61 protein-coding genes and 2 pseudogenes (2 of these 63 cut by a window edge) are annotated in these 55,508 nt (G+C 69.5%); 16 read left to right on the top strand and 47 right to left on the bottom strand.

The features are described from left to right. The 9 genes from ACQEVU_RS34615 to ACQEVU_RS34575 form a co-directional block, all read right to left on the bottom strand. Positions 1-273: the 5' end (the start) of a methyltransferase gene (locus ACQEVU_RS34615; protein WP_433331086.1), read on the bottom strand. 762 nt of this gene lie to the left of the window's left edge; 273 of the gene's 1,035 nt are visible here — the first part of the coding sequence; its start codon is at positions 271-273; its stop codon lies beyond the left edge, outside the window. Positions 274-423: 150 nt separating this feature from the next. Further along, positions 424-1,311 (bottom strand): DNA-processing protein DprA, encoded by an 888-nt coding sequence (locus ACQEVU_RS34610; RefSeq protein WP_433331084.1) that lies wholly within the window; start codon positions 1,309-1,311, stop codon positions 424-426. Between the two features lie 225 nt (positions 1,312-1,536). Beyond that, positions 1,537-1,917 carry a hypothetical protein gene (locus ACQEVU_RS34605; protein WP_433331082.1) on the bottom strand — a complete coding sequence of 127 codons (381 nt, stop codon included), beginning with the start codon at positions 1,915-1,917 and terminating at the stop codon, positions 1,537-1,539. Positions 1,918-2,271: 354 nt separating this feature from the next. Then, complete coding sequence (locus ACQEVU_RS34600) at positions 2,272-2,553, bottom strand: hypothetical protein (protein ID WP_433331080.1); 282 nt, start codon at positions 2,551-2,553, stop codon at positions 2,272-2,274. 38 nt (positions 2,554-2,591) lie between these two features. Next, entirely contained in the window at positions 2,592-3,062 is a 471-nt protein-coding gene (locus ACQEVU_RS34595; RefSeq protein ID WP_433331078.1) for a hypothetical protein, read from the bottom strand. A 129-nt stretch (positions 3,063-3,191) separates the two neighbouring features. Next, on the bottom strand, positions 3,192-3,377 hold the full coding sequence (locus ACQEVU_RS34590; protein ID WP_433331076.1) for a hypothetical protein: 186 nt from the start codon (positions 3,375-3,377) through the stop codon (positions 3,192-3,194). A gap of 26 nt (positions 3,378-3,403) precedes the next feature. Beyond that, positions 3,404-3,700 carry a hypothetical protein gene (locus ACQEVU_RS34585; protein WP_433331074.1) on the bottom strand — a complete coding sequence of 99 codons (297 nt, stop codon included), beginning with the start codon at positions 3,698-3,700 and terminating at the stop codon, positions 3,404-3,406. A gap of 61 nt (positions 3,701-3,761) precedes the next feature. Beyond that, positions 3,762-4,217 (bottom strand): hypothetical protein, encoded by a 456-nt coding sequence (locus ACQEVU_RS34580; RefSeq protein WP_433331072.1) that lies wholly within the window; start codon positions 4,215-4,217, stop codon positions 3,762-3,764. A gap of 135 nt (positions 4,218-4,352) precedes the next feature. Beyond that, the gene (locus ACQEVU_RS34575; protein ID WP_433331070.1) at positions 4,353-4,667 is read right to left on the bottom strand and encodes a hypothetical protein; all 315 of its coding nucleotides are present in this window, start codon (positions 4,665-4,667) and stop codon (positions 4,353-4,355) included. Positions 4,668-5,577: 910 nt separating this feature from the next. Here ACQEVU_RS34575 and ACQEVU_RS34570 point away from each other — a divergent pair. Then, positions 5,578-6,528 carry a hypothetical protein gene (locus tag ACQEVU_RS34570; RefSeq protein WP_433331068.1) on the top strand — a complete coding sequence of 317 codons (951 nt, stop codon included), beginning with the start codon at positions 5,578-5,580 and terminating at the stop codon, positions 6,526-6,528. Here the strand turns inward: ACQEVU_RS34570 and ACQEVU_RS34565 are convergent. After that, positions 6,420-7,589 carry a glycosyltransferase gene (locus ACQEVU_RS34565; RefSeq protein ID WP_433331066.1) on the bottom strand — a complete coding sequence of 390 codons (1,170 nt, stop codon included), beginning with the start codon at positions 7,587-7,589 and terminating at the stop codon, positions 6,420-6,422. The genes ACQEVU_RS34570 and ACQEVU_RS34565 overlap by 109 nt on opposite strands. A gap of 587 nt (positions 7,590-8,176) precedes the next feature. Here ACQEVU_RS34565 and ACQEVU_RS34560 point away from each other — a divergent pair. After that, positions 8,177-9,211, top strand: coding sequence for a hypothetical protein (locus tag ACQEVU_RS34560; protein WP_433331064.1), 1,035 nt, complete (start codon positions 8,177-8,179; stop codon positions 9,209-9,211). A gap of 68 nt (positions 9,212-9,279) precedes the next feature. Here the strand turns inward: ACQEVU_RS34560 and ACQEVU_RS34555 are convergent, their stop codons facing one another. The 7 genes from ACQEVU_RS34555 to ACQEVU_RS34525 form a co-directional block, all read right to left on the bottom strand. Further along, positions 9,280-10,533: an MFS transporter gene (locus ACQEVU_RS34555; RefSeq protein WP_433331062.1), complete on the bottom strand. Its 1,254-nt coding sequence runs from the start codon at positions 10,531-10,533 to the stop codon at positions 9,280-9,282. Between the two features lie 35 nt (positions 10,534-10,568). Next, on the bottom strand, positions 10,569-12,008 hold the full coding sequence (locus tag ACQEVU_RS34550; RefSeq protein ID WP_433331060.1) for an FAD-dependent oxidoreductase: 1,440 nt from the start codon (positions 12,006-12,008) through the stop codon (positions 10,569-10,571). Positions 12,009-12,087: 79 nt separating this feature from the next. Beyond that, the gene (locus ACQEVU_RS34545; RefSeq protein WP_433331058.1) at positions 12,088-12,594 is read right to left on the bottom strand and encodes an N-acetyltransferase family protein; all 507 of its coding nucleotides are present in this window, start codon (positions 12,592-12,594) and stop codon (positions 12,088-12,090) included. Further along, positions 12,591-12,923, bottom strand: a complete 333-nt coding sequence (locus ACQEVU_RS34540; RefSeq protein WP_433331056.1) for an ArsR/SmtB family transcription factor — start codon at positions 12,921-12,923, stop codon at positions 12,591-12,593. Before ACQEVU_RS34540 ends, ACQEVU_RS34545 begins: the two co-directional genes overlap by 4 nt. Before the next feature lie 27 nt (positions 12,924-12,950). Beyond that, positions 12,951-14,273, bottom strand: coding sequence for a M28 family metallopeptidase (locus ACQEVU_RS34535; RefSeq protein ID WP_433331054.1), 1,323 nt, complete (start codon positions 14,271-14,273; stop codon positions 12,951-12,953). Beyond that, positions 14,270-14,542: a hypothetical protein gene (locus ACQEVU_RS34530; RefSeq protein WP_433331052.1), complete on the bottom strand. Its 273-nt coding sequence runs from the start codon at positions 14,540-14,542 to the stop codon at positions 14,270-14,272. The genes ACQEVU_RS34535 and ACQEVU_RS34530 overlap by 4 nt, the downstream gene beginning before the upstream one ends. 107 nt (positions 14,543-14,649) lie before the next feature. Then, entirely contained in the window at positions 14,650-14,796 is a 147-nt protein-coding gene (locus ACQEVU_RS34525; protein ID WP_433331050.1) for a hypothetical protein, read from the bottom strand. A 91-nt stretch (positions 14,797-14,887) separates the two neighbouring features. Between ACQEVU_RS34525 and ACQEVU_RS34520 the strand changes: the two genes are divergently transcribed. From ACQEVU_RS34520 to ACQEVU_RS34510, 3 genes are all read left to right on the top strand, one after another. Then, entirely contained in the window at positions 14,888-15,265 is a 378-nt protein-coding gene (locus ACQEVU_RS34520) for an ArsR/SmtB family transcription factor (RefSeq protein WP_433331048.1), read from the top strand. A 478-nt stretch (positions 15,266-15,743) separates the two neighbouring features. Next, entirely contained in the window at positions 15,744-16,400 is a 657-nt protein-coding gene (locus ACQEVU_RS34515) for a three-helix bundle dimerization domain-containing protein (protein ID WP_433331046.1), read from the top strand. Between the two features lie 108 nt (positions 16,401-16,508). After that, positions 16,509-16,955, top strand: coding sequence for an ArsR/SmtB family transcription factor (locus ACQEVU_RS34510; RefSeq protein ID WP_433331044.1), 447 nt, complete (start codon positions 16,509-16,511; stop codon positions 16,953-16,955). 21 nt (positions 16,956-16,976) lie between these two features. Here ACQEVU_RS34510 and ACQEVU_RS34505 read toward each other — a convergent pair whose 3' ends face one another. Beyond that, positions 16,977-17,609, bottom strand: a complete 633-nt coding sequence (locus ACQEVU_RS34505) for an ImmA/IrrE family metallo-endopeptidase (RefSeq protein WP_433331042.1) — start codon at positions 17,607-17,609, stop codon at positions 16,977-16,979. Between the two features lie 3 nt (positions 17,610-17,612). Then, a complete protein-coding gene (locus tag ACQEVU_RS34500) occupies positions 17,613-18,035 on the bottom strand; it encodes a transcriptional regulator (RefSeq protein WP_433331040.1) in 423 nt (140 codons plus the stop codon). Positions 18,036-18,207: 172 nt separating this feature from the next. On the opposite strand from ACQEVU_RS34500, the gene ACQEVU_RS34495 reads away from it, so the two are divergent. Genes ACQEVU_RS34495 through ACQEVU_RS34485 form a run of 3 tightly spaced genes read left to right on the top strand, consistent with a single transcriptional unit; the run spans position 18,208 to position 20,209 of the window. Beyond that, the gene (locus ACQEVU_RS34495; RefSeq protein ID WP_433331038.1) at positions 18,208-18,483 is read left to right on the top strand and encodes a multiubiquitin domain-containing protein; all 276 of its coding nucleotides are present in this window, start codon (positions 18,208-18,210) and stop codon (positions 18,481-18,483) included. Further along, positions 18,480-18,866, top strand: a complete 387-nt coding sequence (locus ACQEVU_RS34490; protein ID WP_433331036.1) for a hypothetical protein — start codon at positions 18,480-18,482, stop codon at positions 18,864-18,866. Before ACQEVU_RS34495 ends, ACQEVU_RS34490 begins: the two co-directional genes overlap by 4 nt. Continuing rightward, positions 18,848-20,209: a ThiF family adenylyltransferase gene (locus ACQEVU_RS34485; protein WP_433331034.1), complete on the top strand. Its 1,362-nt coding sequence runs from the start codon at positions 18,848-18,850 to the stop codon at positions 20,207-20,209. Before ACQEVU_RS34490 ends, ACQEVU_RS34485 begins: the two co-directional genes overlap by 19 nt. Positions 20,210-20,296: 87 nt before the next feature. Here ACQEVU_RS34485 and ACQEVU_RS34480 read toward each other — a convergent pair whose 3' ends face one another. The 6 genes from ACQEVU_RS34480 to pstS all read right to left on the bottom strand — a co-directional run bounded on the left by ACQEVU_RS34480 (position 20,297) and on the right by pstS (position 25,201). Then, complete coding sequence (locus ACQEVU_RS34480; protein WP_433331032.1) at positions 20,297-20,674, bottom strand: hypothetical protein; 378 nt, start codon at positions 20,672-20,674, stop codon at positions 20,297-20,299. Further along, entirely contained in the window at positions 20,671-21,138 is a 468-nt protein-coding gene (locus tag ACQEVU_RS34475; RefSeq protein WP_433331030.1) for a winged helix-turn-helix domain-containing protein, read from the bottom strand. Before ACQEVU_RS34475 ends, ACQEVU_RS34480 begins: the two co-directional genes overlap by 4 nt. Beyond that, entirely contained in the window at positions 21,135-21,986 is an 852-nt protein-coding gene (gene pstB, locus ACQEVU_RS34470) for a phosphate ABC transporter ATP-binding protein PstB (protein WP_433331028.1), read from the bottom strand. Before pstB ends, ACQEVU_RS34475 begins: the two co-directional genes overlap by 4 nt. Further along, a complete protein-coding gene (gene pstA, locus ACQEVU_RS34465; RefSeq protein ID WP_433331026.1) occupies positions 21,986-22,894 on the bottom strand; it encodes a phosphate ABC transporter permease PstA in 909 nt (302 codons plus the stop codon). Before pstA ends, pstB begins: the two co-directional genes overlap by 1 nt. Next, positions 22,894-23,949 carry a phosphate ABC transporter permease subunit PstC gene (pstC, locus tag ACQEVU_RS34460; protein WP_433331024.1) on the bottom strand — a complete coding sequence of 352 codons (1,056 nt, stop codon included), beginning with the start codon at positions 23,947-23,949 and terminating at the stop codon, positions 22,894-22,896. The genes pstA and pstC overlap by 1 nt, the downstream gene beginning before the upstream one ends. Positions 23,950-24,019: 70 nt before the next feature. Continuing rightward, positions 24,020-25,201: a phosphate ABC transporter substrate-binding protein PstS gene (gene pstS / locus ACQEVU_RS34455; RefSeq protein ID WP_433331022.1), complete on the bottom strand. Its 1,182-nt coding sequence runs from the start codon at positions 25,199-25,201 to the stop codon at positions 24,020-24,022. 290 nt (positions 25,202-25,491) lie between these two features. Between pstS and ACQEVU_RS34450 the strand changes: the two genes are divergently transcribed. The 7 genes from ACQEVU_RS34450 (at position 25,492) to ACQEVU_RS34420 (ending at position 31,532) form a co-directional block, all read left to right on the top strand. Further along, positions 25,492-26,217, top strand: a complete 726-nt coding sequence (locus ACQEVU_RS34450; protein ID WP_433331020.1) for a helix-turn-helix domain-containing protein — start codon at positions 25,492-25,494, stop codon at positions 26,215-26,217. Then, positions 26,210-26,872, top strand: a complete 663-nt coding sequence (locus ACQEVU_RS34445; RefSeq protein WP_433331018.1) for an arsenate reductase ArsC — start codon at positions 26,210-26,212, stop codon at positions 26,870-26,872. The genes ACQEVU_RS34450 and ACQEVU_RS34445 overlap by 8 nt, the downstream gene beginning before the upstream one ends. A 60-nt stretch (positions 26,873-26,932) precedes the next feature. Next, positions 26,933-27,718, top strand: coding sequence for an aquaporin (locus ACQEVU_RS34440; RefSeq protein WP_433331016.1), 786 nt, complete (start codon positions 26,933-26,935; stop codon positions 27,716-27,718). 45 nt (positions 27,719-27,763) lie between these two features. After that, positions 27,764-28,174 (top strand): arsenate reductase ArsC, encoded by a 411-nt coding sequence (locus ACQEVU_RS34435; RefSeq protein ID WP_433331014.1) that lies wholly within the window; start codon positions 27,764-27,766, stop codon positions 28,172-28,174. Between the two features lie 84 nt (positions 28,175-28,258). Then, on the top strand, positions 28,259-29,626 hold the full coding sequence (locus tag ACQEVU_RS34430) for an FAD-dependent oxidoreductase (protein ID WP_433331012.1): 1,368 nt from the start codon (positions 28,259-28,261) through the stop codon (positions 29,624-29,626). A 113-nt stretch (positions 29,627-29,739) separates the two neighbouring features. Beyond that, entirely contained in the window at positions 29,740-30,534 is a 795-nt protein-coding gene (locus ACQEVU_RS34425; protein WP_433331010.1) for a hypothetical protein, read from the top strand. A gap of 92 nt (positions 30,535-30,626) precedes the next feature. After that, positions 30,627-31,532: a hypothetical protein gene (locus tag ACQEVU_RS34420; RefSeq protein ID WP_433331008.1), complete on the top strand. Its 906-nt coding sequence runs from the start codon at positions 30,627-30,629 to the stop codon at positions 31,530-31,532. Between the two features lie 68 nt (positions 31,533-31,600). Here ACQEVU_RS34420 and ACQEVU_RS34415 read toward each other — a convergent pair whose 3' ends face one another. The 15 genes from ACQEVU_RS34415 to ACQEVU_RS34345 all read right to left on the bottom strand — a co-directional run bounded on the left by ACQEVU_RS34415 (position 31,601) and on the right by ACQEVU_RS34345 (position 46,436). Next, a complete protein-coding gene (locus ACQEVU_RS34415) occupies positions 31,601-31,798 on the bottom strand; it encodes a hypothetical protein (protein WP_433331006.1) in 198 nt (65 codons plus the stop codon). Between the two features lie 213 nt (positions 31,799-32,011). Next, positions 32,012-32,311 carry a hypothetical protein gene (locus tag ACQEVU_RS34410; protein WP_433331004.1) on the bottom strand — a complete coding sequence of 100 codons (300 nt, stop codon included), beginning with the start codon at positions 32,309-32,311 and terminating at the stop codon, positions 32,012-32,014. Between the two features lie 85 nt (positions 32,312-32,396). Beyond that, the gene (locus ACQEVU_RS34405) at positions 32,397-32,807 is read right to left on the bottom strand and encodes a winged helix-turn-helix domain-containing protein (RefSeq protein ID WP_433331002.1); all 411 of its coding nucleotides are present in this window, start codon (positions 32,805-32,807) and stop codon (positions 32,397-32,399) included. Positions 32,808-33,071: 264 nt separating this feature from the next. Beyond that, positions 33,072-34,721: an MFS transporter gene (locus tag ACQEVU_RS34400; protein ID WP_433331000.1), complete on the bottom strand. Its 1,650-nt coding sequence runs from the start codon at positions 34,719-34,721 to the stop codon at positions 33,072-33,074. Between the two features lie 109 nt (positions 34,722-34,830). After that, complete coding sequence (locus ACQEVU_RS34395) at positions 34,831-35,367, bottom strand: topology modulation protein (RefSeq protein WP_433330998.1); 537 nt, start codon at positions 35,365-35,367, stop codon at positions 34,831-34,833. A 1-nt stretch (position 35,368) separates the two neighbouring features. Next, positions 35,369-35,902, bottom strand: a complete 534-nt coding sequence (locus ACQEVU_RS34390) for an NUDIX domain-containing protein (RefSeq protein ID WP_433330996.1) — start codon at positions 35,900-35,902, stop codon at positions 35,369-35,371. Next, the gene (locus ACQEVU_RS34385; RefSeq protein ID WP_433330994.1) at positions 35,899-36,063 is read right to left on the bottom strand and encodes a hypothetical protein; all 165 of its coding nucleotides are present in this window, start codon (positions 36,061-36,063) and stop codon (positions 35,899-35,901) included. Before ACQEVU_RS34385 ends, ACQEVU_RS34390 begins: the two co-directional genes overlap by 4 nt. Before the next feature lie 49 nt (positions 36,064-36,112). After that, entirely contained in the window at positions 36,113-36,682 is a 570-nt protein-coding gene (locus tag ACQEVU_RS34380) for an AAA family ATPase (protein WP_433330992.1), read from the bottom strand. A gap of 422 nt (positions 36,683-37,104) precedes the next feature. After that, the gene (locus ACQEVU_RS34375; RefSeq protein WP_433330990.1) at positions 37,105-37,761 is read right to left on the bottom strand and encodes a hypothetical protein; all 657 of its coding nucleotides are present in this window, start codon (positions 37,759-37,761) and stop codon (positions 37,105-37,107) included. A 906-nt stretch (positions 37,762-38,667) separates the two neighbouring features. Then, on the bottom strand, positions 38,668-40,710 hold the full coding sequence (locus ACQEVU_RS34370) for a hypothetical protein (protein WP_433330988.1): 2,043 nt from the start codon (positions 40,708-40,710) through the stop codon (positions 38,668-38,670). Between the two features lie 71 nt (positions 40,711-40,781). Continuing rightward, entirely contained in the window at positions 40,782-42,710 is a 1,929-nt protein-coding gene (locus tag ACQEVU_RS34365) for a hypothetical protein (protein WP_433330986.1), read from the bottom strand. 291 nt (positions 42,711-43,001) lie between these two features. Then, a complete protein-coding gene (locus tag ACQEVU_RS34360; RefSeq protein ID WP_433330984.1) occupies positions 43,002-44,321 on the bottom strand; it encodes an ISAs1 family transposase in 1,320 nt (439 codons plus the stop codon). Positions 44,322-44,367: 46 nt separating this feature from the next. Beyond that, positions 44,368-44,997 carry a hypothetical protein gene (locus ACQEVU_RS34355; protein ID WP_433330982.1) on the bottom strand — a complete coding sequence of 210 codons (630 nt, stop codon included), beginning with the start codon at positions 44,995-44,997 and terminating at the stop codon, positions 44,368-44,370. Positions 44,998-45,276: 279 nt separating this feature from the next. Next, a complete protein-coding gene (locus ACQEVU_RS34350) occupies positions 45,277-45,888 on the bottom strand; it encodes a DUF6262 family protein (RefSeq protein ID WP_433330980.1) in 612 nt (203 codons plus the stop codon). Then, on the bottom strand, positions 45,885-46,436 hold the full coding sequence (locus ACQEVU_RS34345) for a hypothetical protein (protein WP_433330978.1): 552 nt from the start codon (positions 46,434-46,436) through the stop codon (positions 45,885-45,887). The genes ACQEVU_RS34350 and ACQEVU_RS34345 overlap by 4 nt, the downstream gene beginning before the upstream one ends. A 190-nt stretch (positions 46,437-46,626) precedes the next feature. Here ACQEVU_RS34345 and ACQEVU_RS34340 point away from each other — a divergent pair, with 190 nt between their 5' ends. Next, positions 46,627-47,544, top strand: coding sequence for an IS5 family transposase (locus ACQEVU_RS34340; RefSeq protein WP_433330976.1), 918 nt, complete (start codon positions 46,627-46,629; stop codon positions 47,542-47,544). Positions 47,545-48,042: 498 nt separating this feature from the next. On the opposite strand, the pseudogene ACQEVU_RS34335 reads toward ACQEVU_RS34340, so the two are convergent. From ACQEVU_RS34335 to ACQEVU_RS34305, 7 genes and pseudogenes are all read right to left on the bottom strand, one after another. Then, positions 48,043-48,144 (bottom strand): annotated as a pseudogene (locus tag ACQEVU_RS34335) (AAA family ATPase); the annotation flags it as partial. Then, positions 48,141-49,058, bottom strand: a pseudogene (locus tag ACQEVU_RS34330) (methyltransferase, FxLD system); the annotation flags it as partial. The pseudogenes ACQEVU_RS34330 and ACQEVU_RS34335, both read right to left, overlap by 4 nt. A 258-nt stretch (positions 49,059-49,316) precedes the next feature. After that, positions 49,317-49,889 (bottom strand): hypothetical protein, encoded by a 573-nt coding sequence (locus tag ACQEVU_RS34325; protein ID WP_433330974.1) that lies wholly within the window; start codon positions 49,887-49,889, stop codon positions 49,317-49,319. 182 nt (positions 49,890-50,071) lie between these two features. Continuing rightward, a complete protein-coding gene (locus tag ACQEVU_RS34320) occupies positions 50,072-50,479 on the bottom strand; it encodes a hypothetical protein (RefSeq protein ID WP_433330972.1) in 408 nt (135 codons plus the stop codon). After that, positions 50,472-52,634, bottom strand: coding sequence for a hypothetical protein (locus tag ACQEVU_RS34315; RefSeq protein WP_433330970.1), 2,163 nt, complete (start codon positions 52,632-52,634; stop codon positions 50,472-50,474). The genes ACQEVU_RS34320 and ACQEVU_RS34315 overlap by 8 nt, the downstream gene beginning before the upstream one ends. Beyond that, the gene (locus ACQEVU_RS34310) at positions 52,631-54,466 is read right to left on the bottom strand and encodes a hypothetical protein (protein ID WP_433330968.1); all 1,836 of its coding nucleotides are present in this window, start codon (positions 54,464-54,466) and stop codon (positions 52,631-52,633) included. Before ACQEVU_RS34310 ends, ACQEVU_RS34315 begins: the two co-directional genes overlap by 4 nt. Next, positions 54,463-55,508, bottom strand: the 3' portion of a protein-coding gene (locus ACQEVU_RS34305) for a hypothetical protein (protein WP_433330966.1). It continues 454 nt past the right edge of the window; 1,046 of the gene's 1,500 nt are visible here — the last part of the coding sequence; its start codon lies off the right edge, out of view — the gene reads right to left on this strand; the stop codon is at positions 54,463-54,465. The genes ACQEVU_RS34310 and ACQEVU_RS34305 overlap by 4 nt, the downstream gene beginning before the upstream one ends.

Genomic DNA, 55,508 nt, shown 5'->3' with positions numbered 1-55,508 from the left:
GTTGCGCAAACTGGCCACGCGGTCCGGGTCGGGCTCGATGGCGACGACGGTCACGTGCGGAGCGCGATCGAGGATGGCGCTCACGATCGGACCGGTTCCGGCGGATGGCTCGACGACCACGGCGCGGTCGGGCAGGGATGACAGGGTGCTGTAGGGGTATCCGGTGAGGATCTCGGCGAGCATGGGCGGCGTCGGTACGTAGCCGTCGGCGCCGCGGGCGAGAGCGGCGGCGAAGCGGGTACGACGGGCGGCCAGTGCGGACTTGGTGACCATGACGGGTGCCTTTCGTCGGCTGGGTGGGCGCGCGGCGTCGGCGCGCGGGGAAGGGCACGCACGCGGCACCCGCCCGGTTGCACGGGCAAGTGCCAAAAGGGGCGTGACGGGCTGCCTGCGGCCGGGTGGCGTCGGCAGCCCGCGGCGCGGTCAGGCGGCGGCGATGTCGTCCAGGAAGTCCCGCGCGGTGGCCACGAGACGGGCACCGTCACGGATCAGGGCATGGCATCCGGCGGAGTACGCCGAGTTCGCCGGGCCGGGCACGGCGAACAGCGGGCGGCCGAGCGCCTTCGCGCTGCGGGCCAGTTTGCCGGAGACGGACTCGACGATCAGGGTTGCGCTGCTCATCGCGGTGAGGATGTCCTGGCGGCGCGTGAACGCGCCCCGGTTGGGATAGGTGCCGAACGGGAAGGGGCTCACGAGCAGGCCGAAGGCGGCCATGTCCTCGAACAACGGCGCGTGCGGGCTGGGAAAGGGCCGGTTGAGACCGGAGGCGAGCAGCACCACGCACGGGGACCGGTCGTAGGCGACCAGCGCGGTGCGCATCGCTGCGGAGTCGGCGCCGAAGCCGCCGCCGTTCGCGATCGTCCATCCGGCTTCGGTCAGAGTTGCGGCGAATTGGCCAGCGGTGTGCAGCCCGTAGGAGGTGGCGGCACGCGCACCGGTGAGCACGACGGACTTTTCCATGATCTCGCCGAGGTGGTAGCCGCCGCGGACCCACAGGCACGCGGGGGCGCCCGGCTGCTGGTCGGCGTTGAGGTCGTCGAGGCGGTTGGGCCACTCGCCATCGCCGGGGACGATGATGCGCGCGCCCTGGGCGTCGGCGGTGGCGAGTTCAGCGACGGCCCTGCGCCGCAGTGCCTGCGCGTCGTGCGGCGTGGACTCGCTCAGCCTCAGCGCTGCTGCCGGTCCGTCGGTGAACGCGGTGCGGATCATGTCGACCGTCAGCAGCGGGGACAGGGCGAGTGCGAGGTAATCGAGCCGGGTCTCACGGTCGATGCGCGTCGCGGTGGCCGGGTCCGCCGAGATGTCGCTCACACTGGGTTCCTTTCGGTTGGGTGGCGTTCGGTCGGGGTGCCAACCCCTCCCTTGCAACTATTATACTACACGATATTGGCCGAGGCGTCTATGCAACGATTCCGCGCACCGCGGACGGCACGCTAGCGCGATGTTCGGACCGCTCGCGTGTGGTGCCCTTGCACCCGACGTCGGCGGCAAGATGAGCGAGGTCGGCGCGGCGGCTGGATTCGTATCGGGACTACCTCAGGCCGAACGCTGGTAGCGGGACACAACCTCGATTGCCTCGGCGATGGTTGCGCACCACACGCCGGTCTTGATCGGGTCGCCGTGCCGGAACATGTCCACGCCTCCGGCGTGGCGATACCAGACCCGCCACCCGGTCAGGTGCGGTGTCGAGTAGACGGCTGGCTCGATTGCGGTGAAGGTGACGTAGTCGACGTCGGGGTCTGCTTCGACGGCAACGTACGGGTGGGCTCCGTCGTGGTTGATGGTGCGGTGGCGCAGTCCGGCGGCGTGGCACGCGTCGGCTGCGGCCTGGTGCGGCACGGGGCATCGGTAGGCTTCGTCGCTCAGTCTCTGCGCCCGTTCGGCGATCCGGTAACGGTTGCGGTTCAGGATTCCCATCGCTGCTCCTCAATCGGTGGTGTGGCCGTTCGGGGAGGCTGGCCACCTGCGGCCCCCTGGCTCTACGAAAACCGGCGGCTGGCGGGGTTCCGGTACTGCGCCGCACCCGTCGCACGGGTCGTCGCAGTGGGGTGGCTCGTCGGCGGCGATCGAGCAAACCGCCGTCGCAGGGTCGATGCCGAACGCCGCGACACATGCCACGCAGTAGAGGCGCACCCTTGGCGACTCGAAGTAGTAGGCGACAACGGGTGCAAGCCACGGCATGGCGCGTTCCCTTCAGAGAGCGTGGCGAAGCGTCTCGGGGCAACGGCGCTTGCCGTCGACATGGCTGCTGCGAGACGGGGCGTCGGGTCTTCACCGGGCGCGCCGTCGCCGGTGAGCGGCGGCCTGCTCGCGGTGGGCGTGGTCCTCCAGCGCGGCGGCTTGCCGGCTGATGACGCGCGCCCACTCGGCCAGTTGACGCCACTTCTCCGGGTCGTTCTCCGGGTACTCGTCCGGCCGGATGTCGGCGTGCTTGCGGGGCTCCCGGTGGTGGTACTCGTTGCCGCCGGGCTCGTCGGCGAACCACCGCAGCGACGGCGGGTTGGCCCAGGTGTAATCGGCGCATCTGGCCGCGTCCTTCAGCTTGCCGATCATGTCGTGAGCGACGCGGCGCGGGTTGCGCGGCCGGCCGCTCATCCGGTGCCCCGGTCCGGGCCGGTCGGGTCCGTGCGGTCCCGGCGGCGGGCGTCGGGATGGTGCCGGTCCTGCTCGACGCCGGTACCGGCGGCCTGGTCGTTGTGATCGCCGAGCAGGCAGTCACGCGGTCGGCTGCAGGCCCATGGGCGGCATGTCCAGCCGTCGCCGGTGCGCTCACCGCAGCCGTCCTGCGGGCCTGTGGCGGGCTCCGGCTTCTCGGTGTTGGCCGGCGTGCCGGTCACGGGCCAGACCGTGGCGGTCGTGCTCGCGTGCGGGAAAAGGTCGGGCGGCAGCGCATGGCGGGTGCCGCCAGCGGCCCACCGCAACGCCATCTCGGTGCCGGTCGCGAACGCCTCTGCCTCGTCGGTGCACGGACCGGCCTGGCCGTCGCGAAACAAATCCCGGGCGTGTTGCTGCTCGAAGCGGGCGCGGTCGGCCATTTCGCCGAGTTCTTGGAGGATCTTCACTGTGATGGTTCTCCCTGGCCATCGTGGGGTGCGTCCGGCCGGGCCGCGCCCGGCCGGACGTTCGGGGCCTGCCTGCGTCGGGCGTGGTCAGCGGAACTCCGCCGAGAGCCCGACCGTGAAGCTGCCGCGTCAGAGCGTTGCCCAGTGGTGTTTCCACTCGATCGCCCGCTCGTTGGCGAGTTCAGCCTGGCGGTCGGCGTCTCGTTCGTCCTCGCTCAGCCCGGCGGCGTACACCGCGTAGTCGGCGGCGTCCTGGCAGAGTTTGGCCTCGATCGGGTCCTCGTGGTTCCCGTTGCAACTGCCGCATTGGATCAATGTCGTGGCTCCCGTCTTCGCGGTGACTAGGACGCGACGATCTGGTACGCGAATCGGCCGTGGTGGGCGAGGAAGTCGAGGGCCTCGGCGGGGGATCCGAACGTTTCCACCTCGGCGCCGATCGGGATCATCGCGTCGCTCCCGGTGATGCGCCAGCAGTCCGCGTCGGCGTCGTCTCGCTGCATTGCCACCTGGAGGAACCTGTCGTCCCATGCGCGAACCGCGGTGGCGTCGAGGTTGGCGTACGGGTTGCCGGTGATGTCCTGACCCTCCTTGAGGTACTGCAGACTGAGCGTGATCAGGGTGCCGGTGGACTGCGTCACGGTGGTCCTTTCGGTTGGTGGTGTGTCGGTTAGGGGCTTGCCTCCCCTCCCCTTGCATCTATTATTCTACACGCTTCTCCCAGCTGCGTCCACCTCGTATCTCGCGAAAACCGTTACGTAGCAACGACTCCCGCGCAAGGCGGGCGGCGAAGTGGCGTACGCTTCGCCGTTCGCCGCCGTGCTGGGCCAGGCGCGGCGGGTGATGTGCAGACTCGGCGTCCGGCTCCGCGTTGTGCGACTGCGGCAGTGGGGCGACGGCGGCGGTGTATTCGCCCATCATGTTGCCGAGCTCGTGCTCCGGCGTGTCGGCGTACAGGGATGCCCAACCGGTGGTCCGCTGGTATCCCATGGCGGCGAGTTGCCTGTCAGCGGTGGCCGTGATCGAGATGTCCGGCTGGGTGTTGTCCCAATAGAAGGTCCGGCGCGTGCGGCACCTCGGATCGGTGGGGATACGCACCGAGGTGCTGAACGACAGCACTTCGAGCAGGGCGCGCGGTTCGGCTTCGGCACTGGCCATGAGTCGGCTCCCGATGTTCACAGTCCGGTTCGGATGGAGCCTCGCCCGCGGCCGGAGTGGGCTCACGACCACGGACGAGGGGCTTTCGTGGGCGGGGAGCGTGCCGCGCTGGCGGCGCACTCCCCGCCGTCCGCGTTACAGCGAGATGCCGAAGTGGGCGGCGATGGCGGCGACCTCGGCGCGCGGGCGCTGCCCCTCTGTGACCATGTCGGCGATGAGCGTCGCGTCCAGACCAGCGGGGATCTCGGCGTACGGTGCGACAGCGCGCAGGACCACTGCCGGGTCGCTGATCTCTTCCAGCTGCTCGCCGAGGGCGATGATGTCGATGTCCGCACCGCCGCGCTCGTCGGTCACGGTGGCGAAGAAGGTGCCGAGCGGGCGGTCCCACCCGACGCGAACGTCAAGGTTGGGACTCTGTCCGGCGAGCGGGGGAAGGACGTGGAAGCTCATGGCCGAGGTCCTTTCGGTTGGTGGTGTCGGTTCGGGGGCTTGCCTCCCCCTCCCTTACATCTATTATTCTACACGCAAACTGGGGTGCTGTCCATCCCTGAATTCCGCCGAAACCTTTACCCCGCAACGATTCCGGCCAACGGCGACGGTGCGCGGGCTGGCCGTGCGTCGCCGTGTCGGGCTGGGTGTGTTGGCGCTGTGCGTGGCCCCGTGCGGACCGTGCGGCGAGCCGACCACCCCGCAGCCTGGCGGGCCTTGCCGTCCAGCCCTTTTCCGGCCGGCGGGGGCGAACGCAGTTCGTCCCGGTGTCGGGCGGCGGAGCCAAATCCGACGCGCGCCCTTCAGAGCGGAAAAGATCTTGGGCAGCTTTTCCGCCCAAGATGTTTTCCGCGTGGCGGGTGGCGGATTTGGTGGAGCTGCCCGTCACCGGCACACTTCCGGCGCAGCCCGGTGGCCGGAAAAGGGTTGGGCTGCGCGGCCGTAGGCCGCACCGGTTTCCCGGCCCGTGAGGGTCGGGGTGCGGCCACAGGCCGCACCGGCCGCAGGCCGGTCAGGCAACACAGCGCGGCCCTCGGCCGCCCCGTACAACATCACAGCGCGGCCGAAGGTCGCACCGCTTCCAGCCCCCGCCAACCCGCCGCCGGCGCCACCATGCCCACCCCCTGCGGACACCGGGCCCGCCGCAACTACCCGCGCAGTCGCAGGGTCAGGGCCGGCCGTTCAGGCCAGGCCCTGGCCCGAGTCCCGCGGGAGCAACGGTCTACACCCCCACGAACCAAGGCCAAAGTGCTCCTACGGGATGGCGGCGCGGGGTTCGCTGCGGGGACGCCGGTGGCCGGCGGGCCGGGGCGGTGCTTCCGGTCGATCTGGCGGCCGAGGGAGCGGAGCTCTCGGGGGTACCGTCGCTTGGGTGACCCCGTTGACCGCCGATGTTGTGCTCGTGTCGCTCGCCGCGTTCCCCGACCCGTGCGGTCCGATCTATGACCACGCGCTGCGGATGGACTGGATGGCGGCCCGATTCGACGCGGGCGATCTGGCGGGCGCGGGCGAGGCGGCGCTGGCCGAGCTTGCGAGCGGCTACCTTGAGCGCTCGTTCGGGGTGAACGGCCCGAGGATTCTGGCGAGCCTCGGGCCGCAGCGTGCCCTTGCCGCGATTCTTGAGGTTTGGGGGCTGCGCCGCACGTGGCCGAACGCCCTCGGCAGCGAGCGCGGGAACCACATCGCCACGGTTCTGGCTCGCGCGGTCGCAGGTCACGCGGGTGCGGAGGAGATCTTGCTGCAGGCGGTGCTGGAGCCTTCTCCGGACGAGAGCCGGTTGCCGGGCCGTGGCTACCGTCGTGTTCGCGTTTCCGGGGTGATCGCCTCGTTTTCGCAGGCGTCTCCGGCGGACGCCGAAGCGGTGCAGCGCTGGGCGGCGGTGCTGGCGGCGAGCCCGTACGACGACACCCCGAGTCTTGCGGCCGCCGCTGCCCAGCTCGCCCCGGTCGACGCGCCCGGGCGGGCGCATGCGCTCGTTCGGGCGGCGATGGCTGGGTTCAGGGTGCCGGTGAACGCCGCGGTCACGGCGGTGCGGTTGGCGGTCCCACCAGCCGATCGTGGCCTCGGCGACGTCGAACGGGTCGTCGCAGGAGGCGTTGCCGCGGTCGTAGTGGAACACCAGGATCCAGCAGGTGGTCAGCTTCTGCCACCAGTAGTGGTTGACCGCCGCGGTGATTGCCGGGTTCGACAGCGGTGCAGCCGCGCGGTAGCCGTTCATGAACGTGGTGATGCGGTCGAGGTCGAGGACGTCGGCGGCCTGGACGCGAGCCGGTCGCGGAGCGTGGACCAGACGTCCCCGGCGTCGGGTGCACGGCGGATCTGATCGCCGACGTGTTGCGCGCCGCTTCGGTATGTCGGGTCGGTGAGCACGGTGCGGACCGCTACGCCGGCCTCAGCGGGGTCGTTGATGACGACGCCGGCGCCGGCGGCGGCGACCCGCTGGCCGTTCATCGGTTTGTCGGCGCCCTTGGGGTGCAGCACCATGGGGATGCCGTGGCTCATCGCGGCCAGGACGGTGCCCGCGCCGCCCGCCGCCACCACTGCGGTCACGCCGGTGGCGAGCAGCTGCGCCATCGGCGTGAAGCTCACGAAGCGGACATTGTCCCGGGCGTCGTCGAGCGGGCGGGTGCAGCCCGGCGGGATGAGCCCCAGGACGTCGCCGTCGCCGAGAGCGGCGACGGCGTCCACGAGGGCGTCGAGCATCCCAAGGTCGAGCAGGACGGTGCCCAGGGTGACCAGGACTCGCGGCCGCCCGGGTGTGGGCGGTGGCGGCTCCGGCAGCCGGCCGGGGGTTGGTCCGGCGTAGGGGTAGGCCCGGATCGCCAGCCGATCGGTCGGCGGTGACCATGCAGGGCCGTGCAGGGCCGCCGGCCACGGGTCCACGAGCGCCACCCGGTCGGGCCGGGCCAAGGCCCGCTGCGCGTAGCGGGGCGCGAGAAGGGCTTCCATGGCCGGTGCCAGCGGCGGGGGCGCGATCGGCAGCCCGATCGCGTGCTGGATCAGCGGCAGTCCCAGAGCAGCAGCGACCATCGGCCCGACCGCGTCGTAGTCGTCTGCGACCACGACGTCAGCGCCGAACGCGCGTGCTGTGCCCAGGATCGCATCGAAGCACAGATCCACCCGGGTGCCGGCGAAAAACGACGCCACTGGGAAGATGTCGCGCAGGTCGGCCATGTCAGCGCCGCCGGTACGCCGGTCGTTCTCGGCCAGCAATTCGGCCGGCTCCGGCCCGCCCGGCCATACCGCGATGTCGCCGACCAGGTGCGACATCGACGGCGGGACGGCGACGGCGGCCTCGTCACCGGCCGCGACTACGGCTTCGGCGAGGGGCAGCAGCGGCAGCAGATGCCCGTAGATCGGTACCGCGGTGAACAGCACGCGCACGGCGAACATTGTCTCCGGCGCGCCCCGGGTACGCCTCAGCGATTCGTGCGAGGCATTCCGGCGAGATCGTCCGCCATCCGGGCCGCGGCTTGCTGCACGTGGCCGGCCGGTGCCCCGCCCGACGTATCCCTGGTGTGTGCGCCCACCCGCGGTGACCAGACGCCGCGGAGGCGCACGGCCATTACGGCCGATCCGTGGCGGTTGCACACAACGCGTGGACTGTTTGGCCAGCTGCGTCGGTCCACCACCAGGGATTGCCGCTGACGAAGATGCACGTTCTCTTGGGGTCACCCGACTCTGAGTGGGAGTATTCCCTGTTCAGCAGCTTCGATCGCTGATCTTATCCATCACGACAGGTGTGGTAAAGAAGCGGAGGCCGGCAATCCCACGACTCGGCTGATCGCCCGGCCCTACGCGGCGGCTCCATGTGGCCTGCCATGACTGTGTGCCGTGGCATTGAGGTTGCGCTCGATGAGGCGAGATCGTTGCGCGTGAGTGACACTGCCGCTCCGAGGGCTGGGTGACTTGCTGCGCTCGCCTACTGTGGATCTGCTGTCACGTCCACGTGCGCCATTTGGAGTTGCTGCGTGTTGGGGCTTGCCCGGAACCGTTGGGTGTTGCTGGCCGCTCTCGTGACTGGTGTCGGGGTCCTGGTTTGGTCATGGTCGGCTCGTGGCGATGGTTGGCTGTCTGGACTGCTGGTCAATGTCGGTACCGCGTTGGTGTTGTTCGCGCCGTTGCTGCTCGTGGGTTGGCACATCGAGCGTCGGTTGGATGAGGTGAGCGCTGGGCAGGCACAGATCGGGGAGCGGCAGGAGAAGACGGCCGCCAGCATCGCCACCCTGGCGGAGGAGGTTTCGCAGACGCAGGCTGAGTTGCGCCGCACTCGGGACGAGTTGTCGCAGGCGGTCGCGGATCGCCTCGCCGCGACCCGCGACGCTGACCAGGCGATGTTCGCCGAGGTCGGTGAGGTACCCACGCACGGCACTCTGTTCACCGCTTTGGTCCGGGCGGACAAGCTGGGCTTGACGGCCCGGCCCGGCTGCCGTGTGCCGGTGCATCACACGAACCTGCACTTGCGGTTCGTGACACCGACGACCGCCGACCAGTTCCAGGAGGAGCCCGATCCTTGGGATGCCCTCGATATGCAGTTGGAGGCCGTCAACGGTGACGTCGTGGCGCGGCTGTCGTGGCCGCAGGATCAGTTGGCTGAGGATTTCCTGGTCGGCCTGGCTGAGGCGGTAGTGGAGGTCGGGCAGTACCCGGGGGATCGGCGCTTCGACGCTGTTCGTGTGTTTCATGATCTGGGTGAGCTGCTGGGGCTGGTGTACCGATCGGCGACCGGGGGCAGCGTGGTTCCGCTGAACGGCGTGGTGCAGTTCTGTCCTCCGCAGTGGGTCGTCACGGACCGCGCCCTGGTCAGCGTCGGCAAGCCGGGCGGCGGGTATTCCATTTCGGTGTCGCGTATCGATGAGTCGCAGTGGCCGAAACATATGGCCGGGAAGCCGTGGCTCGACGAGGACTCGTTCGATGTGGCGTACGAGGCGGCGGCAGCGCTGTACGGGGCGAGACGGCTGGCGGTTCAGCCACCCGGCCCGGATGATGATGAGCCGCCGTTCTGATGACGTCGTGCGGCGGGGCCTGCGGATGGGTGCCGCACGTTGCGGATGCCGCCCAGTGGTCGTTCAGGCTATTGGCCGCTGAGTTCGGGGGACATGTTGGCCGGCGCGGGTGCTGTGGCGCGGGCGAGGATACCGGCAGTGGCGATCAGGCACGCGCCGCCGATCGCGGTGACGACCGGTGTGTATCCGCCGCCAGCGGAGTAGAGGATGGCGGCACCGAGCGGGGCGGCGGCTTTGGCGAGGGTGACCGGGGCAGCGAGGGTTCCGGCGATCGTGGCGTAGGCGGTGGTGCCGTACCGGTCTGCGAGGAGGGCTGGTGCGGCGAGACTGGCGACGCCGAAACCGAGACCGAAGCCGGTCACCGCGATTACGGCGCCAGTCCGGGTGCCGGCGGTGAGCGGCAGGCTGAGCGCGGCGACGGCCTGGACCGTGAAGATCCCGGCCACCACACTGGATAGCCGCAGCCGTCGTTGGGCGCCGGTGAGGACGAGCCGTCCGGTGACGGAAAGCACGCCGAGGAGTCCAGCCGTCGTCGCCGCGAAGGTGGCCGGGTGTCCCTTGCTGATGAGGAAGCCGACGAGATGAACGGTCGCGGTGCTCATCGCCGCGCCATGGGCGACGAATGCGAAGGCGAGGTACCAGAACCGCCGGTCGCGCACGGCGGCCCGGACGACCGCCTGCCGTCGCGCCGGTGTCGGCCCGCCGACCGGGTTGGGCCTCGTTGGTGGGCGCCGAATGACGAGGGCGTGCAGCGGCACGGCGATGGCGGCATAGAGGGCGGCCAGGATGAGCAGGGTGGTGCGCCAGCCGTAGCGGTCGTTGAGGATACCGGTGACTGGCATGAAGATGGTGCTGGCAAACCCGGCGACGACGATCATCGCCAGGATCGCCTTCGCCCGGCGGGCGGGGTCGAACCAGGAGACCACGACGGCGGTCGCGGCGTCGTAGAGCGCCATCGCCATCGCCGCGCCGAGCCCGGTGAACACCAGGTAGAGCTGCCAGACGGTGTGGACCTGGGACCAAGCAACCAGCAGGCCCGCTCCGGCGAGGGACCCTGTGGTCATGAGCGCGCGGCCGCCGTGCCGGTCGAGCCACCGCCCGATCGGCACGGCTGCGGCGGCCCAGGTGAGGATCGCGGTGGTCAGCGCGCCGGTGACAGCGGCGGGTGTGGTGTGCAGGTCGGTGGCGATCGGGTGGAGCAGGACGGCGAAGGCGTAGTAGAGCGCCCCGTAGCCGACAGTCTGGGTGATCGCGAAGACGGCGACGATCCACCAGCCGTGGAAGACCGGCCGGTGGCGGTGGAGTTGCGGCTCCGCCGCCACCGGCGTCGCGGGAGTTGGCGTGGTGGGCGGCACGGTCAGCCGCAGCAGCTGCCGCCGGCCTGCTCACCGGCCGGGTCGGAGCTCGGCGCGGCAACGGGCAGGAGGGCCAGCGGTGTGGACAGCAGCCCTCCGGTGATCCCCGTCGCCAGCCCACGCCCGGCGGGCACGGTGACGGTCTCGGCGGTCGTTGGGCCGCAGCAGCCGCCGCCGGTGCTGATGCTGTCCTCGCCGATGATGGGGTTGCTGTTGCAGACCCCGGTCTCGGGCAGGTCGAGCTGGACGTCGCGGGCGGCGGCCCAATCCCCGGCGAGCGCGGCGACAACGGAGCGCGCCTGCTCGTACCCGGTGGCGAGCAGGAAGGTCGGGGCGCGGCCGTAGCTCTTGACGCCGATGGCGTAGAAGCCGGGTTCGGGGTGGGTGAGCTCGTCGACGCCGTGCGGCGGGACGGTCCCGCAGGAGTGCTCGTTCGGGTCGATCAGCGATGCGAGGGCTCGGGTCGAGCCCATGATCGGGTCCAGGTCGAGGCGGAGTTCGCCGACAAAGCTGTGGTCCGGACGGAACCCGGTCGCGGACACGATCCGGTCGGCGACGACGGCACGGACCCCGTTGGACACTTCGACGCCACCGTCGGCCTGCGGTGTGATGGTCTCGGCGGAGAAGCCGGTGATCAGCTCGATCCGGCGGGCGTCGACGTGCTCGCGCAGCCGGGTGCCGAGCGCGCCGCGGGCGGGCAGCGCATCGGCGGCTTCCCCGCCGTAGGTTCGGGTCGGGCTAGTGGAGCGGATCGCCCACACGACGCTGGTACCGGGAACCTGCTCGGCGAGTTCGGCGAGGGACAGCAGCGTGTTGGCCGCGGAATGTCCGGCGCCGACGACGAGGGTCCGGCGGCCGGCGAACCGGTCCCGGTCCGCGCCGAGGACGTCGGGCAGCGCATGTTCGACAAACGTGGCAGCGTCGATTTCGCCGTGGGCGGGGATCCCGGACGCGCCGAGCACGTTCGGGGTGCTCCAGGTGCCGGAGGCGTCGATGACCGCGCGGGCGAGGACGTCGTTGCCGCTGGCGAGTCGGACCAGGAACGGGGTGGTGTCCCGGCCGGCGGTGCGCAGCCGGTCCAGGCCGAGGCGGGTGACTGCGACGACCCGAGTCCCGTACCGGACGTGCGGCTTGAGGGCGGGCAGGTCGGCGAGGGGTTGCAGGTAGTCGGCGGCGAGTTGCCCACCGGTCGGCAGGATCTCGGGGTCGGGTTCGACCCAGCCGGCGTCGCCGAGCAGGCGGCGGGCGGCGGCGTCGATGTTGTACCGCCACGGCGAGAACAGCCGCACGTGCCCCCACTGCCGGACCGCGGCGGCCGGGGTGTCCCCGGCCTCGAGGACGGTGAACGGGATGCCGCGTTCGGTGAGGTGCGCGGCGGCGGCGAGACCGACCGGGCCGGCGCCGATGACGACAACGGGCAGGCCGTCGAACTGGATAGTCACGAAATGGCTCCTGTCTAGAGAACGTTCGAAGCAACGAGGTGTGATGCGCGGCCCGTATGGGCTGGACCGGCTCGGAGGTTCAGGCGATGTGCGGGCTGCGGCGCTCGATGAACACCACGTCGCGCCAGCGGTTGCCCTGACTGGCGTGCCGGCCGACGCGTTCCCGGATGCCGACGGTGCGAAACCCGGCGGCGTGGTGCAGGGCGAGGCTGGCGGTGTTCTCGGGGAAGATCCCGGACTGGATCGTCCAGATTCCGGCCGCCTCGGTCGAGGCGCTCAGCGCGTCGAGCAGGGCCCGGCCGACGCCCCGGCGCTGGGCGGCGCGGTCGATGTAGACGGAGTGCTCGACCACGCCGGCGTAGACGGCCCGGGACGACACCGCGCATACCGCGACCCAGCCCAGCACGACGTCACCTTCGTCGACGGCGACGAGCCGATGGCCGGGCAGCTTGCCGGCGTCGAACGCCGCCCAGGTCGGGGCAGTGTCCTCGAAGCTGGCGTTGCCGCCGTCCAGGCCGGCCTGGTAGATGGCCAGGACCGGCTTCGCGTCGACGGCCTCCATCGGGCGGATCAGGACGGTGCTCATGAGCAGTCCCCGATCGCGGTCGGCGCCGGCCGGCCCATCACGACGTCGGCTGCGGACGGGAAGCAGGCGATGCAGGTGGTGTTGATCCGGTAGTGCCGGGCGGTGCCGACCGCCTCGACGAGCACGAACCGCACCTCGGTGAGGATCTTGAGGTGCTGCGACACCGTGGACTGCGCCAGCCCGACCGCGGCCACGATCTCCCCGACGCTCAGCGGCCTGCCCTGTCGGGCCAGGTACTCCACGATCTGCACCCGCGACGGGTCGGCGAGGGCCCGGAACCACGACGCGTACGTCTCCGCGGTCGCCCGGTCGAGCAGTTCGTCCACCATTCACCAACTTCATCGTCTATCGCCGATCTACGATGAAAGCGTAGCTGAGTCGGTGGTGACCAGCAATCCGGTCGTGACGACCAGCTGGGCGACGGCGGTCAGGGTGGCCGTCTCCACCCGGTCGGCGGTGTCGGCGGGGCTGTGGTAGCCGGCCATGCCGGCGCCGATGCCGACGGCGGCGAGCCCGGCGGCGGCGTAGCGGCGGTTGTCCGAGGCGACCGGCCCAGCGACCAGCGGCAGCCCGGTGTACCGACCGGCCTGGTCGAGGGCGGCCAGGAGGCCGTGTGCGGGGCCACCGGCTTCGACGGCGGCGGCCTGGTTGAGGTGACCAGCGCCGTCGACGTTGATGACGAGCGGCTGGACACCGGCGTGGCGGAGTTGGGCGGCGTGGTGGGCCGAGCCGAGCGCGCCGGCTTCTTCGCCGTCGAGCAGCGCCACCGACAGGTGCACGTTCGCGGGGAGGTGCTCGGCGAGGACCCGGGCCGCTTCCAGGACGACGGCGACGCCGCTGCCGTTGTCGGCCGCTGCGGGCTGGCGCAGGCCGGGGTGGTCACCGACGCCGTCGTAGTGCGCGGTCAGCAACAGTTGCATCTCACCTTCCGTGTCGGTGGCGGTGACGTGTGGCGCGGTGGCGGGCCAGGTGCCGTGGAGGTTGGTCGCGGTGACGTCGAGGCGGCGGATCGGGGTGTTCCCGGCCAGCCAGCCCGTCCCCGCCTGCGCGGTCCCGTGGACGGCGTGGTGGGTCGCGGTGTCCAGGGTGAGGATCGGCAGCGGCCCGGGGTTGGGTCCGGCGAGCATCGTGTAGTGCCAGCCGTCGGCGTCCACGCCCCGGCCGATCAGCAGACCCAGTGCGCCGTGCGCGTGGCCGTAGGCGTCGAACAACGTCATCCCCGCCGGCACGACGAGCCACCGGCCGACCGGGTCGCCGGCCCCCGCGACGGCAAGCTCGCCCTGGCGGACGAGCGGCAGTTCGGCGGAGGCCAGATGGACCGCGACGTCCCGGCCGAAGGCGAGGTGTCGCACGGTGGTGCCGTCGTGCCAGCGGACCGTCGGCGGGGTGTACATCTCGGGGACGAACGGTACGGCGAACGGCTCGAACGACACCGTGGCCCCGGCCTCCTCGAGGCGCTGGGCGAGCCAGACGCGGGCGGCCGCGCCGCCGGCGCCGCCGACCCGGCGGCCCGCGAACGGGTCACTGGCCAGCGCCGCGACGGTCGCGGTCATCCGCTCACCCGATACCAGGGCGAGCGCCGCGCCGAGCCGCTGCCGGGTCGCCTCGGCGAGGGGCGCGGTACCGGGGACGTGTGGCCTCGCCGCCGTGGTGTTCGTTGGGTGCGCGGGAGAGGTCATCCGCAGCAGCCCGCGCCGGAGGTGACCGCCTCGGTCTTCGCCGCGGTGCCGCAGCAGGCCCCGTCCGTCGTCGCCTCCGCGGTGGTGCCGCAGCACGGCGACCCGGCGGTGGCCGGCTCAGGCAGGGCCAGGGTAGCGGTGGGCGGGTTGCCGCAGCAGCCGCTGGTGCCGGCGACGGTCAGCGCGGCGGCCGGGTCGCCGGCGAAACCGCCGGCAGCCGGGGCCGCGGCGGAAGTGGTGGTAGGGGCAGTGGCCTGGGTGTCGCTCATCGTCATGCTCCTTCAACGATCGATCGGTATTGAGGTCGGGTGTGGGTCGTGGCGGGATGTCGGGTGCGGGTTCGCCGGACGGACCGTCCTGCGCGAAGGGGCCGGGGTTATCGCGGGCCGGTGATGGCGGTGAGCGCCGTACGGGTGCGGTCGAGGCTGCGGCGAGCGCGCTGGTCGGCGGTCGTCACCTTGGCGCAGCCGTCGCAGAACCGCACGCCGGCCGGTACGGCCGGGCGGCGGGCGAAACGGAACATGTCGGTCTCCTTCATCGTGGCGCATCGCCTGTCTCGACGCCTGTCAAATCAAACAGTTGCACGCTGATTTGAGATCTGTCAACCTAGAGGTATGTCAAAACAGGCGGCGGTGCTCCCCCTCACCGACCTCAACGCGGACACGCCCTGCTGCTCGCCGATCGCGCAGCAGCGCATCCCCGCGGCGACCGCGGCGGTGCTCGCGCCGGCGTTCAAGGCTCTCGGCGACCCGGTCCGGCTGCAGCTGATGTCGATGATCGCGTCCGCCCCGGACGGCGAGATCTGCGTCTGCGACCTCACTCCGGCGTTCGAGCTGTCCGGGCCGACGATCTCGCATCACCTCAAGACCCTGCGCGAGGCCGGCCTTGTCGACGCCGACCGGCGCGGCACCTGGGTCTACTACCGGGCCCGGCCCGGGATTCTGCGTCAGCTCGCCGGTCTGCTCGCCGTGGAGGCGCCCGCGAGCGCGTAGCGGGCGCGGGTCGGGGCGGCGGGACCCTACTGACGTTGCGGGCGAGCGAAGTGGACCCGTCGGCGGCAGCCACGACACTGGACCGCTTCGCACGCTGTAACACCCGTCGGGCTGTCGGGCTCGCCGTGACGCTGGCGGCAACGGTGGGTACTGACTGGCCAACGCAGTCGGCTGACGGCGCCGCAGCACCACGCATTCGGGGCTGTCGCGAACGGTGCTCGCGTTGCCGGGCAGACCATCTGGCGTGGGCGCGGAGGTCGCAGATATCAGGTTCGTTGACAGATCACCGTCGGCCAGAACCTGACAAGCGTGGCTGCTTTCGGCGTCGGCACCACTTGACCCTCTAGGAAAACTCAGCAACCATTGAGTCAATGAACGTCGAACCTTTAGCGTGTGCCGTGATGCCGCCGACCGTGGTGGCGGCCGTGGCGCGGCATGCTGTGCCGGTCTCGGCGTCGCGGTGTTTGCGGGAGGGCGCGTGAGCGAACCGTCGCTGGGCGACTTCCCGCTGCAGATCGACGACATCCTGGCTCAGATCGCGGTACGGATCGGCGAGCGGTTCCGTGGCGTGTTCGGCGCGCAGACGGTGGAGCGGTACCTGTTCGAGTCGTATCTCGACCTGTATCGCACAGCCCGGATCCGTCGGCACCTCCCCGCGTTGGCCGAACGGTTCGCGGTGGAGCGGTTGACCGCGCTCGCGCAGACCCGAGGTGCGCTCGGAAAGCCGGTGCCCGGGGTGTTGTTCGTGTGCGCCTACAACGCCGGCCGGTCCCAGCTGGCTGCCGCCCTGGCTGAACGGTACGGGGCGGGCCGGGTCCAGGTGCGCTGCGCCGGGTCGCACCCGGCTGACTGGCTCGACGAGAACGTCCTGGAGGCGCTCGGCGAGTGGGACATCGAGGTGATGGAGGCGTACCCGAAGCCGCTGACCGACGAGGTGCTGCACGCCGCCGACGTCATCGTCACGATGGGCTGCGGCGACGCCTGCCCGATCCTGACCGGAAAGCGCTACGTGGACTGGCCGATCCCGGACCCGGCCGGGCAGCCGATGCCCGCTGTGCGCCGGATCCGCGACGACATCGACCTGCGGGTGCGGGCGCTGATCGACGAGCTGACCGCGGCACCCGCCGGCACCTGACCAGCCCGTCCCCGCGTGGCAGTCAGCCCGATCGGCACCCTCGACGCGTTCCCGCCGCGTTCACCGGCGGTTCACCTTGCGGTGGCTGGATCTCGTACGCTTGGGGCCATGCTCTCCGCCGCGCCCGACGACACCGCCGTGACCGGGACCGACGCGGAGCCGCCGGCCGCGCCGACGGTGGCCGAGCCGCCGCTGGCCCAGCAGGACGTGGCAGGGCTGGAGGTGTCGGAGTCGGAATTGGCGGCGGTAGCGGAGCCGCCACCGCTGACCGCGGCGCCGCTGCAGCGCGCCGAGGCCGAGTTGCTCGCCGCCCGGTTGCGGGTGGTGGCCGAACCGACCCGGTTGATGCTGCTGAGCATGATCCATGCCGCCCCCGGGGGTGAGGCGAGCGCGGGCGATCTTGCCGCGCCGATCGGTCTGACCGGCCCCACGGTCAGCTACCACCTGCGGGCGCTGACCGAGGCCGGCCTCGTCACCCGGGACCGGCGCGGCACGTGGATCTTCTACTCCCTCGTGCCCGGCGCGTTGCAGCGGATCAAGGACCTGCTCGGCTGAGGACTGCGGATCTCGGGCGGTTCAGCGGGCCGTGAAGCCGCCGCGCTTGGCCGCGGCGCGTTGGGCGCGGAGCCGGGCGCCGGTGCTGTTCATGCGCCAGGCCGCGAGCTGGACGCTGACGTCGAACAGCTCGGCGACCTGGGCGTCGGCCATCCCCTTGCGTGCGGCCCAGGCTGCCGCGTTCTTGGGCAGCAGCAGTTCGGCGCCCAGTTCGGCGGCCTCGAACTCCTGTTCCCGGCTGCCCGGGTTCACGCAGCCTTTCTGGACGTCGCCGGCGAAGAGGATCCGGTCGAAGGTGTGCTCCAGCACGACGTGGGCCATCTCGTGGGCGATGTTGGAGCGGCGGCGCTGCGGTTGGTGCGCGGTGTTCTCGACGATGAGGTGGCCGGTGCCGTCCGGCACGAGCGCGGCCGACCACACCTCGGGGCGCTCCTGGGTGAAGAACTGCACAGTCATGTCGGGGCAGCCGGTGACGACGAGGCTGTGGAGCTGGTGTACGGCGATGCCGTAGACCTCGGCGAGCGCGTACGGGTCGAGCTTCACGAACTCGGTGAGGCCGAGCTCGGTGCGGACCTCGACGGCCCGGCGGGCGAGCTCGGCCTTGCTCATCGGCTTGACGATCGATGCGTCGGCGGTGCTGAGCCGTCTGGCCACGGTTCACCGACTCCTGGCGGCGCGGTGGACGGCGTTGAGCTTCAGCGCGGCCTCCACCACGTTGTACAGGTGTTGTCGTTCCTCGTCGCCGAGGTCTTTACGGGCCCGGAGCAGGACGTTGAGCTGGGCGAGTAACTCGGGCTGCTCCCTGCCCGGTGCGCTTTTCCCGTCCTGCTGGTCCTGCTTGTCGCCTGAGTCGGCGTCGTCGCCGTCGGCCATCCAGAACGCTTCCGCCGGCATCCGCAGCCACTGGGTCAGGGCCATGAACGCATCGGCGTCGGGACGGAAGTCGTTGGCCAGCCGCGTCATCGTCGACGGGCTGCACCCCACCTCGCGGGCCACCTGCCGCCAGGAGAGCTGTCTGCTGCGCCGCGCGCCGTCCAGGGCGGCGTAGAGCGCGGGCACGTTGATCCTGGTCTGAGCCATGGTCGGGACACTCCTCGCAGGTTGCGCGGACCACCTTTCTATCACTGTTCGACAACTCGAACAGTGGCATGCTACGGTTGACCTTGTTCGAGAAGTCAAACAGTATTCGACCTCTCGGATTTTCCAAGGTAGACGCCGCGCGCTGGCGTGGCAACAGAACGTGGAGGTTGATGTGACCGCGAGTGCTGCTGAGCACGTGGACGAGACGGCGCGGCGCCCGCGCACGGTCGAGGTCACGGTGAACACCAAGCCCGTTGACGTGCCGGAGCGGGAGGTGACCGGCCTGGAGGTCAAGCAGGCGGCCATCGCCCAGGGCGTACAGATCCAGGTCACCTTCCAGCTGTCGGTGAAGGAGCACGGGCACTACCGGATCGTCGGCGACACGGACACCGTCCGGGTCCACCGGCACCAGGAGTTCCTGGCCGTCGACCGCGACGACAACTCGTGACCGAGTTGCTCCCGGCGGTCGCCAGCGGCGTCGACGCCGTCCGCACGCACTTCGCCGGCCTGCCGGTCGAGGTCGTCCCGGACGGCGCCGGCGGCGCGTTCCTGACTGTCGGTGACGTCGAGGTCGGACCACGGTACTCGCCGTCGCGGACGTGGCTGGGGTTCCAGATCAGCGCCGCCTACGACAGCGCGGACGTCTACCCGCACTACGTCGGGGTGCTGACCCGCACCGACGGGCGCCCGCACGGCGACGGGATCCAGCAGGTGACCTGGCGCGACCAGGCCGCCCTGCAGCTGTCGCGCCGGTCCAACGGCTGGCGGCCCGGCATCGACAACGCAGCCCTCAAGGCAGAGAAGGTGATCACGTGGCTCGTCAACCAGTGAACCCACCCGCCGACGGCTGGAGCCTCACGGTGCCGCTGCGGCTCTGGCAGGACCTCGCCGGCCATCTGTTCCGCGACGACGGCGACGAGCACGGCGCGGTGATCCTCGCCGGTCTTGCCGACGGCCCGCGCGGGCCGCGGCTGCTCGCCCGGGAGCTGCTCCTGGCCGAGGACGGCATCCACTACGTGGCCGGGCAGACCAGCCACCGGTCGCTCACCGCGACGTTCGTCCGCGACGCCGCCGTCCGCGCCCGCGACGAGCAGCTCGTCTACCTGGCGGTGCACAACCACTTCGGCGAGCGCACCGTCGGGTTCTCGTCCGTCGATCTGGCCAGCCACGAGCGGGGCTACCCGGCGTTGCGGGAGATCACCGGACAGCCGGTCGGTGGTCTGGTGCTTACCCCTGCCGCCGCTGCGGGGGACCTGTGGCTGCCCGACGGCGGCCGGGTCGAGCTGGCCGAGCTGGTCGTGCCGGGCGGGAACCTGGTCCGGTTGCGGCCGCGTCCTGCCCGCGGGGGGCAGGACGCGGCGATCCATGACCGGCAGGCGCGGCTGTTCGGCGACCTCGGGCAGCAGACCCTCGGCCGGATGCGGGTCGCGGTCGTCGGGCTCGGCGGTGTCGGCAGCATCCTCGTCGAGGGCCTGTCCCGGCTCGGTGTCGGCGCGCTTGTCCTCGTCGACGACGACATCGTCGAGGACACGAACCTGCCGCGGCTCATCGCCGCGGAGGCCGACGACGTCGGGCAGCCCAAGACCGTGCCCGCGGTCCGCAACGCCCGGCGCGCCGACCCGCAGATCGACCTGACCGTCCTGCCGCACCGTGTGGAGCACCCGGACGTCCGGAACGCGTTGACGAGATGCGACTGGATCTTTCTGGCCGCGGACACGCACGCCGCCCGGTTCTGGGTCAACCAGGCCGTGAACCAGTACCTCATCCCGGCCACCCAGATCGGGGTCAAGGTGCCCGTCCGCGCGGATGGCGGTGTCGGGCAGATCCATGCGGTCGTCCGGCTCCTCGTGCCGGGCGGTGGCTGCCTGTGGTGCAACGAGCTGATCGACCCCACCGAACTGGCCATCGACATGCACCCCGACGCCGAACGCGCCGCGGCCCGCTACGTCGAGGGCGTCCCGGCACCCAGCGTGATCGCCCTCAACGGCCTGGTCACCATGGAGGGACTCAACCAGTTCATGTTCGCCGCGACGGGTCTGCACGACGACGGCGGCGACACCGCCTGGACCATGCACCTGCCCGGCCGCCGCGAACGGACGCCGCAGCTGCCGCGCCGCGACCCCGCCTGCCGCTGGTGTTCCTCCGACGGCCACCTCGGCCGAGGACGCGGCTGACACCGCGCTACGGACGGTCGCAGGTGTACCCGCGCGGGCACACCTGCGACCGTCCGTAGCGGGCTGCGGGCTTGCGTCGCGGCGGGCTCATCGGGTGTCCGCCGGATCGGTGATCCGCCAGCCGGTGAAGCGCCGGTTCGCGCGCAGGGCGTAGTCGACGAGGTCGACCGCTGCGTCGACAGCGGTGGCCGGGTCAGGCGCGTCGATGATCACGGCGATCATCGCGCCGTCCGGGTGGGTGCCCACCCAGTGATCCAGCACCGTGATCCGGACGCCGTCGGCGCGGATCGCTTCCCGGGCACCGCCGACGATCCGGCCCAGCGCCCGCGCGGCGGCGTCGGTCGCATCCGGGGTCATCGGGGGCGTGCCCGGCGGTGGCCCGGCCGTAACCGTCACGGCGAACGGCGGCCCGGCCGGTTGCACCGGGACGGCGGCCCGGGGCGACACCCGCCGGTCGGCGCTCACCTACCCTCCCGCAGTGCCGCCGCCCCGGCTAGCCCTGGCGGCTCGGACGGCTCGGCCGCCGTAGCGTCCGGCGCCGTCGGGTCGGCGAGGTCGAAGATGTAGCCGACACCACGCACCGTGCGGATCCGCTCCGGCCGGTGGCAGTCGGCCTCGACTTTCGCCCGCAGGCGCTTGATGTGGACTTCGAGGGTCTTGTTGACGTCGGCGTAGTCCTTGCCCCAGATCCGGTCGAGCAGTTCCCGGCGGGAGATGACTCTGCCGGCCTGCTGCATGAGCTCACGGAGCAGTTCGAACTCTTTGAGCGGCAGGTGGACCTGGCGGCCGTCAACCCAGAGCCGTAACCCGTCGAGGTCCAGTTGCACGCCGCCGACGCTGAGCACCCGCAGGTGCCCGGCGGTGGCGGGGGCGACCAGTTCGTAGCCGGCGGGCACGGCGGGTCGGCGGGTCGCGGTCACGGCGGTCATCCGACCTTCCCGGTGATGTAGTCCTCGGTGGCTTTCTGCTTGGGGGCGGTGAACATCTGCTGGGTTTCGCCGACCTCGACGAGCCGGCCGGGTTTGCCGACGCCGGGGACGGTGAGGAACGCGGTGATGTCGGAGACCCGGGACGCCTGCTGCATGTTGTGGGTGACGATGACGATCGTGTATGCCTCGCGGAGTTCGGCGATGAGGTCTTCGATGGCCAGGGTGGAGATCGGGTCGAGCGCGGAGCACGGTTCGTCCATGAGCAGCACCGCCGGTTCCACGGCCAGGGCACGGGCGATGCACAGCCGCTGCTGCTGCCCGCCGGAGAGGCTGGCGCCGGGGGCTTTGAGCCGGCCACTGACCTCGTTCCACAGGTTCGCCTGCCGCAGCGACCGTTCCACGACCTCGTCCAGGGCGGCGGTCCGCCCGCCGCGGCGGCCGAGGCGCAGTCCGGCGGTGACGTTGTCGTAGATGGACATGGTGGGGAACGGGTTCGGACGTTGGAAGACCATGCCGACCCGGCGGCGCAGCAGGACCGGGTCGGTGTCCCCGGTCAGCAGGTCGGTGCCGTCGAGGAGGATCTGGCCTTCGGCGTAAGCGCCGGGGATGGTCTGGTGCATCGCGTTGATGCACCGCAGCACCGTGGACTTCCCGCAGCCGGAGGGGCCGATGAGCGCGGTGACCCGTTTCGGTTCGACGGTGATGGTGACGTGTTCGACGGCGCGGTGGCTGCCGTAGAAGGCGGTCAGGTCGACGATGTCGACGCGGGCGCCGGACGCCGTGACGGGGCCGGCGGCCGGTCGGTGCTGGACGGTCGGCCCGGTGGTGGGTTCGGCTGGGGTGGGCATCAGCGGCCTCCGATGCGGCTGGCCCGGCCGATGAGGCGGGCGGCGATCGTGAAGAGCAGGACCAGGGCGATCAGGGTGAGGGCACCGGCCCACGCGCGGGCCTGGGCGCTCTTGTAGCCGGTGATGGCGGAGCCGAAGATCTGCAGGGACAGGGTGGACATGCGATGCCGCGGGTCGGCCTCGATGAACAGGTCGTTGCCCAGTGCGGTGAGCAGCAGCGGAGCCGTCTCGCCCATGGCCCGGGCGACGGCGAGCATGACGCCGGTGATGATCCCGGCGCGGGCGGTGGGCAGGACCACCGAGGTGATGGTGCGGGCCTGGGTGATGCCCAGCGCGAGGCTGGCCTCGCGCAGTTCCCGGGGCACGAGGCGGAGCATCTCGGCCGCGGACCGGATGACCAGCGGCAGCATGACCAGTGCGAGGGAGATCGCGCCGGCGATGCCGGAGAACCCGAACTCCACCACCCAGATGGCGTAGATGAACGCGCCGGTGACGATGGTCGGCAGCCCGACGAGGACGTCGGTGAGGAACCCGACCAGCCCGGCGATCCGTCCGCCGTACTCGACGATGAACACCGCTGCGCCGACGCCGAGCGGCACGGCGATGACGGTGGCGATACCGACGATCTCGATGCTGCCGATGATGCCGTTGAGGAACCCGCCGCCGAGGTCGCCGGGGTTGCCCGGCGGGGTGTTGGTGAGGAACTCGGGGCCGAGGAACTGCAGCCCTTCCAGCGCGACGTAGCCCAGTACCCACAGCAGCGCCCCGACGGTGGCGGCGGTGAGCAGGGTGAGCAGGCCGGTCATCGCTGCGTTGCTGACTTTGCGGCGGCTGATCCGTGCGGCCGGGTCGAGCGACGTCGGGGGCCGTCCGGGTGGGGTGGGCCGCGGCAGGGTCTGTACGGCCATCAGGCGATGTCCTTTCCGACGCGGCGCACGACGAACTTCCCGGCGGTGTTCACGATCAGCGCGACCACGAGCAGGGCGAGCGCGACGACGAACAGCGACGGCAGGTGGAACGGCTGGTTGGCTTCGGTGAACTCGTTGGCGATGACGGAGGGCATCGTGGCGCCCTGCCCGAGGATGCTCTTGGCGATGCCGAGGACGTTGTTGCCGATCACCATCGTGACGGCGATGGTCTCGCCGATGGCGCGGCCGATGCCGAGGATGGCCGCGCCGACGATCCCGGACCGGGAGCGGGGCAGGACCGCCATGCGCAGCATCTCCCACTTCGTCGCCCCCAACGCGAGCGCGGCTTCTTTCTCGGCGATCGGGGCGACGGCGAACACTTCCCGGCAGATCGCAGTGACGATCGGCAGGACCATGATCGCCAGGACGATCCCGGCGGTGAAGTAGGAGACGCCGAAGAACGGTCCGGTGAACGCGACCCCGATCACCGGGATCGGGCCGAGGGTGTCGGCGAGGAACTGTCCGACCGGGCGGATCGCCGGGATCAGGGCGAAGATGCCCCAGAAGCCGTACACCACCGACGGGATCGCGGCGAGCAGGTCGACGAGGTAGGACACCGGCCGGCGCAGCCACGCCGGGGCGACGTCGGTGATGTACAACGCGACCGACACAGCGACCGGGACGGCGATGAGCATCGCGATCACCGAGGTGAGCACGCTGCCGTAGACGAACTGCAGGATGCCGTACGGATTCGGGTCGGCCTCGTTGGGCAAGGCCTCGGAAGGGGCCCACCGGGTCGAGCCTAGGAACCCGAACGGGCCGTAATGCACCAGCGCCGGCCATGCCTGTACCAGCAGGAACAGTGCCGTGCCGACGAGCAGGACGATGACGAACCAGCCGGCACCCGACACGCCGGTGCGGAACAGCCGATCACCGCTGCGCCAGGCGTTGCGCCGCGTCAACGAGGTCGACGGCAGGGGCAGGTCCGACATCTGGTCGCGGCCGGGACCGGCCGGACCGGATGGCGAGGTGGACGGCGAGGTGGACGAAGCCATGTGCACTCCCGACACCGGCGCTCCAGACCGCCGTACCACCGTGGCGGGCGGTCTGGAGCCCGGTCCTGGCTCAGGAGACCGCCGGGGTCCCGTTGATGGTGATCTTCTTGAGCTGGCTGTACGACAGCTGTTGCAGGTCTTTGCCGAGCGGGGCGTAGTTGACCGAGGCGGCCATGTCCTGGCCGGTGGTCAGCGTCCAGGCCAGGAAGTTCAGCAGCGCGGCGGCTTTGGCCTTGTCGGTCTGGTTCTGGTACACGAGGGCGTAGACGGTGCCGGTGATCGGGAACGCGTCGCCGTCTGGGCCGTCGGTGAGGCTGGTGCGCAGGTCCGCGGGGTACTTGACGCCGTCGGTGCCCTTGGAGATGGTGGCCACGCACGGCTGGATGAACTTGCCGGCCTTGTTCTTCACCTGCCCGTACTTGAGGTTCTGCGCCAGGGCGTAGGCGAGTTCGACGTAGCCGATCGCGCCTTCGGTCTGGTTGACCACCCCGGACACGCCCTCGTTGCCCTTGCCGCCGATCCCGGTCGGCCAGGCGACCTCCTTGCCGGCACTCTTGCCGTCACCGAGGGTGGAGACCCAGGTCGGGGATTCCTTGGTCAGGTAGTCGGTCCACACGGCGGTGGTGCCGGAGCCGTCGGAGCGGTGCGCGACCGCGATCGGCTCGTCCGGCAGGTCGATGCCGGTGTTGAGGGCCTTGAGGGCCGGGTCGTTCCACTTGGTGATCTTCCCGGCGAAGATCTTGCCGAGGGTCTCGCCGTCGAACTTCAACCCGGCGGGCAGGCCCTTGACGTTGTACGCGGGCACGACCGCGCCGAGGGTGAGCGGGATGTGCAGGATCGGGCCGTTCTTCGCCTTGGCTAGCTCGTCGTCTTTCATCGGTGCGTCGGAGGCGCCGAAGTCGACAGTGGCGGCGTTGATCTGGTTGATCCCGCCACCGGAGCCGATCGACTGGTACGCCACCTCGACCTTGCCCGCCGTCGCGTACTCCTTCGTCCACACCGACATGATCGGCGCGACGAACGTGGAACCGGCACCGGACAGCTTGTCCGCGCCGCCGGGCAGTGCGGCGATGGTGTTGGTGTAGCCGGGCTTGTCGCCGGTGCCCTTGCCGCAGATCTGGTCCCCGAACGCGACCTGGGCAGGGCCGCCGGTCGTGCTGCTGTCATCGACCTTGCTCGTGCTGCCGCATCCTGCTGTCAACAGCGTCAGTGTCAATCCCGCACCAAGGGCGGCGAGCGCCTTGCGTGACATCGAAGTCCTCCGAGGTCGGGCACCGCCCAACGCGGCACCGTCGCGGCGAAGCTAGGAACGCGTGGTGGACCTGGGTCGACTGCACCGTGAACGTCATGTGAACGTAGAGCGGACTCTATTTAGAGCTAGCTCTACTTAGAGCGTGACATAACTAGCGGTGACCAGGAAGAATGCGCGATCCGATCGTTGTCGTCCCGCGCGAAACGTTCATCTGCGCGTCAACTTGGGTTCGCCAACGCGCTCGTCGGAACCGGTTGACAGGGCCAACTACTTCACTCAGCATTGAGTCAATGAACGCTGAGCTTTCTTCGGTGCAGCGGCGCGCCCGGATCCACGCCGCCCTCGGCGACCCGGCCCGCCTGGCCATCGTCGACACGCTCGCCCTCGGCGACGCCTCACCCGGCGAGATCGCCCGCAGCCTCGACCTGCCCACCAACCTCGTCGCCCACCACGTCAAAGTCCTGCAGGACGCCGGCCTTCTCGTGCGCACCCGGTCCGAAGGCGACCGGCGCCGCACCTACCTGCGCATGGAACCCGACGCCCTGGCCTCGCTGAGCACCCCGCCGCTGACCGACGTGTCGCGGGTGGTGTTTGTCTGCACCCACAACTCCGCCCGCTCCCAGCTCGCCGCCGCCCTCTGGGCGCAGCGGGCGCGGATCCCGGCCGCGTCGGCCGGCACCCAGCCCGCCGCCCGGGTGCACCCCCGTGCGGTCGCGGTCGCCCGCCGGCACGGGCTGTTGATCAACGCGACCGGCACCGCCCACGTCGCCGACGTCGTGCACGACACCGACCTCGTCGTCGCCGTGTGCGACAACGCCCACGAAGACCTCACCGACGGCGTCCGCCCGCGGCTGCACTGGTCGGTCCCGGCCCCGGCCGACACCGACGCCGCGTTCGAGGCCACGTTCGCCGACCTCGCCGCGCGGATCGACCGCCTCGCCCCCGCCCTCGAACCCGCATTCCCGCCTGCTGCCCCACCGGTGCAGGCCCAGCGCTCCGGAGTCCGCCATGACTGACGCGACCGTCTACTACCACCCGGACCTGTCCGTCGACCAGCAGCTCGCGCTGCGCACCGCGGCTGCCCGGCTCGCGTTGGAGTTCGACGGCACCTACGGCGCCGAGACCATCGAACGGTTCCTGCACACCAGCTACGACCAGTTCGCCAGCCTGTCCAGCGTGCCGAACTTCCTGCCGCTGCTCGCCGAACGCTTCGCCCGGCAACGCCTGCACGCCCTGGCCCGGGTCGAAGGCCACCACCGCGACGGCAAACCGGTCGTGCTGTTCTTGTGCACCCACAACGCCGGCCGCTCCCAGATCGCGCTCGGGTTCTTCACCCACCTCACCGGCGACCGCGCGGTGGCCTGGTCCGGCGGCTCCGAACCGGGCACCGAGGTCAACCCGGCCGCGGTCGCCGCGATGGCCGAACGCGGCATCGACATCACCGACGAGTACCCGAAGCCGTGGACCGACGAGGTCGTCCGCGCCGCCGACGTCGTGGTCACCATGGGCTGCGGCGACGCCTGCCCCGTCTTCCCCTCCACCCGCTACGAGAACTGGGTCCTCGACGACCCGGCCGGCTGGGACCTCGACGGCGTCCGGCCGCTGCGCGACGAGATCGAACGCCGCGTCCGCCGCCTCATCGACCAACTCGGCATCCCCGCCACCGCCTGACCGGCTCGCCGCCGTACCGGGCACGCCCATCCCCATCCGCAGAGCAGGAGCAACCCTTCGATGACCCCACCAGCACCGTGGCGACGGTTCCTCGCCGAATTCGTCGGCACCGCGCTGCTCGTCACCGCCGTCGTCGGCTCCGGCATCATGGCCACCACCCTTTCCCCGAACGACGTCGGCCTGCAGCTGCTGGAGAATTCGGTCGCCACCGCGTTCGCGCTCGGCGCGCTTATCCTCACGTTCGGGCCGGTGTCCGGCGCGCACTTCAACCCGGTCGTCTCCGCCGCGGACTGGTTTCTGGGCCGCCGGACCCGTACTGGCCTGACAGCCACAGACCTCGGCGGCTACGTCGTCGCGCAGACCACGGGCGCGATCGGCGGGTCGATCCTGGCGAACCTCATGTTCAACCTCTCCGCCGTCGACTTCTCCAGCAAGGACCGCGCCGCCGGGCACCTCTGGCTCGGCGAGGTCGTCGCGACCAGCGGCCTGCTGCTGCTCATCTTCGCCCTCGCTCGTTCCGGCCGGGCCTCGGTCGCTCCGGCTGCGGTCGGCGCGTACATCGGCGCCGCCTACTGGTTCACCTCCTCCACCTCGTTCGCCAACCCCGCCGTCACCATCGGCCGCGCGTTCACCAACACCTTCGCCGGGATCGCCCCCGCCTCAGTGCCCGGCTTCGTCGTCGCCCAGCTCGTCGGGCTGCTCGTCGGCGTCGGGCTGCTGCTGGCGCTGTACCCGGCCGTCGGCACCGCCGCCGACGAGGTCGTCGTCGCCCACCCCAGCGACCGCCGCCCGGGCCAGGCCGACCGGAACGCCGGACGCGGCAAACGCAGCGTCCGCACCCCGTGAAGCTCGTACCAGAACCGCCGAACGATCACCGAGGAGCCCAACCCGATGAGTGACAAGCCCACCGTCCTGTTCGTCTGCGTCCACAACGCCGGCCGCTCTCAAATGGCCGCCGGCTGGCTGCGCCACCTCGCCGGCGACACCGTCGAGGTCCGCTCCGCCGGCTCCGAACCTGCCGAGCAGATCAACCCGGTCGCGGTCGAGGCGATGCGCGAGGTCGGCATCGACATCACCGCCAACACCCCACGCAAGCTCGACTGGGAGACCGCCGAGTCCTCCGATGTGCTCATCACGATGGGCTGCGGCGACGTCTGCCCGGTCTTCCCCGGCAAGCGGTACCTGGACTGGAAGCTCGACGACCCGGCCGGGCAGGGCATCGACGCCGTCCGCCCGATCCGCGACGCCATCAAAGCGCGCGTCGAGCAACTGCTCACCGAACTACCGGTCGCCACTGGCTGAGGCCAGCCGCATCCCCTGTAGCTCCGCCGCCGGTTGGTCAGGCCGGCGGCGGCCAAACCTCAGCGAACCCTGGAAGGGCACGGCATGCGCCTGCTCATCATCGGTGGCAGCGACGCCGGCATCAGCGCCGGCCTGCGCGCCCGCGAGCTCGACCCCACCGCCGACGTCACGCTGCTCGTCGCCGACACCTACCCCAACTTCTCCATCTGCGGCATCCCGTACCACGTCTCCGGCGAAATCCGAGACTGGCGCAACCTCGCCCACCGCACCACCGCCGACCTCGAAGCCGCCGGACTGCAACTGCGCCTCGGCCACCGCGCCACCGCCATCGACCCCGACGCGCACACCGTCACCGCCACCACCCCGGACGGTGCCAGCGTGGCGCTGGGCTACGACCGGCTCATCATCGGCACCGGCGCTGTCCCGGTCCGCCCGCCGATCGACGGCCTCGACGAGCTCGGACCGGCCGACGGTGTGCACGTGCTGCACACCATGGCCGACACGTTCGCGCTGCAACAGTCGATCGACGACCGGCGCGCCTCCACGGCGGTGATCGTCGGCGCCGGCTACATCGGCCTGGAAATGGCTGAAGCGCTCACCACCCGCGGCCTGCACGTCACGATCGTCGAGCAGCTCGACCAGGTCATGCCGACCATCGACCCGCAGCTCGCCGCCCCGCTCGCCGAACACCTGCGCGAGCACGGCGTGACCGTCCAGCACGGCACCAAGGTCGAGGCCATCAGCCGCGACGGCGCCCGGCTGCGGGTCGACACCAGCGACCGCGCCCACCACGGCGACATCGTCCTCGTCGTCACCGGCGTCCGCCCCGACGTCGAGCTCGCCGCCGCAGCCGGCGCAGCACTCGGCGTCCGCGGCGCGATCCAGGTGGACCGGCAGATGCGCACCAATCTGCCCGACGTCTACGCCGCCGGGGACTGCGTCCACACCTACCACCGGCTCCTCGACCAGCACGTCTACCTGCCGCTGGGCAGCACCGCCCACAAACAGGGCCGCGTCGCCGGCGCCAACGCCGTTGGCGGCAGCACCGTCTTCGCCGGATCGCTCGGCACCCAAGCCGTGAAGGTCTTCGACCTCGTCGTGGCCGGCACCGGCCTGCGCGACCAGGCCGCCCGCGATGCCGGCTACGCTCCGATCACCGTCGCCAGCATCGCCGACGACCACAAGGCGTACTACCCCGGTGCCACACCCATCCGGGTCCGGGTCACCGGCGACCGATCCACCGGCCGGCTGCTCGGCGCCCAGCTGCTCGGCCGGCACGGCGCCGAGATCGCCAAACGCATCGACGTCTATGCCACCGCCATCACCTACGGCGCCATGGTCACGGACGTCGCTGATCTCGACCTGTCCTACACCCCACCGCTCGGCAGCCCGTGGGACGCCGTGCAAATGGCCGCAATGGCATGGCAGCGGCAGGTCAGCAGCGATCGGTGAGGCGTTCACACGGCCGCCGCGGGCGCACATCGGATCCCGCGTATCACCATCTGGCGTCTCCGTAGATCTAACTCGATGGCCAGGCCGCCACCTGGTGATTAGCGTTACCGGCCGTGACGATGAGTGATCGCGAGCAGCGGCAGATCCGGGAGATCCTCGAACTGCTCCGTGAGGTCGAGGCGTGGATGGACGGGGAACTGCCGCACGTCCAGGAGCGATCCGCGCTATGGGCCGACGACCAGCGGTCCCACCCGTACGACGTCAGTCAGGGCGTCAGCCACGCGATCAGCGTCGCCGTCGATCACCTGCACGCCATGCGGATGGCCCTGACCGGGGTCCGGCCCGACCGCATCGACCTGCACACGTACGCCCCGTTCACGCTGCTGCGGGCGGCGCTGGAAAACACGTGCACCGCGCTGTGGATCACCGGCGCGGCGACCCGGACCGAACGCATCGCGCGGCGGCTGCGGCTGGAGACCAAGAGCCTCAAGCACAACGAACAACTGCTGCGCAGCGTCGGGGTCGACTGCACTGCGGACCTCGCCGCGCGCCGGGCCCGGCTCCGGCAGGTCGCGGACGGATGCGGCATCACTCACGCAGCGATCGGTGCCGGGCCGTCGCCCACCGAGATCACCAAGGCGGTCGGGCACCGCCTCGGCCGGACCGCCGATGAGCAGATGTCGGCGTGGCAGCTGTGGAGCGTGTGCAGCGCGTTCGCCCACGGCGACTGGTGGGTGCTGCCGCTGCTGGACATCGAGATCCTCGGCCCAGCATCGCCCGGCGTCTCCAAGGTCCGGCCCACCGCGCCGACCGAGATGGTCCTCGAGTCCACCCGGGCCGTCCTGCGCTTGGTCCGCAACAGCCGGGCGGAGTTCATCATGCTCAGCCACCACCACCTCGGACCGTAGTAGCCGGGGCACGATGCCGCACCAGCAGAACCAGCCGAGCGTCCTCGGCCACGGCAGAGCGTCACAGGCCACGTCAGCGCCGAAGAATCAGGATGCTGCCCGTCGGTGCCCGATGCGACGATCGTCGGGTGCTGATCCAATACAGCCCGGCCTGGACGCGACCCGACACCTCATGGTGCGTCAAAGCGGCCCGGGCGCTCGAGCACCTTCGCGCCCTCGAAGCAGAGCTCAAGGCGTTCCGAAAGCTCACGCCTTACACGCTGACCCCGGAGCGGACCGAACGGCCCGGACGGCTGGCGTATCGCCTGCACTACGTGCACCCGTTCCCGACGGCGATCAGCGCCATCACCGGCGACGTCCTGGCCAACCTGCGCGCGGCCCTGGAATGCCTCGCCTACGGCGTCGCCGCAGCATGCCACGGCGGGAGTCTGCCGCCGGACCTGGAGTCCCGCACCACTTTCCCGATCGCCAAGGACCCCGCTGCGTTCGAACGGTTCTTCCAGCAGCGGCCCCAGCTCTACACCGACCAGGCGAAATCCGCGCTGCGCATCGTGCAGCCGTTCATCTTCGGCGAAGAATGTCTCAGGCACGGCGTCACCCGAACCCGGACGTACGACGACGACTTCGTATGGAGCCAGCTACACCGCCTCGACCGGCTCTGGAACATCGACAAACACCGCCGGCTGAACCTGCTCGCCTGGTGGCCCGATCTGCTCTGGTGGGGCAGCAACGGCGACAGCCAACGCACAATGCACCCCGGCGACGGCACCCTCGCCGATGGCTCCGTCCTGTTCTACATGCACGGCGAAGACCCCGGCCAAGGCACGACCGTCCATCACGAGTTCAACATCGTGCTCACCGACGATCCGGCCCACCTTGCGCAGCCAGGCACCACATCCGACCTGCTCCGGCTGCTCACCGGCTTCTACGACACCGTCACCCAGAACGTGTTCCCCAGAGTGTTCACGGTGATGTCGCAACCCTGGCCCCTGCCCTGACAACCGAGGGCCGCCTCTCTCCAGCCGACACAGCGCACGCCGAACGCCGCGCACTGCCACCGATACGTCTAGGTACGACGCCGGTTCAGGTTCGCGATCAGCTCCCGGTTGGCGGCGCGGGCAGCATCGAGCTCCTGATTGCATTCATCGAGCAGACCCTCCAGATCGATGACGCGCTGCTCGAGGTGGGTGATCCGCCGCTGGAGACCGTCGATGTCGGCGGGCGGACCGAGCCCGGCCTCACGCCAGACTTGCTCACCGAGCAACTCGGACCCGGCCGAACCGCAACTCCCGCAGAAATCTGTCCGCCACCGGCTCGACGCACAGGTCCTCGTCAAGCACTGTCCAGTACCGGCCCCCAGAGGGCATCTGCACACGAAACACGCGGGCCGCCGGCTCTCAGCCTCCTGTTGATCAGCAACGTCACGCCACTGAACAACACCCCCAGAGAACCGCTGCACGGACCCGCCATCAGGTGGTCAATGCAACGCCACGCAACAAGTCGGGGACCCCAAGGGAATGCACGGCGCGGACGCGCGCAGGTCATCGCGGATGGCCTCCACCGGGACGCCCGGCATGAGCACGCGGACCGTGGCGCTCCCGGCGGCGGGCAGGTCGAAGGCATACCTGCCGAGGGCATCACCTTCGGGAACGCGCACCGGGGCTGCGGCGAGCTCTCCGCCGCGGTCGGAGACCTCGGCGAGAAACAGCCGGAGATTGTGCTCGGCTTGCTCGCGCGTACCCGGTGGAGCTTCGGCGCTACCCGGGTTAATCGTCACACTCGGACGATACGGCCGCATTCGGTGCAGCACCCAGCGCACCGCGGTGTGGCGTCCGTCTAGTCATCCTCGCGATACTGCATCGTTACGGCGGTGATGCGGCGAGCAGTGTCCGGTCGGCGGGATGTCTGGTCTGGCGGCCATCGGTGGTGGTCACGATCAGCAGGGGTACCTCGGGCCGGCAGCCGAGTTCGGTGGTCTCGGGTCGCAGCGGCATCCGCGCGCCAATCGTCGCGCCGGCCTCCAGCGGCACAGCGGTCGGGTTGGTGACTGGCGTGACGAGCGTCGGGTATCCGCGTGCCTTGACCGCCAGACCTTCCCCGCGCAGCACGTCCAATGCGGCGCGTACCGTGTCTCGGCCGCACCGGTACTGGGTGGACAGGCGCTGCTCGGACGGCAGCGGCGAGCCGGGTGGGTACTGCCCTGACAAGATCGCCGCCCGGATGGCGCCAGCGACCCAGAGGTAGCGCGTCTCGCCCAGTCTTTGTATCTCCATCCCACCATGTTAGGGCCATGTGGCCCTAATGTCGATCGGGCTAGCTGGCCGAGCCGAGACGGTGGCCGGATGTCTGTGCGATCCGGCCGGATCGGCAGCCGCCGGTCGCCCCCGTGGCCGTGGCGCGGTAAAGATCGTGTGGTTACGCTGTACTGCAGGCTGGCATCTTCCCCCGTGGATGCCAGCCTCCTTTTCGCTCGATCGAGGAGCCAACCGCCAAGCTGGGCAGGTGAGATACAGCGGCGTAGCGGACCGTCCGGGTCGCTACGCGGCTGGCTTGGAAGGCGTTGTCGACGTGCCGGGAGGGACCTCATGGCCATGCACCGGCATCGCGTCACTGTCGAGCTCCTGCAGTTCCTCGTTGCCCGCAGCGGGCCGGTCGATCACGGCGCGACCGCGCTGGTCGACACCGACGACGGCATCCGCATCGTCAAACCCGACCTCGTCCTGCGCCCCGGATCCGGGGTGCGCCGGCTCCTGGTGACCCGCACAGATCTGATCGAGGATGCTCAGGCTGCCGGGCTCACGTTGTCCGAGTTCATGCGGACCAACGCTGGCCGGATCGCCGCCGACCTGACCGCCATTCTCGACGAGAGGGAATCCGCCTCGACGTAGCTGGTTGGCAGCCAGGTGGAAACGCTCGCCGACATCGCCTGGCGCCGCGCGGACTGCCACGCCTACAGCCCGGTCGACGCCGTCGGCACGCCAGGGCAGCAACACGGTGGACACGACAATCGCGGCCGCCGCAACGGCGATCGCGGCACGCGCGGACGTCGCGGCGGCGAGCGCAGCACCTGCGGCGATGCAGATCGGTTGGGCGGTCTTGGAGCTGATCGACCAGGCGGTAGCGACGCGGGTCATGTGCGTGTCGGCGGTGGCGTGCATCCGGTAGGTGATGAAGGTCGGGTTGAACACTCCGGCGCAGTACAGCAGCAGTGTGTCCGCGGCGATGATCACGATCAGGCCGGCGGTGCCGGCCGGGGCCAGGGGCACAGCGCCGAGCCACAGGGTCCGCGCGACGCCGAAGACGAGCAGCAGCGTGCGTGGGGTCAGGTTGAGGCGGCGGGTCAGCGGGACGACGGTCAGGGAGCCGATGATCCCGCCGATGCCGGGGATGCCGAGGGCGAGGCCGTACTGCCACGGGGTGAAGCCGAGGTCGCGGAGCATCAGTACGGTGATCAGCGGGGACGCGGCCATGAGGCAGCCGCCGAAGATCATCGCGTTCCAGAACAACAGATGCAGGTCGCGGTGGGCGGCGATGTACCGCCACCCGCCGGTCAGCTCGTGCAACCATCGCCGTCCGGCGGCGGGTGGCTGCGGGGCGGGTTCGCGGGAGCGCAGCCAGCGCACGCCGATCGCGGAGAGCAGGAACGTGGCGGCGTCGACGGTGACGGCTGCGGTCGCGCCGAGCCAGGACACCAGCAGCCCACCGACCGGTGGGCCGATCGTGGCAGTCGACCAGAGACTGGTCTCGAACCGGCTGTTCGCGTGGGCGCGGTGCGGTTCGGGGACGAGGCGTTTGAGGTGGGCGCCGCTGGCGGCGGCGAACACGATCGCGGCGCCGGTCTGCACCGCAGCGACCACACACAGCTGGACGTAGGTGAGCGCGCCGAGCCACGCCGCGACCGGGACGCTGGCCAGCACGATGAACCGGACCAGGTCCGCGGTGATCATGACCGGGCGTTTGCGGTGGACCTCGATCCACGGCGCGAGCGGCACCGCCATGGCCGCGCTCGCGATCCCGGCGACCACGGCGAGCATCGACACCTGCCAGGCGGAAACGTCCAGGACCATGACCGCTATCAGCGGCAACGCCCCGGCGCCGACCGCGGAGCCGAGCTCACTGACCGAGTACGCCGTCCACAACCGGCGCAGGTCACCGCGCCACGCGGCCGGCCCGGACCCCGCTCGCACAGCGACGTCGGCCGCGTTACCGGCTGCGGCGGGTCGGCTGGGTGCAGCGGTCGCGTCTGCTGTTGATCGGTGTGGCTCGCTGTCCTCGGTCGAGTGCCCGGTGCTGTGGTCAACGGCCACCGGCGGTGCCTCCGGGGTCGGCGACGGACCCGCCGAGGCGGGCGAGGAACTGGTTGACCTGGCGGCGGCTGGTCGCCTCGATCAGCACCGCATGACTGCCCTGTTCAGCGATGCAGGCGCGAACACGAGGTGCGTGCCGGCGGCGGAACCCCACCACGTAGCGCAGGAACCCGACGGTGATGCGGTCATGGACCCCGTCGGGGTGCCGGCCGCCGCGATAGCGCAGCCGCCGCCGGGCGATGCCCCACAGACACACCAGCGGCGGCAGGTTCAGGAAGATGATCGTGTCGGCGGCGGCGAACCGGACCCGCATGCTCGCTGTCGAGTTCCCGTCGATGATCCACCGTTCGGTGGCCACGACCGCCTGTTGTGCGGCAACGAACTCGGCTTCCGGCACCATAGTCCAGTCCGGGTCGTAGCGCAGGGCGTCCAGGTGGGTGACCGGCAGGCCAAGCAGGGCGCTGAGCTGGTTGGCCAGGACCGTCTTGCCGGCGCCGCCGGCCCCGACGATGGCGATCCGCTGCACCTCAACCGCCCTCGTCCGCGCCCGCGTCAGGGGCCCGGCTCGTGGGCCAGTCCGTTGCCGCGTAGGGCCGTCCCGATCGGAACAGGTCGACGCCGATCTCGGTGTAGCGCAGGAGCGGCGTGGGCAGCGCGTCCAGCGGCGCCCATTGCAGCGCCGCGCACTTGTCCGGTTCGGCAATGCGCGGAACGCCATGCGCCGCGGGGTCGGCCTTGAGGTGGAAGAAGACCCCGATCCGGGGAACCCGGTCCGGCGGATGCCAGTGCGTCATCGCGACGACCTGGAGCAGGTGCGGCGGCAGCCGCAGCCCGACCTCCTCCCACGCCTCCCGCGCCATGGCGTCCTCGAGACGCTCACCCGGCTGGAGCTTCCCGCTGGGGGTGTCCCATGTTGATGGTGCGTAGCCGCCTTGGCGGAGCCCGACGAGGAGTTCGACGCCGTGCGAGCCGGGGCGCGTGTACAGCAGCAGCACATCCACCGGCAGCGTGTACGACGCGGCCGCGGCGGTGCCGTCCTGACGGCGTGATCTACCCGTCATGCGCGGACCCGCCGCTGGCCGCGCTTGGTCCGCCCGCCGTAGGGCAGAACGTTGTAGAGCCAGTAGTCCGACGGGCCACGAACTGTGGCATACGGCTCGCCGAGCCGCATCACGTCCGCGACCGCATCGATGAGCTCCACGCGCAGCGGTGTGATCAGCATCCGGTCGTTCCTGTCGGATAGATCCGCACGGTGATCCCGTGCATGGCGTTCACACCGTCTCCTTGCATGCCAGCCCGGCTGTGGCCGGCATGGCGTTTTGGTCCTCGGTCCGCTTCTGGTCGCAGCGGGCGCACCGGGTCGGGCACGGCGTCGCCGGCGCCATGCCGGCCAGGCCGCTGATGTCGAGGATCGTGGCCACGGTCTGCTCAAAGGTCGAAGTCTCCGGGATGACGTGCTCCCCGGACACACCCAGCACATCGAGCGGCACGTACCAGCCGCGCATCTCTTCGGCGCTGACCGGGATCGGCTCCGCCCGGCCTCGGTGGCGGCGGATGGTCTCGTCGAAACTGACGTCGAGGTAGTAGACGTGGCTCGGGCCAGGATGCTCGGCGATCAGCTGCCGCAACACGGTGCCGTAGCTACGGCTATCGAGGATGCCCTCGACGATGACGTGATAGCCGGCGCTGAGCAGATACCGCGCGGACATGTCGATGAACCCGGGCGCGACCGCGTCGGCGCCGAGCCCGCCGTGCTCTCGGAGTACTACCCTTCTGAACTGATCCTGCTCGATCTTACCGACCGCCATTTGTGTCGAATCGTCTCTGAGCTGGTCATACACGTCGTGCACATGTTCGTGACGTCGGCAGCCGGCATGCGGACCCACGACACAGATCCTCGCAGGACCCATGCCATGCAGCGAGCGATGCACAGGAGCAGAATGCGAAGAATCGCGTTGGGATCGCGGCTACGACCGTCTCTTCTCCTCGCGACGTGCGCGGCGCTCCAGGCGTCTTCGATTCCGGCGCGGACGGTCGCTCGAACAACGCGGCAGGTCGACGCGTATTCGAGGGTTCACAAACAGAACGGTGACTCCGGCGGTACTAGATCTTCACCGGCCCGCGAAGAGCGCCGTCAGCCGCCGCGTGATCGCGCTTGACCGCACCGTACAGGTCCCCCGCATCACACCCCCAGGCCCTACTACGTGCGCAGCCCCAGAGTGGCCGGCGGACTGGTTCCGTGGCTCGGCCGGCGCGCGGTACGTCAGCGTTCCGTGCCCGGCAAAGGCTTGGTCTCTACCTCGAAGTCGAACGGGCTGTCCCAACGATTCAGTGGCTGCTGCTCCAGAGCGGTAATGGCCCAGTCTGACGACACCTCAGCGACGATGAATGGCGAGTGGCTGACAATTGCTACCTGTGCATGTTCCGCCGCTTCTTGGAGTCGTTCCAAGGCGGCAACCTGAACTTGGGGTGTGTAAAAGTCGAGAAATTCGTCCAGCAGGAGAAAGGTGGGTTCAATGCGCGCATGATGCCGCGCGTGAAATCCGGCCAATTCCAGAAGAATTAAAGATTCAAGCCCGAGGCCGGGTCCCCCGCGGCCCGAAAATTGCACAGCTCGCCCATGCGTTTCCACGGTCCAGTGGACTTGCGTGTTCGTGAATCGAACGTCCTTGATCAAGCTACTCTCAGTCGGGATGAGACTCAGAGTCGATTTCATTGCGGATATACTGAGGTCAAACGTTTGTGCCAATTCGGTGATATTTTGGATGACATCAGGGCGACGTGGACCCGTGAGGAGAATGGTTTTGTACGGGCGGGCGACGTAGGGTACGGGCCGGCCGTCCAGTACATGTGTGACAACGCCGGCCCTGCCCTTTGTGGCGACATCATGGATCAGCGGGTCGAACCAGCGAACCTCCATGTCAACATTCCGACCGTGCGACATCTCTGCTACGTGGTCGGGGTAAGCAACACTCGCAATAAGGCGCGTCAAGATAGACTTTCCACTGGCATTAGGGCCGGTGAATATGTTCCGCATTCCTAGGTTAAAAGTTCTGCCTTCCAGTGAGGCAACTGGAGCGGAATTGACCGAAATTGAGTCAACGAGCCCGATGTGGTTCAGTGCGCCGCCGTTTACTTCTGCGGCTTTCCGTGCCTCGTGCAACCTCTTCCACGCCCTAAGCTGAACGGCCGGAAAAATGCGTCCGTCGTCCGAGTCGATGGATTTCCCATGGGCCTCGCAGCACCAAATCCCATTCTCGGGTTCACTCCGCTCGGCAGTAGAGAGTCCGCCCGTGCCGCGTGGACCACCCGGCGAAGCCGCGTAGATATGCGCAGCAACACCGGTATGCACTATTTGCCGAGGTCCCATTCCCGGTCCGACGGTCAAACGCCCGCAATTCAGGACGGAGCACTGGTACCCGGCTCTTTCGGCGATTATCCTGCGGGTTGCCGCGGAAAACTCGGCTCGAATACCCACCCTCTTACCCCTCGTAGCTAGCGTGAGACTTTCCGGCAACGTAAACCCAATTGATGATCATTGGCGGGTCTTGCGGCGGCAACAACGCGCGGACATGGTAGTTCAGCACATCGCGAATCTTGGCGACAACTCCGCAGGGCGATTTCGATGGCGGCTGGCAGTCCGTTTCGAAGCCCGTTGCCCGTTGTGCCATCTCTGGAAGCTGTCCTCTCCCTCGCCGCCGCACTTGGATCATTCAGCTCCACGAACCGTCCTTGCGTGGCTGTCGCCCTTGCGACGCGCGAACCAGAAGGCGTGCCCGGAATGGGCCGTCACGCGTTCTAGATGACGATCAGCGGCGTGGCGCCATCATCGCCTCGGCTGCGCGTTTCCCAGACGCGCCTGGCTAGTAAGGCTCGATGGGGTCGGCCGTCCGATTGGCAGAACACCGATTGCGATGAAGCGCGGTATCTCTGTGGGGCTCCGACTGCGCCAGGCGCTCCAGACGCTGTCGTCCAGGCTTGTGTAGCCCTTTGCGTGATTGCTGTGATCGCCAATGAGCAAGATGCAGAATGGTGGCCCTGTCGCAGTGTAGTTCACCGTCTGAGCAAGGTACTTCTGTTCAAGCCCGTCCTTGGTCCACTTGTTGGAATGGCGCTTCGCTTCGATGACGAACCGCATGTCCACCTGCGGGGTGTAGGTGATGTCGGTCCGTCCCGAGGAGATGTCGATCTCCTCGCGCCGGATACTGCCGGGCGGGTCCAGCCTACTGGTGAGATACTGCAGAAGATCGTTCTGCAGGTGCTCTTCCAGCCACGGTTTACCCGCTGGAGCGGGTCCGAGATACGCCGTGACGTCGCCGAGTAAGTCGGCTTGTGCATCGAATCGACCGTGCAGGAACCGCAGCACGTGGGTGAGCAGCGTCGAGAAGTACGTCCGCGCCGGCTCTTCCCATCCAGGACTTTGAGCCATCTCGGCGTGAAGTTGCGCAAGCTGTCGGTCGAGCATGGCGTTGCCGGTCAGTGCGTAACCGCGTTCGTACTCGTCGATCACACGGAGCATTCGTTGCCGAAGGACCGGATCGTAGTCACCGAGCAGCAAAGCCCACGGCTGCTGCCCAGGTTCGGATTTTCCCGGCGGCTCCCCTGAAGCTCCGGCTTCCAGCGCTTGTCTGCGAGCCTTTACGTTGGCGTTGAGATGGCGGGCGTCGGGATGCTGTGCCAGCTCTGGATCTTGACCGAGGGCCTGTTCGAGGTGGTGAAGCAGGCCCATCTCCCGGATAAAGGCTGCCTCCACGGTGGGTGAGACGATCCGCGCCAACCCGTCCCCTTCGACGGGCGCTGCGTAGACCGCGCGGCTGGCCTGGTAGACCGTCAGTACGTCGGCCAGAACCTTGCTGGCATTGAGCCAACTTGGTTCGAGCAGTCGCGTTCCCGCAAACCGTAGTGTTGCGACGAGCTGGTGCCAGGCTGCTTCAGCGTGACCACGGGCTTCCAGCCAGCGGGGCTGGTGGCGGCGGCTTGACCAGGCCGAGCGCTGCGCGACCGTCTCGTCGAGGCCGCGGGCACTCGCCAGAATGCGGTCTCGAACGGCCACAGTCGGCTGGCCTTCCAGGTCGATGAAGGCGAACAGCGCGTCGAGCGCAAGGCGATACGACCGAGCGTCCAATCGCGCCTCTTCGGCGCTCTCGACATGCCGGAACTGGAGAGCCGCCGTCCGTAACTGCCGTACCACGTCGTTCCGATCGCTGGCACGCAGGCCGGCCCGCATGGACGCCAAGGCCAGTTCGTAGCGGGCGTCGTTGCGGGTACTCGCTGGTAAGACGTCGTTGCCCGCAAGCGTGTGTAGCACGTCGATGAGCCCAGAGTCGTCGTAGTGGTCGTATGCGATGCCGATCAGAAGCGGCAGACGTTCCAAAGCGTCGGCTGGCTCATCGCCGCGGATCTCCGTTAGCAACGCAAGCAGACGGCGGTGATTGGTGCGCCCGCTCAGCGCCAGCTGGAGCATGCCTGCGATGGCCGGGTGGGCGAAAGCCGGACTGAGTGTCCCGCCGAGAGCGTCCTCTGCATGCCGCAGCAATGTCGGTGCCGTCGGTTGACCGAACTCGTTCAGCAGAAGCGGCTCCGAGCACAGCACGTCCACGGCCTCGGCGAGCACCCAGGCGCGATAAGGGCTCCGAAATCCTTCAGCGACAGCCGCCGCGAAGGCCAGGACGACGTTCCCGGAGACGGAGGTATCCGGACGCGCGAGCGCCTGCAGCAGCGTCGAGAAATGCGGCCCAACCGCTAAGTCCCGAGCCTCGGCGGCAACAGCCTCCGCACCGCCCAGGTCCGCAAGGCTCGGTCCGAGATCGAGTTGCGCCTCGGTCGCTGTCGCAGCCCAGGTGTTCAGGGAGTCCTCGACGATGCTCATCACGCCCTCCCTGTTCTGTGCTGCGAGCCGATGATCTCTGCATGTTGGGGCCCAGCTCACATGTTCTGCAACTAGAACATGTATTCCCCGTCGCTGGTAATGATCCGTTCAGGGGCCAACGCCCCTTCCACGTATTCCGGCTTGGCGGTGGTGAGGACGACCTGGAGCTTGGGTAGTTCGTTGCTGAGCTTCTGCAGCTCGCTGATCAACGCCGTCGCGTCGGTCGGCGTAACCTCCTCACTTCCGATTGCGTCGATCAGGAGAAGCCCGGGATGTGTCGGCACGCCACGCTGCTCGCTAACGCGCAGCAGCGCGATCACCACCGCGATGCGGACTCGTAGCCGCTCGCCGCGCTGGAACTGCTCGAACGATGTCTTCTTCCCGCCTTTGATCGCGTTGAGGTGGCCGTTGCGTTTGAGGTCGACGGAGTCCAGGTTCGGAACGCCGAACGCGCGTGCCAGCGCAACGATCTGGTCGTTGAGCGCCGGGAACAGGTGGACTGCTGCTTCCTTGGCCACGTCGGTAAGCACTTTCACCACGGCCGAGACGACCCGCTCCACCGCAGGCGTGGCAGTCGCAGCTGGTTGGTCGTCAGCCGTGCCCGTTGCCTGCAGCCGGCCCTCCAACCGCGCGGCCTGGATCTCAAGGTCGCGTAGGGTAGCGTAGGCCGACGCAAAGCGGATTTCGTCGAGTCGTGCCCGAGCTGACTCGTGACGGTCCCGCGCCTGCCCCACGGCTTCCGAACGGTCCGCCACCTTCTCGGCAGCCTGTCCTCGCGCCTCCTGTCGGCTGGCCAGCTCCTGCTCCAGCTCGGCGATGCGTGCCCCGGCCAGTTCCGCGTCGACCGGAGGCATCGGGCGAGTGCAGACCGCACACGATGCGTCCTGCCGCTCCGTGGCATGACGTGCCGGCTCGATAGGCGCTTCACAGCGCGGACAGCACCGAGGCGTAAGCAACCCGAGCACGCGCCGGGCCTGCCATGTTTCCCGGACGTCCATCACCTGCTGCTCGACGAGCAGACACGACCGTTCAGCGTCGCGGTGTACATCCTCCGCGTCCGCGTGCGCCTGACGAGCCGAGCGAAGGTCGTCGAGGGCGCCGTCGACGGCCGACATCGCCTCGCCGAGCCGAGGATCCGTATCGCGCTTCGCTGCCGCAAGCTTCCTGCGGAGCCCGTCGAGTTCGGCCTCCCATTGCTCTCGCTCGCTACGACGCGCCGCCCGGTCCTGCTCGGCGCGGTTTGCGGCCTGGCTGGCTTCCTTGGATAAACGCCGCTGCATTGTCGACAGGTGCGTCAGCACCGAGGCGTACGGGACGCCGATGAACAAGTCGAGCAACTTCGCGGAGAGCGACGCCACTTCCTTGACGTCGCCGAACAGCAGCGTGTCGCCACCTGGGTTGAGGTAGCACGCTCCGAAGTACGAGGACCAGCCGTGACTTTGTGGTGCGCCTTCTCCGTCAAGACCACCCGTCGGATTCCAGATCGACGTGTAACCTAACCCGAGAGCCTCCATCATGAAGGTCCCGATCAGCGCCTCGACTTGCGACTCGCCGTCTGCTGCTGCGAGTGGATGAAGATCGTCGTCCTCGGCGTCCAGCAGCTCGTCGATGGAGCCAGCAGACAGAACACGGCCTCGCAACCCAACGGGCATCTCGGACGCGTCTTGATGAATCACCACCCGTACAGCCTGGTTGCTGATGAGCGCGTCGACTGTGATCCGCCGAACCCAGGACTTGACGTCAGGTCCAAGCGTGCGGGATTTACCCCGCAATGCCCACACCACGAACTCCAGGATGCTGGTCTTGCCGACCAGATTCTTCGCGAACATGATCGCCCACACACCCGGCTCCAGTGCCTGGTCGATGTGGAAGTCCGTTCCGTCGTTCTTGACGCCAGCGACCCGAAGCCGCCGAACCTCGATCCGGCGAGGCGGTGGCACCGGGCTCGGCAAGGCGATGCCTACCTCACTCAGTGCCGACCCGACCTCCGCAGCCGTCATGGAGCATCTGGATGCCGCGCGCTCCAGCACCTCGCCCGGACTCGGCGGTGTCCAAGGCGCAAGCTCTGCCTCCGCATCGCCTGTCACTGCCGTACCTCCGTGAGCGTTCCGTCGATCGGGCCTTCCACTCGAAGTGCCGCTAACCTTGTATGAACCTGTTCGGTGATGGCGGGGATGTACGACCCGATCGGGGTGTCGGCATAGTCCCGTTGCAGATACTGCCGCTCCTTGATTCGGGTACCACCCAGGGCCCCGGCGTTGTTGTTCTATGTCCGCTTTGGTCATGGTTTGCTAGATGCCGTAAGTGGTGAAGGTGTTGGCGCGGTCTTGCATGTCGCGGCGGGCGTAGGCCATGTTGGCGCGGCCGGCGAGGCGGAAGGTGTTCAGGGTCAGGTTGCGCATGGCGGCCATGTTGCGCGGCGCGTTCGCGGTACGGAGCTGGGAGTCGTCCTCGCGGAACGTCACATCACGGGTCCAATGTAGACAGTTCTCCACGGTCCAATGCCCCCTGGCATAGTGGTTGAGGTGGTCGGGGCCGGCTTGGGCGGCGGCGACGCTAACGATGCCGTGGATGATCTCCTTGCTGGTGCGCACGCCGTCGAGGCCACCGGTGTCACGGCGCAGCCGGAACACCTGTCGGGCACCCGGGAACAGCGCGTCGTCGCAGTCGGCCACGCGCAGGGTCCGATGCTCGGTGCGCCCATGACCCTGATCGTCCGCCACGTGCATACGGCCGGCGAACTCGACGTCGGTACCGGACAACAACGCGTGCGCGGCCTGCAGTGCGAGCGGTTGATTACCCTTCAGGATCAGCATGTAGTGGGCGCCCAGCGGCCCAGTGATCAGGCGGGCCGTCTTCTTGGTCGTATGCAGTGCGTCCAGCGTCAGCAACATGCCGGCCACGTCCAACGGGCGGAGCAGGTCACCGATCACCGCGTTCTCACCACGCTTGTCCGGGACCTGTCGCTGTCCCAGAATCACCGCCCGCTCGTGGGTGACCGCGGCGACCAGGAACACCTTCTTCCCGTCCGCGGTGCGGGCGCCGTGCAGCAGTTTTCCGTCGATCGCCGCCGCAGGCAGCAGCCCCGCCGGCCTCGGGTGGGTGACCGCCCGGATCACGGCCCGGCGCTGTTCCCGCTCGACCGGCTCATCCCCGGCGGTCGCGACCTGCGGGACCGGGGCGTCACCGCGCACGACGTCAGCGGCGTAGCCGCACGTCGCCGCGTCCAGAGCGTCACCATCGACGGCGGCCAGGACCCGCCGGAAGGTCCGTTCGCTGGGTACCAGGTACCGGCCGGTCAGCGGGTTACGGCGGGCACCGAGACGGTGCAGGACATCCTGCGGGGTCCGCGCCGCCCACTGCCGGATCGCGGTCACACCGTCGTTGCCCGCCACCAACGTGGCGCACGCGGTCAACACCAGGATCACCAGCAGCGGATGCCGTAACCCCTGTAGCCGGCGCGGGTCCGGCACCTGCCGCAACCGTTCCACCAGCGGCGACGCCACCGACAACGGATCAACCGCACCCGGCCCGGCGGCGAGTTCGGCCTCCCACAACGCCAGATCAGCAAGATGGTCAACAACACCGTCGATCAGGCAAGATGACGACACGAGCGCGACTCCAAAGGATGATCTTCAGGCTTCAGCACCCGAAAGATCACCAGAGTCGCGCTCGTCCCACAACTCCCACCTTTGTCCGATCCTCAACACGGACAGAACACCTCATACCGAAACAACGCCGGGGCCCTGGGGTACCACCTAGGCCGTCAACCAGGTTCACGACCGTGCGAGTGCGTCCGACGTACCAGTCAAGCGCAGGCGCCGCCTCGACGATGCCAGCCGCGGTCGTTCGCCCTTGTTCGAGCAGGTAGTAGTTGTGTTGGAGCACCCGCGAGGTGCCGAGACGCTGCCGGGTTCGCGCCAGCCCGCGCTCGACGAGGACCGCCATCGCGTCGTTCAGATCCTCGAAAGCACCGAACCGATGCCGCAGCATCGGAAACCGTCGAAGGTCAGGTTCTCGCGATGTCAAGATCCGCTCTGCCTCATCGACCAGACCGGGTGACTCCGGGTCCGCCTCGTAGTCGTTGAGCAACTCGTTTGCCAGATAGTCCGGGTAGCGAACCCAGAAGTCCAACTTTTGCAGCCGGACCTGCGTTCGGACCACGCCCTCAGCGTCGGGCGGCGCATCGAGGTCGTCGCCAACAGGTTTGGCAGCGGCGTCGAGCAGTAGTAGCAGGCGGACCGCGTCCTGCCACAGACTCGCGCGCCGCACCTGCGATGCATCCATAAGGAGGAAGCCAACCCGACAAGCACGGTCTGTGTCCAGACCACAACCGTAAGATAGGAGGATTTGTGGCCCGAGAGGCGAAGGTTCAGCCGGACGGCGGATGGGGTTCCGGCACCGGGGTTCTGCGCCGAGAGGACGGCGCCAAGATTAGTTGAGCGCCCATCGGCCAGATTTCGCACTGGATCACCGTCTCTGGCCGCGACCCTCACCGCAAAGTGACCAATGTCGTGGCAGGCATCCCAGCTCTGGGCGGCTTGTTTCGGCTGCGTCTGGCGTTGATCAGGCGCGTGAACGGGCGCTTGTCGGGTGGTTCGGTTGGGTGTCGAGCAGTTCGGCTTCCAGGTCGGCGAGGCGTTTGTCGAGGAAGCGGTTGTTGGATCTGGCGGCCTGCAGCTTCTGCTCCAGGCCCCGGTTGTCGTCGGTGAGCCGGCGTACGCGCTCCTTGAGCGCGGTGTTCTCCTCGGCTAGGCGCTGGGCGGTGCCTTCGGTGTACTCGGCTTGCAGATCGCGGAGCTGCCCGAGGAGAATGCCGATCCGCTCGCGCTGGCTGTCGATTTCGGCGTAGGCGGTCTTGAGCGCGTCCTCGGCGTTGAGCGCGCGCTGGTGCCAGGACGCCTCGACCTGCGCATCGTGCGCTATCTGCGCTCGGCGTCGCTGGTCGCCGCTGGCGGCGATCATGGCGGCCATCAGGCTTTTGGCGTCGGGGTTCTGGTAGAGGAAGGTGCGCGAGACGCCAGCCCGCCGCGCGACGGCCGGGTAGGTGATCGGAGTCCGCTCGCGGCGCATAGTCCGCAGCGTCGTGTCGATGCGTTCGAGCTTGTCGCCGGTGCTCTGTCGGCGCGATTGGTTGGCCGCCGCGGTACGTGGCGCCGCAGGGTCTGGAGTGCTCATGAGGCGGTCTCCGCGTCGCCGAGGGTGGCCAGGTCGATGGTTTGGAATCCGGTGGTCCAGAGGCGGTGGAAGTAGTCCTGGGGGCGCCGCAGGTCCAGCGCGAGGGCGTCGTTGAGCAGTCCGATGCCGGCGAGTGCGCGTTCCAGGCCGGCAATGGCCCGGGCGGTGGGCTCGAACTGCTGGTGTAGCCAGTCGGCCATCTCATCGGTAGGGGCGCGTTCAGCCAGCGAGTACCACTGCTCGCGTTTGCGGCGCCAGTACAGCAGATCGGCACCGGTCATCACGAACTTGTCGCAGCGTTCGCAGTCCAGCTTCCAGGGGCAGGCGCCGCCGCACATCTCGGCGATACGGAACCCACCGTCGTACAGCCAGGTGACGATCATGCGGTCCCGGGCAGTGCTCACCTTCCTGAGCAGGCGACCGCGGCCATCGTCCGGCAGCATCTTCGGATGCCGCCGACCGCTCTGGCGCGGCCCGAGGGGATTCGCCGGCATCGTCGACTTGGCATGCCCCAGCAGCGCCCGGTCGCGGTCCGCCTTCGACGGCAACCGAACCCGATCCAGATCCCGACGCAGCTCCGCGCTGGAATGTTCGCCGCTCAGCCCTAGGCCGTGTGTCAGAAGTGGGTCGTGTAGCGGTGGTGGCGAGTTGACTGGTCGGGCGTGTCGGTGATCGATATGTGGCGAGGTCTCCGGTAGATGGGTTATCGACCAAGACAACCATCTGCACGGAGACCTCGTGGCCAGCGTAGCGGTGACGAGGCGGTTCGACCTGACCGACGCGCAGTGGGCGCTGCTGGAACCGCTGCTGCCCACGGGGAAGAAGGCAGGCCGGCCGCCGAGGTGGAGTAAGCGGCAGCTCATTGACGGGATTCGGTGGCGGATCCGGGTCGGGTCGCCGTGGCGGGACGTGCCGGAGTGCTACGGGCACTGGCGCACGATCTATGGCAGGTACCGGCTGTGGCAGCGCGACGGCACCTGGGCGCGGATCCTCTCGGTGGTGCAGGGCCGGGCCGACGCGGCGGGTCTGATCGGCTGGGATGTGAGCGTGGATTCGACGATCACCCGGGCGCACCAGCACGCCGCCGGTGCCCGCAAGCGGCCCGATTGGCAGGTCGAACCGCCGGGCGGGGACGGCGCCGCGGAGCCGGGCGATCACGCGCTGGGCCGGTCCCGGGGCGGCTGGACCACGAAGCTGCATCTGGCCTGTGAGCAGGGCCGCAAAGTCCTGGCGCTGGTACTGACTGCCGGGCAGCGCGGGGACAGCCCGCAGTTCACTACGGTGCTGCGCCGTATCCGGGTGGTCCGTGCCGGTGGCGGCCGGCCGCGGGTCCGCCCGGACCGGGTCCTGGCCGACAAGGCGTACAGCAGCCGCGCGAACCGGGAGTACCTGCGGCGGCGGTCGATCCGGTGCGTCATTCCGATCAAGGTTGATCAGGCCGCCCACCGCCGCGCACGCGGTTCCCGGGGCGGTAGGCCACCAGCGTTCGACCCGGTGGCCTACCGGCAGCGCCACGCCGTGGAGTGCGGGATCAACCTGCTCAAAGCCCATCGAGCCGTGGCCACCCGCTACGACAAGCTCGCCGTGCGGTACGAAACCACCACAACCATCAGCATCATCGACATCTGGCTGCGCCGCCTCGCGAAGCACTTATGACACACGGCCTAGGTAGAACCCCTTCAGCACCGACGCCGCAGTGCCCAACGTCGCCGTGCCGTACGGGCGCTTGCCGACCCGCCACGGCTCTCCCAACGGCATCCGAACCTCTGCACCGACGATGCCCATGTACCTCTGGAGATCCCGTAGCCGCACTGCGGCAAGGTTTAGCACCTCCCGCTCGAGCCACCGCAGATGATCCACCAGCAGGTAGGTGTACGTCCGCTGCGTACCCGGCTCACCGTCGTACCGGCGTAGGAACCGGTCCGCCTCCTCGTGGACCGCGCCTTCTGTCCGGCCACAGAATCGTCCACGACCGGCGCCCGCCGCGCAGGACGATCTCCTGAACCCGGATCTGCCCGACAACCCGCCTGCGGTCCAACCGCCCTCACATCCCCTACGTCCCGAACGTAGAGATCATGAAAGGTTAGTCACGCGGAAGGATCAACAGCCCAGGCGTTCGCGGACGTCGCGTACACCAAGAAGACGGTCGGAAAACTCGATCAAGGCACAGCCGCGGCCGTAACGGCGGCGGAGTTCCCGCGCTGTCGTGGTCTTGCCGCTGGCGGAGTTCCCGCGAATGATCAGCAAGGCCGTCATCGGCTGTCGCCAGACCAGGTGATCGCAATCTGGGTGTGGCGGCGGGGCACGACCAGCCGGAGCTGCTCGGTGAAGGGCAGCGCGGCTCCAGCCGGGTGTACGGTGACGGCCGGGCGGACTCCGGCGCGGTGCAGCCGATCCCAGACAGCGACCAGGTCGATCAGGTCGCGGGTCAGCGCGGTGGCGTCGGGTCCGAAGCCGTGCGCGCCGCATTGCCACGTCACGTCGTCGTGGCGGCGGATGGTCAGATAGGCGACGCTGCCGTCGCTGAGTAGGGTGGGGCAGAAGAACCGGTCCTGCGGGTCGAGCAGCCCGGCGGTGCGTTCCCGGTCGACGTTGAGCACGCCGTAGGGGCGGGGCTGGCTGGCCAGCCACAGGTGCAGCGCCTCGAACGAGGCGTCCATCGGCAGCGTGACCGGCGACCACACCTCGTGGCGCGGCCCGTCGAGGGCCGCCCGAAGGCCGTCGAGGTCGACGTCGGTGGTCGGGTCGTCCAGGACGAGGACGGCGTCCTCGCCGCGCAACGCCAGCCGCCGGGTCGGGTCCCGTCCGTCGCCTTGCATCGGCACGAATCCGCACTGCAGGGACGCGGTCGCGACCAGGTGGTCGCCGTCGCGTTCGAGGGTGAGGCAGCGGGTGTTGGCCCGCATCCGCACCGGCGCGACCAGCACCCCGCCTGGAGCGAGTTGTGCGGTCCAGGCAGGTGCGATGTCGCTGGCCTCGACGGTGACGAGTACCGCGTCGTAGGGGCCGCCGGCGGCGTAGCCGTACTCACCGTCGGCGTGCACCACGCGGACCTGTTGGTATCCGGCCGCTTCGAGCGTGGCCCGGGCGTGGACGACGACCTGCGGGTCGATGTCGACGCTCACCACGCTACCGCCGGCGCCGACGAGCTCGGCGATCAGCGCGGCGTTGCAGCCGCCGGACCTTCTATCGCCTGCTCAAGACTGTTGCACCCATCGACCGGACCGAGGGCATCTATGGTTGGCGGGCCGACGACGCAAAGCCGTCGCAGGAATCGTTCGTTGGACCAGACGTGGATCCCGATGCCCACTCGTCCACGTCCGGTGCGGCGACGACACTCGTTCGAGGGCGTCGACGTGGCGTGGTTGCTGGGGCGGCTTGTGGATGGGCGACGATCGGGTGATCCAACGGTAGCGAGCCCGCACGGGTCAACGCGGGGGCTGGCGACGGGTTCGGGCTAGCTCCGAGGCAAGAGACTGGACGAACTCGTTGTAGAAGTCGTCGCGAGCGAGCTCTCCATCGCGGACCATTCGCAACGGCATTGCAAGACAGAAGTCGATTTCAGGCAAGTACCCCTCCAGGGGCGATGCGTTGTGATAGGCCGCCTTGTAGACCGCAGCCCGTTCCGCTTGCCTTCGAGTCGGCTCCAGAGGCAGTTGCTTGAATATGAAATCCTGCTTGGCCCATTGCCACGCGCCGTTGGCGAACACGCGGACCTCCGGCTCACGCATCGTATGGGCCGGGAAGTTCGTCGTCTCACCAACCTCATACCGGTACGGGCCGGGCACAATCACGGCTGCCGAATGGTTGAACACGCCGTTGTTGCGGCATTCCTCCGCAAATTCCGCGACCAACCCGTCGATCCAGCCACACAGCCGGTCGTAGGCCGCGAGCATCGGGGCCGCCCGCGCCGACGACTCGCGGTGGCGCTCAGCCTGATGCCTCTCCCTGTTTGCAGCACCATCCGCAAGCATCGACTGGGCATCGTCCGCCATTCCCATGATCCGCTCCTTGCAACAGGTGACACCCACGGCACGCACTTACGAGTGTGCCGGACGTCGTAAGGACGCTGCATCCCCCGAATATGGCAACCAGGATCGGAGGTTTCGGAGACTCCGGCGGATAGCCTCAAACGCCGCGCTTGCTTTGACTTCCAGCATCGCGCAACACGGCCCGTGGCAGTTCAGCCTGACCGTGGCTGCGTCAGCCGGCGAACGTTGCTCGGCGGCAGCGCATGCTCTTCGATCTGCCGCAGCCGCTCGCTGAGCTGGTAGATGGTCTGTGCGTAGGCGTCGATGCGTTCGCGTAGCTCGTTGTTCTCGGTGCGGAGCCTGGCGTTGGTCTGTTGAAGATCGGTGACTTCGGCGGCCATGGTCTGGTAGGCGGCGGGAACGCCGTTCGCCGACGCGCGACGGCGTTCGAATTCCTCTTTGAGGTCCGGGTGCTTGTGGGTGAGTACCCAGCGCTTGACACCGGCCTCGGTAGCGAGTTGCAGCACGGTCAGCGCGCCGGTGGAGCGGTGCGGGGTTCCGTCGAGGAGCCGCTGCATCGCCGCGGTGATCGCCTCGCGCTCGGCGTCCCGGTCACCCACGACGAGATCCCCGTTCGTGCTCGGTGATGATCGTGGTGAGCCGGTCGAGTTCGCGCCGCTCCCGGTCGGCCCGGATCGGCGGTGTCAGGGGGTCGTTGACGATCGTCCGAAGCTGCTCGACACGCTCGCGTAGCGCGGCGATGTCGCGGTCGGTGCGGGCGATGTTGCCGCAGTGTGGTCGGCAGTCGTCCAGGTCCGGGGTGCGTCGGTGGTCACGTTCGTCGCGGGCGACCCGGCAGGCGGCCTTGTGCGGGTCGAGGACGCAGGTCATGCCTTTGCCTTGGTAGATCTGCAGATCGGGGTCGGCGAGGAGGGCGGCGGCTTCCCGGTTGGTGCGCAGTACCCGGCCGGCGAAGCGGGTGGCGGCGTTGACCCGCTGCCGGTAGGTGGCAGCGGCCGCGCCGCTGACATGCTCGCCCTGCTGCAGCCGCTCGTGATCTTCGGCCATCGTCTCCAGCTTGGCCAGCCACTGCTCGAAGGCGAGGTCGTCGGGGAAGCCGGAGGCGTAGCTGCCCGAGTAGCCCAGTGTCATCGCGACGCTGACGTGTCCGTACTGGATTGCGGCGGCGACCATGCCGCGTGGCTTGCGGGCGATGAACCACGCCAGCGTGCGCCGCAGCCGGGCCGGGTGCAGCGTGCCGTTCGGATCGGGTGGGATGCTGTCGCCGCGGCCGGTGGCGGCGCAGTACCGGTTGACCCAGGCGCAGAAGATGCCGAGGTCGCGGGTGACGAGGGTGTCGTTGCGGGACCGGCCATGGCGGGAGCGTGCGGCGCTGTCGGCACGGCCGTCGACTTCCAGTGTCCTGGGGAACAGCAGGTCGTCGCTGTGCAGGCGTTGCATCACGGTGACGGCGGTAGCGACCGGGGCGACGACGACCCACGGGTCGGGCCGGGTCACGCCTTGCGGAATCTTGTTGCCACCCGAATCGCGGGCCTGTTTGAAGTACCTGCCGCGCAGGAGGATCAGGCCGGACGCGGCGTCGTGTTCGATGCAGCCGCGCCGCAGGTTGAGGGTCTCGCCGAGGCGTTGGCCGGACAGGTATCCGATGACCGTGTAGCAGGCGGCCATCAGCAGCCGGGCAAGTTCGGGCACCTCGTCCCAGGCGATCGGGCGCGTTCGCCACGCAACGCCGTCGATGGTGGCGGTGACCGGCGCGAACAGGTAGCAGTCGTCGTCGACCGGCAGCCCGCTGTTTTCGAGGATCTGCCGGTGGCGGGCGACACCGTCGCTGATCTGGCCGACGGCCAGCCGGCCGAGGTGGTAGGTGTTGACGGCCAGCGTGCCGTCCGCCTGGCGTCTGCCGGGTAGGCCGCGGCCCGCGGCGCGGTAACGCTCGACGACGGCGGACAGCCGGTCGGATACCGCGTTGTGGCTCTGCCGCCGGGCCGGCCGTTCCTGTCCGGTCAGGCGGCGGCGGTTGGGGCTGAGGTTGACCAGGCTCTTGTACTCGTCGAAGGCGGTGATGATGTCCTCGGCGAAGTCCTCGACGAACCGCAGGCTCCACGACAGCAGACGCGTCATGGTCGCCGGGTGGATCCGGGGTGTGCGGTTCTCGCCCTTGGCCGGACGGATGCCCAGGACGTCGTGGATGCGTTCGCCGCCCCACGGCGGGGCCTCAGGCAGCCGGTCAGCATGGGGCAGCAACGCACGCATCGCCCACAGCCGCGCCACGGCCGCGAGAAGGTCTACCTGCTGGCCGTGGCTGACGCCGCTGTGACGGACATCGACCGCGTACCGGCCAAGCTGCGCCGCGGTGACGTCGGCGAAGCGGGAGACGCCGCGCAGCCACAGCCATTCGCAGAACCGGGTGACGAACCCAACCGTGGCCGAGACGGTCTTGACCGCTGGCCTGCTCGTGCGCCCCCCGAATGCCGTGTTCGCGTCCATATCCTCGTTGAGCATCAGCCACGCGGCGTGCTTGACCGGCTCGCGGAACGCTGCCGGGACGGCGGCCATGTTCAGGGTGAGTGTCTTGGCGTGGGCCTCGTGCAGCGCCGGGGTCAGCACCCACCGGTCGTCGCCGAAGCGCGACAACGCCGCCGGATCGACGTGCGGGCGCAGGGGCCGGTTGGCCAGCACCAGCATGTCCGCGGCCGGCCGACCCGTCCGGGTCGTCCGCTTTGGCAGCGGCCGGGCGGCTGCGGCGGCGCTCATGTCCAGTCCAGCTCTCGGCGCAGGAACCGGTCGACCAGATCCCGCTGGGCGTCGGTGGCGTTGACGCGGGCGTCGGCGACCGCGCCGGGCCCGTACTGGGCCAGCAGATCCGCCAGCTGCGTCGCCGGCGCGACGAACCGCTGCGCCCAGGCCAACGGTGTCATCCGCGCCCGGCGGGCAAGCAACTCGTCATGAACAAGAACCTGGACCGGCAGGTGCGCCGGAGTCGCGCGGGCGCACGGACACGACAGGCACAGCAGAAACGAGGCGGTGCACGGGCTTCCAGCCTCGCTGTGCGGGCTGCGAAGGTTATCGACGCAGCCGGCGAGCACCGTGTCGAGCCTGCCGGCGACCAGGTCGGGCACCGCTTCGGCGGGCATGTCCAGCACGGCGGCGACCGCGGCCGGATCCGACGCGGCGTTGGACACGTCACTGGCCGACAGCACCCGCAGCGGGCGCACGGCCCGGGCGAGGTCGACCTGCTGCTCCAACACGGTCGCGACGAGCCGCTGGTAGTCGGCGAGGTTGCCGCGGTTGCGGGCGAGATACTCGTTGACCAGGGTGCGCTCGGTCTGGGCCACCGGCCGCTGGTGCAGTTCCAGGAAGGTCAGCCGCAACCGGCGGGCATCCAGCCGCAGCGGCGGCCCCTGCTCGTCTTCCCTGCCGGCGGGCGGGTCGCAGCGCAGACCCGCCCCGGACCGGGACCACAGGTAGATCGCCTGCGACGGGAGCCCGGCACGGAACCCGCGTCCGCGCGGGCCGCCACGGTCGCTGTAGAAGGCGAGGACCCGGTCGGTGCCCAACCAGGCGCGGCTGGCCTGCCCGAGGTCGACCAGCAGCGTGTAGACACCGAACGGAGTGTCGAGCCGGTCGCCGCTCCGCCGCCCCTGCGGCGAGGCGTCGAGCAGGGCGACACTCATGTGGGCCGACCGCGACCCGCGCCGCGGCTTCACCAGGTCGACCACCGCCGACGCCAACACCCCGGCATTCCCATCCGGGCGCAGGTGCGCGACCGACGCGGAGTCGATCGTGCCCGCGTTCTGGCCGGTGAGGCAGATCAGCAACACGGCCGCAGCGGTGACCTCGGAGTAGGTCAGGTGCAGCCCGCCCATCAGCGCTGCCGGGCCACCATGATCTGCGACGCTGGCGTCGGGGCGGCCGGTTCGGGGAACGTCGCCGTGCCGGTCGACGTGATCGAGCAGTCGCCCCCGCTGCCACGCCCGGCCGTCAGCCGGGGCGACCTCGCCGTTGCGCCACGCGGCCAGATCGGCGCGGCCCTGCCGGATCCGGGTCTCTGCCCGCCGCAGCTCACCTTTGCACCGCGCGATGATCCGCCGGAACTCCGTCTCGCTGTAGCTGCGCACCGGCGTGTCGATCTTCGGTGCCGATGCGGTGGTCAGCCGGGCCGCGAACTCGTCAGGGGCCGGCGGGTCGGCGTGACGCAGCAGCGAACGTAGGCTGCCCAGATCCCGATGCAACGCGCGACCACCGGCAATGACGAAACCGTCGAGATGGGCCCGGCGAAGCTGCTCGGGCCGGCCGGGTGGTCGCTGCAACGTGGACAGATAACCGGTGAACCGTTTGAGGATCCGCAACGCGTTGCGTTGCGACGCCGCCCGGCGCAGCGGCCCGCTCGGCCCCGTCGCCGCCGCCACCGCGACGGCGAACCACTCCTGCAACGGCCGCGACACCGGCAGCTTCGTCAGGTCGATGTCATGGGGCGGGCCGCCGTCCTCCGGAAAGGCCCGGACCCGGCACTCGTCGGCGGAGACGAACAGCCGCTGCGGCTGCGTATAGCCCGGTTGCGGCAGCACCGCCGCGCGGCCCGTCACGGGCTCACCGCGGCCTGCTCGGGCGCTGTCACGACCTGCGGATGGGCGGCGAACATCTCGGCCATCAACGCCGACACCATCGCCCCGTGCGCGTGCTCGATCAGTAGCGCCACGTCCAGATCCCGGAACGGCTCAAGATAGACGTTCATCGTCGTGGCGATATCGGCGTGGCCGAGCAACGTCTTGACCAGGTACCAGGTGTCGCCGAACTGGGCGCGGAAGTCCCGCAACTCGTCGGCGTCGAGATGGCTGAACCGCCGCTCGTAGAGCAGCCGCCCGACCGAGAACCAGCGCAGCGCGAACGAGTGGCGCAGCAGATGCGCGGTCGCCCGCACTGACGCCAACCCCGCCCGCGCGACCCGCTGGTTAGCCACATCGAACGTGTGCTGCCACCCATGTGGCTCACGCGGTAGCCCATCCTCGTTCAGCCACAACGCCGCCGGTGCCAACCCAACCGAGGTCTGCACGAACACCCGCGCCCGCACGGCCGGATCCAACACATCCAGCGACACCATCCCAACCGCGCCCGACGCGTCCACCAACTCGACTCGGCGGCGGGCCATCACCCGCCGCAGCACCAGCACACCGGCCAACCTGTCGTAGCGGCCGGCCTGCTGCGCCCGCCTGACCGCTGCGGCCCGTTCCACCTCGACGTAGGCGAGCACGTCGGCGAGGACCTGCCGGGGCATCCAGAAGCGGCGGCCCCGCTCGTTCTTCGCGCACGCCGACGCCAGCCAGCACGTGAAGTAGCCGCGACCAGCATCATCGGTGGGCAACTCGGCCATCAGGACGCTGGCCCACTCGGTCAACCGCAGACCGGTGCCGTACAAGCCATCTGCGAACGCGCAGTCACGCTGGCTGTTTCGCCCGCGCCACCGGTCGACCTCGCGCCCTTCGCGGTCGAGGCCGCGCAGCCCCACATCCCGCCACAACGCGTACCCGCCAGGATCCAGCCACTTGACATCGCGATCGCGCAGCACGTGCGGCATCGCCTCGAACCCGGCCGTCCGCTCCCGGCGGCGGCCCCGCACGTGATGGCGCG

This window comes from Dactylosporangium sp. CA-139066 (genome assembly GCF_050936175.1).
Taxonomy (GTDB): Bacteria; Actinomycetota; Actinomycetes; order Mycobacteriales; family Micromonosporaceae; genus Dactylosporangium.
The sequence above is the reverse complement of the archived record's forward strand: the minus strand, read 5'-3'. Positions and strand labels throughout refer to the sequence as shown.

What these genes read in the sequence shown, in the direction of transcription:
- ACQEVU_RS34475 (WP_433331030.1), bottom strand. Translation starts at nt 21,138, where the DNA reads ATGACCGCCGTGACCGCGACCCGCCGACCCGCCGTGCCCGCCGGCTAC.
- ACQEVU_RS34350 (WP_433330980.1), bottom strand. Translation starts at nt 45,888, where the DNA reads ATGAGCACTCCAGACCCTGCGGCGCCACGTACCGCGGCGGCCAACCAA.
- ACQEVU_RS34575 (WP_433331070.1), bottom strand. Translation starts at nt 4,667, where the DNA reads ATGAGCTTCCACGTCCTTCCCCCGCTCGCCGGACAGAGTCCCAACCTT.
- ACQEVU_RS34445 (WP_433331018.1), top strand. Translation starts at nt 26,210, where the DNA reads ATGACTGACGCGACCGTCTACTACCACCCGGACCTGTCCGTCGACCAG.
- ACQEVU_RS34375 (WP_433330990.1), bottom strand. Translation starts at nt 37,761, where the DNA reads ATGGAGGTTCGCTGGTTCGACCCGCTGATCCATGATGTCGCCACAAAG.
- ACQEVU_RS34525 (WP_433331050.1), bottom strand. Translation starts at nt 14,796, where the DNA reads ATGTTCCGTTTCGCCCGCCGCCCGGCCGTACCGGCCGGCGTGCGGTTC.
- ACQEVU_RS34510 (WP_433331044.1), top strand. Translation starts at nt 16,509, where the DNA reads ATGCTCTCCGCCGCGCCCGACGACACCGCCGTGACCGGGACCGACGCG.
- ACQEVU_RS34535 (WP_433331054.1), bottom strand. Translation starts at nt 14,273, where the DNA reads ATGACCTCTCCCGCGCACCCAACGAACACCACGGCGGCGAGGCCACAC.
- ACQEVU_RS34435 (WP_433331014.1), top strand. Translation starts at nt 27,764, where the DNA reads ATGAGTGACAAGCCCACCGTCCTGTTCGTCTGCGTCCACAACGCCGGC.
- ACQEVU_RS34370 (WP_433330988.1), bottom strand. Translation starts at nt 40,710, where the DNA reads ATGAGCATCGTCGAGGACTCCCTGAACACCTGGGCTGCGACAGCGACC.
- ACQEVU_RS34500 (WP_433331040.1), bottom strand. Translation starts at nt 18,035, where the DNA reads ATGGCTCAGACCAGGATCAACGTGCCCGCGCTCTACGCCGCCCTGGAC.
- ACQEVU_RS34605 (WP_433331082.1), bottom strand. Translation starts at nt 1,917, where the DNA reads ATGGGAATCCTGAACCGCAACCGTTACCGGATCGCCGAACGGGCGCAG.
- pstB (WP_433331028.1), bottom strand. Translation starts at nt 21,986, where the DNA reads ATGCCCACCCCAGCCGAACCCACCACCGGGCCGACCGTCCAGCACCGA.
- ACQEVU_RS34545 (WP_433331058.1), bottom strand. Translation starts at nt 12,594, where the DNA reads ATGAGCACCGTCCTGATCCGCCCGATGGAGGCCGTCGACGCGAAGCCG.
- ACQEVU_RS34430 (WP_433331012.1), top strand. Translation starts at nt 28,259, where the DNA reads ATGCGCCTGCTCATCATCGGTGGCAGCGACGCCGGCATCAGCGCCGGC.
- ACQEVU_RS34580 (WP_433331072.1), bottom strand. Translation starts at nt 4,217, where the DNA reads ATGGCCAGTGCCGAAGCCGAACCGCGCGCCCTGCTCGAAGTGCTGTCG.
- pstC (WP_433331024.1), bottom strand. Translation starts at nt 23,949, where the DNA reads ATGGCTTCGTCCACCTCGCCGTCCACCTCGCCATCCGGTCCGGCCGGT.
- ACQEVU_RS34520 (WP_433331048.1), top strand. Translation starts at nt 14,888, where the DNA reads ATGTCAAAACAGGCGGCGGTGCTCCCCCTCACCGACCTCAACGCGGAC.
- ACQEVU_RS34325 (WP_433330974.1), bottom strand. Translation starts at nt 49,889, where the DNA reads ATGGGAATGGCGGACGATGCCCAGTCGATGCTTGCGGATGGTGCTGCA.
- ACQEVU_RS34315 (WP_433330970.1), bottom strand. Translation starts at nt 52,634, where the DNA reads ATGAGCGCCGCCGCAGCCGCCCGGCCGCTGCCAAAGCGGACGACCCGG.
- ACQEVU_RS34450 (WP_433331020.1), top strand. Translation starts at nt 25,492, where the DNA reads ATGAACGCTGAGCTTTCTTCGGTGCAGCGGCGCGCCCGGATCCACGCC.
- ACQEVU_RS34355 (WP_433330982.1), bottom strand. Translation starts at nt 44,997, where the DNA reads ATGGATGCATCGCAGGTGCGGCGCGCGAGTCTGTGGCAGGACGCGGTC.
- ACQEVU_RS34365 (WP_433330986.1), bottom strand. Translation starts at nt 42,710, where the DNA reads ATGACGGCTGCGGAGGTCGGGTCGGCACTGAGTGAGGTAGGCATCGCC.
- ACQEVU_RS34600 (WP_433331080.1), bottom strand. Translation starts at nt 2,553, where the DNA reads ATGATCGGCAAGCTGAAGGACGCGGCCAGATGCGCCGATTACACCTGG.
- ACQEVU_RS34530 (WP_433331052.1), bottom strand. Translation starts at nt 14,542, where the DNA reads ATGAGCGACACCCAGGCCACTGCCCCTACCACCACTTCCGCCGCGGCC.
- ACQEVU_RS34540 (WP_433331056.1), bottom strand. Translation starts at nt 12,923, where the DNA reads ATGGTGGACGAACTGCTCGACCGGGCGACCGCGGAGACGTACGCGTCG.
- ACQEVU_RS34440 (WP_433331016.1), top strand. Translation starts at nt 26,933, where the DNA reads ATGACCCCACCAGCACCGTGGCGACGGTTCCTCGCCGAATTCGTCGGC.
- ACQEVU_RS34385 (WP_433330994.1), bottom strand. Translation starts at nt 36,063, where the DNA reads ATGCTGATCACACCGCTGCGCGTGGAGCTCATCGATGCGGTCGCGGAC.
- ACQEVU_RS34390 (WP_433330996.1), bottom strand. Translation starts at nt 35,902, where the DNA reads ATGACGGGTAGATCACGCCGTCAGGACGGCACCGCCGCGGCCGCGTCG.
- ACQEVU_RS34420 (WP_433331008.1), top strand. Translation starts at nt 30,627, where the DNA reads ATGCTGCCCGTCGGTGCCCGATGCGACGATCGTCGGGTGCTGATCCAA.
- pstS (WP_433331022.1), bottom strand. Translation starts at nt 25,201, where the DNA reads ATGTCACGCAAGGCGCTCGCCGCCCTTGGTGCGGGATTGACACTGACG.
- ACQEVU_RS34405 (WP_433331002.1), bottom strand. Translation starts at nt 32,807, where the DNA reads ATGGAGATACAAAGACTGGGCGAGACGCGCTACCTCTGGGTCGCTGGC.
- pstA (WP_433331026.1), bottom strand. Translation starts at nt 22,894, where the DNA reads ATGGCCGTACAGACCCTGCCGCGGCCCACCCCACCCGGACGGCCCCCG.